The sequence below is a fragment of the Cereibacter johrii genome (assembly GCF_001720585.1).
GTDB classification, from domain to species: Bacteria; Pseudomonadota; Alphaproteobacteria; order Rhodobacterales; family Rhodobacteraceae; genus Cereibacter_A; species Cereibacter_A johrii.
In genome coordinates, this window is sequence record NZ_MABH01000163.1 from 1 (window position 1) to 56,356 (window position 56,356).

The following is a 56,356-nucleotide window of genomic DNA, read 5'->3' on the forward strand; positions in this document are numbered from 1 at the left end:
GTCCCGGCTCTCCCGCCGGCGCGCCTGCGCGCCCCTCGCCACAAGGATCCCCGCCATGCCCCGCGCAGCCCTCGCCACAGCCTTCGCCGCGGTCGCGGCCCTCTTCGGGCCGGGGCCGTCCGTCCCTGCCGTCGAGGCACCCGAGACGGTGACGATCCCCGCGGGGCCCTTCTTGCACCGGACCTCGGCCGAAGTCCGCATCGGCACGCGGCGCATCGATCCTCCGGTGGAGCTTCTGGCGCTCGGCGCCTTCGCGATCATGACCCATCAGGTGACGCAGGAGGACTATGCGCGTTGCGTGGCGGACGGAGACTGCCTGCCCGCCGCGACAGAGCCCGGCCGCCTCCTGCCCCAGACCGGGCTCAACTGGTCGGACGGCGCCGCCTATGCCGCCTGGCTCTCGGAGGCAACGGGGCAGGCCTGGCGCCTGCCCACCGACGCCGAGTGGCTGCGGGCCGCGGCCGAGCGCGGCTTCGACGGCGCGCTCGGGGCGGAGGCGGACGATCCGTCGAAGCGCTGGCTCGCGAGCTACCGCGCCGAGGTCTCGCGCCGCGGCGAGGCCGATCTCGTGCCCCATCCGCAGGGCCACTTCGGGCAGAACAGCCTCGGGATCTGGGACATGGCCGGCAATGTCTGGGAATGGACGGAGAGCTGCGACGAGAAGCGCGCCTCCTCGCCCGAGGGCCGGCTCCTCTCCTCCGAGCGGTTCTGCGGCGTGCGCGTGGCGCAGGGCAAGCACCGCGCCTTCCTCGTGGATTTCGTGCGCGATGCCCGCTCGGGCGGCTGCGCGGCGGGCATTCCGCCCGATTTCCTCGGCCTCAGGCTGGTCCAAGACCTGCCGTGACCCGCCGAGGACCGGCGCCCGAAGCTCCGGCGGAATGCCAGGCGCGTCCCCTTCCGCAGGGAAAAGTCCCGGCCGAGGGCGCAAGCATCTCGATTGTCCTTCCCGGCTGGAGGTTCCGCTGACGGATCCTGTCTGCGCCCGGCCGCCCCGCGCCGCGTTGCGGTCGGTCAACCGCGGCCGCGACCTGCCCGCGCAGACAGAAACGCCGTGGCATCCCTGCGTCCGACGCAGCCCCGCGCCACGACAAGGGCCGCCCGCCTCTCCGCTCCTTCGGCCGGTCCCGTCGCGGCCCGAGGCCCTCCTCACGCCCGCGCGGCACCTGCCGAGGCCATCCTCCCTGCAATCCACCAGCCGGCCCTGCCGGTGCCCATGCCGGCCCCTGCCCTCTCTGCCCGCCCGCGAGGACACGGTGCCCGGGGCTTCACACGCAGGCGCCGGATGCCGATCCCCGATCTGAAGGCAATGCGGGCCTCGGCACCCCGTCGGTCTGCGAGGCTCCGGCAAAGCGCAGCCCCCGGAGCGAAAAGCGCCATGTGCGGTCAATTTCGCACTTTCCTTTTGCGCCCTGCTCCGTAATATCCGCGCCATGACACGGGACCGCACCATCGCGATCAGCTCCGCCTCGCCCCTCCGGGCTGTGGCTGCCCGTGCGCTTCTTCTCCTTAGCTGCCTCTGAGCGTGCCCTTGGGCGCGACCGCTCGGAGGTGACCAGCGCCCGGGACCGAAGCTGAGGACAACGAGAGAATTCACATGACCGACACGACCAAGACCGCATCCGAGCAGGACCGCGTCCTGATTTTCGACACCACGCTCAGGGATGGCGAACAGTCGCCCGGCGCGACCATGACGCATGACGAGAAGCTCGAGATCGCGGCGCTGCTCGACGAGATGGGCGTGGACATCATCGAGGCGGGCTTTCCCATCGCCTCCGAGGGCGATTTCGAGGCCGTCTCGGCCATCGCGCGGCAGTCGAAGAACGCCACGATCTGCGGCCTCGCGCGGGCCAACTACAAGGACATCGACCGCTGCTGGGAGGCGGTGCGGCACGCGAAATCCCCCCGCATCCACACCTTCATCGGCACCTCGCCGCTGCACCGGGCGATCCCGAACCTCGACATGGACCAGATGGCCGAGCGGATCCACGACACGGTGAGCCACGCCCGCAACCTGTGCGACAATGTGCAATGGTCGCCGATGGATGCGACGCGGACCGAGCACGACTATCTCTGCCGCGTGGTCGAGATCGCGATCAAGGCCGGCGCCACCACGATCAACATCCCCGACACGGTGGGCTACACCGCCCCGCGCGAAAGCGCCGACCTGATCCGCATGCTCGTCGAGCGCGTGCCGGGCGCGGACACGATCGTCTTCGCCACCCACTGCCACAACGATCTGGGCATGGCGACCGCGAACGCGCTGGCGGCCGTCGAGGCGGGGGCGCGCCAGATCGAATGCACGATCAACGGCCTGGGCGAGCGAGCGGGCAACACCGCCCTCGAAGAGGTGGTGATGGCGCTGAAGGTCCGCAACGACATCATGCCCTACCGCACCGGCGTCGATTCGACCAAGATCATGAACATCAGCCGCAAGGTCGCCACCGTCTCGGGCTTCCCGGTGCAGTTCAACAAGGCCATCGTCGGCAAGAACGCCTTCGCCCACGAAAGCGGCATCCATCAGGACGGGATGCTGAAGAACGCGCAGACCTTCGAGATCATGCGACCGGCCGATGTGGGCCTCGCCGACACGTCGCTGGTGATGGGCAAGCATTCGGGCCGGGCGGCGCTGCGCGCAAAGCTCAAGGATCTGGGCTACGATCTGGCCGACAACCAGCTGAACGACGTCTTCGTGCGGTTCAAGGCGCTCGCCGACCGCAAGAAGGAGGTCTATGACGATGACATCGTGGCCCTGATCCAGGATCAGGTGACTTCGGCCGAACATGACACGCTGCAGCTCAAGCGGCTGCGCGTGGTCTGCGGCACCGACGGCCCGCAGGAGGCCGAGATGACGCTCTCGGTCGAGGGGGTGGACCATGCCATCGACGCGACGGGCGACGGGCCGGTGGATGCGGCCTTCAACGCGGTGAAGATGATCTATCCGCACCATGCCAAGCTGCATCTCTATCAGGTCCATGCGGTGACCGAAGGCACCGACGCGCAGGCGACGGTCTCGGTCCGGCTCGAGGAGGACGGCAAGATCGCCACGGGTCAGGCCGCCGACACCGACACGGTGGTGGCGAGCGTGAAGGCCTATGTGAATGCGCTGAACCGCCTGATCCACCGCCGCCAGAAGTCGGCGCCGGGTGCGGACACGAAGGACGTGCATTACAGCTCGCACGCCTGAACGAGGCGCGCCGTCGGAGCGCAGGGCTCCGCCACCTCCCATCGGATCGGGCCGCCCCACGGGCGGCCCGTCTCATTCCGGCCTGCCGCCGCGCGCGGGATTGCCCCCCCGGGCCACGGCCTCGGGACAGGGCCGGCGACGCTCGGAAGAGGGTCAGAGGATCGGCAGCCGCCGCGCGGCGAGCACCACCGGCACCGCAAGAAGCGACGCGAGGCAGAGCCCGATCAGCGTGCGCAGCGTATCGCCCATCTCGACATCGTAGGTGAAATGCAGCACCGCGATATGGACGAGATAGAGCGCGGTGGCGAACTGGCCGAAGTCGCGGCTCCGGCCCATCAGGCGGCGGTTCTTCACGGTCAGGAACAGGGCCGGGCAGACCAGCGCCAGAGAGGCGAAGATCTCGAACACCGGATCCTCCCGGTTCCAGACCATGTTCGCCCCCCATTCGGCCAGCAGAAGCGCCGAGGCCGCGGCGAGCACCGCCGGAGTGCCGAAGCGCGCGAGCCTTTCCTCGTGCCGCGCGATGAGCACGCCCGCCACGAGGAACGGAAAGCCCATGAACAGGAAGTTCCGGTAGCTCTGGACCCGGTTCAGCAGATCGTCGAGCGGCGGCTCGAAGAGGTGGAAATTGCCCGCATACTGGATGCCCACGCCACAGGCGAAGGCCAGAAGCGCGATCCCGGCCAGCACCCGCTCGCCCAAAGGCCTCAGCGCCGCCACGAGGAGCCCCGCGAGGAGCAGCGCCAGCAGATACCACAGGTGGTAGTAGCCGAAGACCAGCACCTCGCGTCCGAAGGCCGGCACCTTCAGGGCACCGGGCAGCCAGAGCGGCGCATAGAGCGCCATCCAGATCCCGTAGAGCAGCGCCCCCCGCCGCGCCCAGACCCGGAGCCCGCGGTCGAGCTGCCTCTCGAGATAATAGCCGTTGATGACGAGGAAGGTCGGCACGGCGATCCGGAACAGGCAGTTGGTGAAGAAGTCCGAGGCCATGGGATGCAGGTCGCGCAGGAAGCCCGCGTGCAGCCCCACGACCATCACGGCCATCACGATCTTGAGAGCGTCGAGCGACAGGTTCCGCAGCGGCGGGCTCAAGGCGGCGGAGGGGGACAATCTGCTTCCTCATCTTTTCGAACGGGCGGAAGCTAGCGCGGCGCGCGGCCGCGGCAAAGGCGGCGAAAGCGGGCAGGCGAGGCGCAGCCTTACTTTTCTGCCCTTGTCCCGGCCGAAACGGCGGGGCATCTCGCCGCAGCACAGGCTCCGTCCGGCCCGCCTCCCCTCCCCCGTCCCGACCGGCACGGGCGGCGCGAGAGAGCCGTCCAATCGGCCCGGCGCGCGGATTGACGCCGCCCCCTCCTGTCAGGGGCCTTTCCCTCTCGGCGCACCCTTCCTATAAGCAGGGCGCCTGCCTCGCCGAGAGTCGCGGGTATTTCCTTCTTCGCAGGACAGGATCAGCAGAGCATGTCGTTTCTCACCGGCCTCTTCTCGTCGGACATGGCCATCGACCTCGGCACCGCCAACACGCTGATCTACGTTCGCGGCAAGGGCATCGTGCTCAGCGAGCCTTCGGTGGTGGCCTACCATGTCAAGGACGGCAAGAAGCAGGTTCTGGCCGTGGGCGAGGACGCCAAGCTGATGCTCGGCCGCACGCCCGGCTCCATCGAGGCCATCCGCCCGATGCGGGAAGGCGTGATTGCCGACTTCGACACTGCGGAAGAGATGATAAAGCACTTCATCCGCAAGGTTCACAAGCGCACGACCTTCTCGAAGCCGAAGATCATCGTCTGCGTGCCGCACGGCGCGACCCCGGTCGAGAAGCGGGCGATCCGCCAGTCGGTCCTGTCCGCAGGCGCCCGCCGCGCGGGCCTGATCGCCGAGCCGATCGCCGCGGCCATCGGCGCGGGAATGCCCATCACCGACCCCACCGGCAACATGGTGGTGGATGTGGGCGGCGGCACGACCGAAGTGGCGGTGCTCTCGCTCGGCGACATCGTCTATGCCCGCTCGGTTCGGGTCGGCGGCGACCGGATGGACGAGGCGATCGTGGCCTATCTCCGCCGCCACCAGAACCTGCTGATCGGCGACTCGACCGCCGAGCGGATCAAGACCTCGATCGGCACCGCGCGGATGCCGGACGACGGGCGCGGCCAGTCCATGACCATCCGCGGCCGCGACCTGCTGAACGGCGTGCCGAAGGAGACCGAGATCAACCAGGCGCAGGTCGCCGAGGCGCTGGCCGAGCCCGTGCAGCAGATCTGCGACGCGGTGATGCAGGCGTTGGAGGCCACGCCCCCGGATCTCGCCGCCGACATCGTCGACCGCGGCGTGATGCTGACGGGCGGCGGCGCGCTGCTGGGCGATCTCGACCTCGCGCTCCGCGAGCAGACCGGCCTCTCGATCTCGGTGGCCAACGAGTCACTGAATTGTGTGGCCCTCGGCACCGGCAAGGCGCTGGAATACGAGAAACAGCTCCGGCATGTGATCGACTACGAAAGCTGACGGCCCCGCCGCCGGCTCTGAGAGGGAGCGCCCTTGGCCCGAGACCGGATCAGACCGGAGGATTTCACCCGTCCGCTGCGCCGTATCCTCGTCGGCGGGCTGGTCCTGCTGCTGCTCGGGATCTTCCTGATCTGGCGGATCGACAGCCCGCGCGTCGAGCAGTTCCGCGCGGCGCTGATCGACCGTGTGGTGCCCTCGTTCGAATGGCTCATGACGCCCATGACCAAGGTTGCGGGCATGGTCGAGAACTTTCAGTCCTACACGCGGATCTACGAGCAGAATCAGGAGCTGCGCCGGGAACTTCAGCAGATGAAGGCCTGGAAGGAAGCCGCGCTCCAGCTCGAGCAGAAGAACGCACGGCTGCTGGACCTGAACCAGGTGCGGCTCGATCCGAAGCTCACCCATGTGACGGGCGTCGTGCTGGCCGACTCGGGCTCGCCCTTCCGTCAGTCGGTCCTGTTGAACGTGGGCGCGCGCGACGGCATCCGCGACGGCTGGGCCACGATGGACGGGATCGGCCTCGTCGGCCGGATCTCGGGCGTGGGCCGCACCACGAGCCGGGTGATCCTGCTCACCGACACGAGCAGCCGCATCCCCGTGACGGTGCAGCCCTCGGGCCAGCGCGCCCTGTTGACAGGTGACAACTCGCCCTCCCCGCCGCTCGAGTTCCTCGACAAGCCCGACCTCGTGCGGCCGGGCGACCGGGTGGTGACCTCGGGCGACGGCGGCGTGTTCCCGGCAGACCTCCTTGTTGGACAGGTGGCGCAGGGGCCGGATCGCCGTCTCCGGGTGCGGCTTGCGGCCGACTACGGGCGGCTCGAGTTCCTGCGCGTGCTGCGCAGCCACGAGCTCGAACCGATCAGCGATCCGGGCAAGCTCGTGGCCGAGCCCCCCGCCCCGCCCGCCCCCGCCGCGGTGGAGGGTGCCGATGGCTGAGGGCGTGCGCCGCCGCGTCTGGCTTTATCCCACGGCCTTCGTGGCCATCGCGGCCTTCCTCGTGATGCTGCGCCTGCTGCCGCTCGGCCTGCGCGCCGGGGCCTGGCCGGGCCCGGACCTGCTGCTCTGCCTTATCCTCGCCTGGGTGATCCGGCGGCCCGACTACCTGCCCGCGCCGCTTCTGGCGGTGGTGCTCCTGCTCGAGGATCTCCTCCTCATGCGCCCGCCGGGGCTCTGGGCCGCGCTGGTGCTGGTGGCCACCGAGTTCCTCCGCTCGCGCGCAGCGCTCACGCGCGAGCTGAGCTTTCCGGTCGAATGGCTGCTCGTCTCGGGCGTCATGCTCGCCCTGCGCTTCGGAGAACGGACCATCGCGGCGCTGGCGCTCCTGCCGCAGCCCGCGCTCGGCGAGCATCTGTTGCAGACCGCGATGACGATCCTCTGCTATCCTCTGATCGTCGGCTGCTGCTGGCTGCTTCTGGACCTGCGCAAGCCCGCGACGGGAGAACTCGACGCATTCGGGAGACGCATGTGAGACGATCCGCCCGCGATTCCGAGGACAGCGCCCGCAAGGTAAACCGCCGCGCCCTCTTTCTGGGCGGCGCCATGACGGCCATGTTCGCCGTGCTCGGCGCGCGGATGCGCTATCTTCAGGTGGACCAGGCCGACGAGTTCAAGCTGCTGGCCGAGGAGAACCGGATCAACATCCGGCTGATCCCGCCCACGCGCGGCCAGATCTTCGACCGCAACGGCCGCCTGATCGCGGGCAACGAGCAGAATTACCGCGTCGTCATCACGCGCGAGGATGCGGGCGACGTCGAGGCCGTGCTGCGCCGGCTGGCCGACGTGATCCCGCTGACCGAGCCCGACATCGAGCGCGTCATGACCGAGGCCAGGCGCCACAGCCCCTTCGTGCCGATCATCGTGGCCGACCGGATGGCCTGGGACGATCTCTCCAAGGTGGCGATCAACGCGCCCTCGCTGCCCGGCGTCACGCCCGAGGTGGTCCTGAGCCGCGCCTATCCGCTCGACACCGACTTCGCCCATGTGGTGGGCTATGTGGGCCCGGTGAGCGAGAACGACCTCGCCAAGATCGAGGATCCGGATCCGCTGCTGAAGATCCCCGAGTTCCAGATCGGCAAGATCGGCGTCGAGACCTGGATGGAGGACACGCTGCGCGGCAAGGCCGGCACCAAGCGGATCGAGGTGAATGCCTACGGCCGCATGATGCGCGAGATCGACCGGGTCGAGGGCGATGCGGGCGACGACATCCGCCTGACGATCGATGCCGAGATCCAGGATTTCGTGCAGGCCCGCCTCGGCGCCGAGAGCGCGGCGGCGGTGGCCATCGACGTGATCACGGGCGATATCCTCGCGATCTGCTCGTCGCCCTCGTTCGATCCGAACCTCTTCGTGCGCGGGATCTCGTTCAAGGATTACGCGGCGCTGACCGAAAACGACCACCGGCCGCTCGCCAACAAGGCGGTGCAGGGCGCCTATCCGCCGGGATCGACCTTCAAGATGGTCACGGCCCTCGCGGCCCTCGAAGCGGGCGTGATCACCCCCGAGACCGCGGTCTATTGCCCGGGCCACTACGAGACCGGCGGGCGGCGCTTCCACTGCTGGAAGCGCGGCGGTCACGGCATGGTGTCGCTCTCGCGCTCGCTGTCGGAAAGCTGCGACGTCTATTACTACGACATCGCCCAGCGGGTCGGCATCGACAAGATCGCCGAGATGGGCCGCAGGCTCGGTCTCGGGATGCGCCACGACCTGCCCATGTCGGCCATCACCGAAGGCATCATGCCGGACAAGGCCTGGAAGCGGCAGCGCTACGAGCAGGACTGGCGGATCGGCGACACGATCAACGCCTCGATCGGGCAGGGCTATGTGCTGGCCTCGCCCCTGCAGCTCGCGGTGATGACGGCGCGGGTGGCGAGCGGGCGGGCGGTGCAGCCGCGCCTCGTGCGCTCGGTGGGCGATACCGAGCTGCCGGTGCCCGAGGCGCCGCCGCTCGGCGTCGACGGCTCGCTGCTTCGATCCGTCCGTCAGGGCATGTATGCCGTCATCAACGAGCGGCGCGGCACCGGCCACACGAACCGGATCGTCGATCCGGCGCTGGTGATGGCGGGCAAGTCCGGCACGAGCCAGGTGCGCAACATCTCGGCCGCCGAGCGGGCGCGCGGTGTCATCTCGAACGACCAGCTGCCGTGGAACCGGCGCGACCATGCGCTCTTCGTGGGTTTTGCCCCCTTCGATGCGCCGCGCGTGGCGGTGGCTGTCGTGGTGGAACATGGCGGCGGCGGCTCGTCCGTCGCGGGCCCGATCGTGCGCGACGTGATCCTGCGCTGCCTGACGCCGGGGCCCCTGCCCCCGCTTTCGGCCTATCCCGAGAGCCAGCGGGCGCGGATGGAGACGCTGCTCACGAGCCTGCCGCTGCGCAAGATCGAACCCGAAGTCACCGCCCGCTCGCGGGCCTGAGGCTGCCATGAGCTTTCTCGAATATCGCGTGAAGACCGCGCCCACGGGCCTTGCCAAGGTGCTCCACATCAACTGGGCGCTGGTGCTGCTGGTCACGGCCACGGCCTCGGTCGGCTGGCTCATGCTGACCTCGGTCGCGGGCGGCGACATCGACACCTGGGCCGGGCCGCAGATGAAGCGCTTTGCCGTGGGCCTCGTGCTGATGTTCAGCGTGGCCTTCGTGCCGATCTGGTTCTGGCGCAACATGGCGGGGCTGGCCTATATCGTGTCGCTGGCGCTTCTCGTGGTGGTGGAGTTCTTCGGCACCGTGGGCATGGGGGCGCAGCGCTGGATCGCGCTCGGGCCGATCGTGCTGCAGCCGTCGGAAATGGCCAAGGTCACGCTGGTGATGATGCTTGCGGCCTATTACGACTGGCTCGACCCGAAGAAGGTCTCGCGCCCGCTCTGGGTGCTGCTGCCGGTGCTCATCATCCTCGTGCCGACCGCCCTCGTCGTGATCCAGCCGAACCTCGGGACGGCCCTGCTTCTGCTGATGGTGGGGGCGGCGGTCATGTTCCTCGCGGGCGTGAGCCTGTGGTATTTCGGCGTGGTGGCCGCGATGGGCGTGGGCGCGATCTTCTCGGTCTTCTCGCTGCGGGGCACGCCCTGGCAGTTCCTGCACGACTACCAGTATCGCCGGATCGACACGTTCTTCGACCCCACCGCCGACCCGCTCGGGGCGGGCTACAACATCATCCAGGCCAAGATCGCGCTCGGCTCGGGCGGCTGGGCGGGCAAGGGCTTCATGCAGGGCACCCAGAGCCGGCTGAACTTCCTGCCCGAGAAGCATACGGACTTCATCTTCAACACGCTGGCCGAGGAATTCGGCTTCGTGGGCGCCGCCTCGCTTCTGGTGCTCTATGCGCTGGTCATCGCCTTCTGCGTGGCCTCGGCGATGCAGAACCGCGACCGGTTCTCCTCGCTCCTGATCCTCGGGATCGCCGCGAACTTCTTCTTCTATCTCGCGGTGAACCTGTCGATGGTGATGGGCATGGCCCCCGTCGTGGGCGTGCCGCTGCCGCTGGTGAGCTACGGCGGTTCGGCCATGCTGGTGCTGATGGTGGCCTTCGGCCTCGTGCAGAGCGCGCATGTCCACCGGCTGAGGTGATCTCGCGCACGGGCTGGCGGGCGTCATCGCCCGTCAGGCCGTGGTGCCTTCGCATGGCCCCGCCGGGGAGCGTCGCCTTCCCCGAAGGCCGGCCCCGCCGGGGAACCTGCGCCGCCCGGGGCGCTGATCCATCCTGCGGCGGGCGCGGCGTCGCCGGGCGGGATCCTATCGGTGGCGGCGGAAGACCCGGGTGCGGGCGTAGAGATCCTCGAGCCGCTTCATCCGCTCTTCCGTCTGCTCCCAGGTCAGGCTCTGCACCGCCGAGATCAGGCTCTCGACCAGCACCAGCATGGCGACCGTCGAGTCCCAGGCCGAAGGCACCTCGATCTGGCAGGAGAAGGTGTGGCGCGCATGGACCGCCGCGGGCGAGATCCAGCGGTCGGTCATCAGCACCACCTCGACCCCCTGCTCGACCGCCATCTCGGCCACCTGCAGCACCATGTTCTCGTAGCGGCGGATGTCGAAGAGCAGCAGGATGTCGCCTCGCCCCATGTCGAGCAGCGCCGGCGGCCAGGTGCTCGACATGTCGGACATGAGCGTGACCTCGGGGCGGGTCACCTTCATCAGCGTGGTGAAATAATCGGCGAGCGCGTGGGTGATGCGGCCGCCCAAGACGAAGATCCGCCGCTCGGGATCGGCGAGGAGGCGGGCGGCCGCGTCGAATTCGGCATGGTCGATCTGGCTCAGCGTCGCCTGAAGGTTGGCCACCACCGCATCGGCGAACCGGTTGAGGATGTGGGTGTCGGGCACCCCGCCGGCCCAGCGGTCGTGCTTGGCCAGGGGCGAGAGGAGCATCGCCTCGACCTCGCCGCGCAGCCCCGACTGAAAGTCGGGATAGCCCTTGAACCCCAGCTTCTGCACGAGACGCACCACGGTGGGCGTCGAGACGTCGGCGGCCTTGGCGAGCGCGGTGATCGAGCCCAGCGCCGCCACCGGATACTGCCGCAGGATATGCGTGGCGAGCTGACGCTCGGCCCGGGTCATGTCGGGCAGCGCCGACCGCATGAGTTCCTCGATGCTGGACAGACCCATCCCGTCTCCTCACGTCCGCCGCTTGCGCGGGCATTGCGCGGCGGAATCCGCCTCCGCCGCAGTAAACATCTTAACAGCTTCGGTTGCGAAGAAAAATTCTTGACAGACCGGAGCCTCGCGGTGGAGCCTTTGTGGCAACAGGGAATGAATCGGACAATAATGACCTTCGCCGACATGGCGCCGGACCGCTATCCGGCCATCCTCGAAAATGCGTGCGCGCGCAGCCGCTTCCTGCTGGTCTGCGAACATGCCTCGCATGAGATTCCGGGCCGCTGGGGCGATCTCGGGCTGCCGGAAGAGCTGCGGCAGGCCCATATCGCCTGGGATCCGGGTGCGCTGGGCCTGTCGCGCGGACTGGCGCGGCGGCTTGACGCAGCTCTTGTTCACGCACCGGTGTCGCGGCTCGTATACGATTGCAATCGGGCGCCGGATCAGCCGGGCGCGATGACGGAGCGTTCCGAGATGCACGAGATCCCCGGCAATCGCCGCCTCTCTCCCGAGGAGCGCGCCGCCCGCACCGCGGCGATCTACGCGCCGTTCCACGCGGACCTCAGGGCCGAGATCGTGCGGCGCCTCGCTCAGGGCGCGGCCCCGGTGCTGGTGACGGTCCATTCCTTCACCCCGGTCTGGCACGGCCAGCCGCGCGCGGTCGAGTTCGGCATCATCCACGACCACGATCCGGCTCTCGCATTGGCCGTGCTCGAGGAGAGCCGCGACAGCGGGCTCGTCTGCGGGCTGAACGAGCCCTATTCTGCCGCCGACGACGTGACCCACACGCTGCGCCTTCAGGCCCTGCCCTATGGACTTGCGAATGTGATGCTCGAGATCCGCAACGATCTGATCGCCACGCCCGAGGCCGAAGAGGCCATGGCGGAGCGTCTGGCCCCCATCCTCGCCCGCGCGCTCGGATCGCTCGCGGCCCCGGCCATGGCGGGCTGAGCCGATGCCGCGGGCCCTCGTCGCCTTCGTCCGGCTGGTCGACCGGCTGAACTACGGGATCGGCCGCTTCGCCATGTATCTGCTGTTCGTCCTGATGGGCGTGCTGCTCTGGTCCTCGGTCTCGAAGGTCTTCTTCAACCCGTCGCTCTGGACGCTCGAGATGGCCCAGTTCGTGATGGTGGCCTATTTCATCCTCGGCGGGCCCTATTCGCTGCAGATGGGCAGCCATGTGCGGATGGACCTGCTCTATGCCGACTGGCCGTTGCGCAAGAAGAGCTGGTGGGACGCGATCACGATCTTTGCCGTGATCCTCTATCTCGGCGTGATGCTCTGGGGCGCCATCGACAGCACCCTCTATTCGCTGCAATACAACGAGCGCAGCCCGACCGCCTGGCGCCCCTATCTCTGGCCCATCAAGATCGTGATGTGCGTGGGCTTCGTCCTGATGATCCTGCAATGTCTCGCGATCTTCATTCGCGACATCGCCACGCTGCGCGGGAAGACGATCTGATGTCCTACGAGATGATCGCCATCCTGATGTTCTCGGCCATGCTGCTGATGATGCTGACCGGACAGCGTGTCTTCGGCGTGATCGGCTTCGTGGCGGTGGTGGCCTCGCTCGCCCTGTGGGGCACGGGCGGGCAGAGCATGGGCTTCTCGGCCGCGATGAAGCTCATGAAATGGTATCCGCTGCTGACGCTGCCCATGTTCATCTTCATGGGCTATGTCATGAGCGAGAGCCGCCTCGCCGACGATCTCTACCGGATGTTCCATGTCTGGTTCGGGCCCGTGCCCGGCGGACTTGCGATCGGGACGATCCTGCTCATGGTGCTGATCTCGGCCATGAACGGCCTTTCGGTCGCGGGCATGGCCATCGGCTCGACCATCGCCCTGCCCGAGCTTCTGCGGCGGCGCTACGACAAGCTGATGGTGACGGGCGTGATCCAGGCGGGGTCGAGCCTCGGCATCCTGATCCCGCCCTCGGTGGTCCTCGTGCTCTATGCGATGATCGCGCGCCAGCCGGTGGGACAGCTCTGGCTCGCCGGCGTGGTGCCGGGGCTCATGATGGCGGGCATGTTCGTGGCCTATATCTGGATCCGCTGCCGGCTGAACCCCGCGCTCGGCCCGGTGCTGCCGCCCGAGGAACTGGCCGCGGTGCCGCGGTCCGAGAAGATGCGCCTGCTGGCCGCGGGTCTCCTGCCGCTTGGCATCTTCGCCGCGATGATGGTGCCCTTCGTCAACGGCTGGACGAGCCTTGTCGAAAGCTCGGTGATCGGAGCGCTGGTGACGGTTCTGGCCGCGATCCTGAAAGGCCGCTTCACCCGTGAGGTGTTCGAGACCTCGACGCGGGCGACGCTCGCCATCTCCTGCATGTTCATGTGGATCATCCTCGCGGCGCTGGCCTTCGGGGCGGTCTTCGATGGCCTGGGCGCCGTGCGGGCGATCGAGGGCCTCTTCGTCGACCGGCTGGAGCTGTCGCCCTGGACCATCCTCATCATGATGCAGCTCTCGTACCTCATCATGGGGATGTTTCTGGACGACACGGCGATGCTCGTCATCGTCGCGCCGCTCTATGTGCCGCTGGTGGGGGCGCTCGGCTTCGATCTGATCTGGTATGGCGTGCTCTATACGATCACCTGCCAGGTGGCCTACCTCACGCCGCCCTTCGGCTACAACCTGTTCCTGATGCGCGCCATGGCGCCGCCCGAGATCAGCATCGGCGACATCTACCGCTCGATCGTGCCGTTCGTGGGCGTCATGGTGCTGGCGCTGGTGCTGGTGATGGCCTTCCCCGAGATTGCGCTCTGGCTGCCGGAGACGCTCTACGCCAAGTAACGATTCACCAACGAGAGGCGGCCCGAACCGCCCCGACCCATCAACGGAGGTATGACATGACGACCAGACGGAAGTTCATCACCACGGGCGCACTGGCGGGGGCTGCGAGCCTTGCGGCGCCGGCCGTGACGCGGGCGCAGGCGCCGATCAAGTGGCGGATGCAGACCTATGCGGGCGCCGCCCTGGGCGAGCATGTGGTGAAGCCTGCGGTGGAGGCCTTCAACACCATCGCGCAGGGCCAGATGGAGATCGAGCTCTATTACTCCGACCAGCTCGTGCCCACGGCCGAGCTCTTCCAGGCGATGCAGCGCGGCACGATCGACTGCGTGCAGTCGGACGATGACTCCATGGCGTCGCCGACCGAAGTGACCGTGTTCGGCGGCTACTTCCCGCTGGCTCTGCGCTATTCGCTCGACGTGCCCGCGCTCTTCAACAAATACGGGCTGGGGGCCATCTGGGCCGAGGAATATGCCAAGGTGGGCGTGAAGCACATCTCGGCGGGCTCGTGGGATCCGTGCAACTTCTCGACCAAGAAACCGATCAACAGCCTGAGCGACCTTCAGGGCCTGCGCATCTTCACCTTCCCCACCGCGGGGCGCTTCCTGACCCGCTTCGGCGTGGTGCCGGTGACGCTGCCCTGGGAGGATGTGGAGGTGGCGCTCCAGACCGGCGAGCTCGACGGGCTGGCCTGGTCGGGCATCACCGAGGTCTATACGGTGGGCTGGGCCAACGTCACCGACTACTTCCTGACCAACAACATCTCGGGCGCCTGGATCGGGCATTTCTTCGCCAACATGGACCGCTGGAACGAGGTGCCGCCGCATCTGCAGGAGCTGCTGCGCGTCTGTTTCGAACAGTCGCACTACTACCGGCAGCACTGGTATTGGGCCGGCGAGGCCCATCTGCGGGTGAACGAGACCAAGCTCAAGCTGACCACGATCCCGGATGCGGAATGGAAGCAGGTCGAGGATGCGGCCGTGGAATTCTGGGACGAGATCGCACAGGAATCCGAGGTGAAGGCCAAGGTCGTCTCGATCATCAAGGACTATAACGAGACGATGAAGAAGGCAGGCCCGCCCTACCGCTTCTCCTGATCCCCCGCTCTCGGGCGGCCCTGCGCGGGCCGCCCATCCGCACGCCCGCCCGCGACTGAACGAGGAAGAACATGCCCGGCAACATGACATTCGATGCGCTGAAGGAAGCGGTGGAGAGCGGCGGGATCGATACCGTGCTCGTGGCCTGCGTGGACATGCAGGGCCGCCTGATGGGCAAGCGCTTCCACGCGCAGTATTTCATCGACGGCGGGCATCACGAGACCCACTGCTGCGACTATCTCCTGGCCATCGACATGGAGATGACCACCGTCCCCGGCTACAAGAATTCGGGCTGGGAAAAGGGCTACGGCGACTATGTCATGAAGCCCGACATGGCCACGCTGCGCGCCCTGCCCTGGATGCCGGGCACGGCGCTCGTGCTCTGCGACCTGCTCGACCATCACCATCGCGAGGTGCCCCAGAGCCCGCGCGCCATCCTCAAGCGCCAGATCGCGCGGGCCGAGGCCATGGGCTTCAAGGCGATGATGGCGACCGAGCTCGAATTCTTCCTGTTCGAGACCTCGTTCGACGCGGTGCGCAACTCGATGCAGGCCTCGGGCCAGATCCGCGACCTGAAGCCGATTTCGGCCTACAACGAGGATTACCACATCTTCCAGACCTCGAAGGAGGAAGAGGTGATGCGCGCCCTGAGGAACGGCCTCTATGGCGCGGGAATCCCTGTGGAATGTTCCAAGGGCGAGGCCGACGCGGGTCAGGAAGAGATCAATGTGAAATATTCGGACGCGCTCGACACGGCCGACAATCACGCGATCACCAAGACCGCCGTCAAGGATATCGCCCATGCCGCGGGCAAGTCCGTGACCTTCATGGCGAAATACGACCACCGCCGCGCGGGCTCGTCGAGCCATGTGCACCAGTCGCTCTGGACGCTCGACGGCAAGCCCGCCTTCTTCGACCCCGAGGCGCCGCACGGCATGTCCGAGCTCATGCGCCAGTTCCTCGCGGGCCAGCTGGCCCATGCCGAGGAGATCACGGCCTTCCTCGCGCCCTATGTGAACAGCTACAAGCGGTTCTGCGTCGGCATGTTCGCCCCCACCAAGGCGGTCTGGAGCCGCGACAACCGCACCGCGGGCTTCCGCGTCTGCGGCGAGGGCACCAAGGCGATCCGCGTCGAATGCCGGATCGGGGGCGCCGATCTGAACCCCTATCTCGCCTGCGCGGCGCTGCTTGCGGCGGGGCTTGACGGCATCGAGAAGAAGATGGATCTCGAGGCGGAAATGCGGGGCGACATGTACAGCACCGCGGGCGTCCGCGAGATCCCGAAGACCCTCCGCGCGGCGGCAGAACGGCTCAAGGGCTCGACGATGCTGCGCGAGGCGATGGGCGACGAGGTCGTCGAGCATTATCACCATGCGGCGGAGTGGGAGATCTCCGAACAGGACCGCGTGGTCACCGATTTCGAACTGGCCCGCCTCTTCGAGCGCGCCTGAACGGGGAACATCATGACGAAACCGATCCAGCTGATCTCGCCCGTCGACGGGCGGGTCTATGCCGAGCGGATGCCGCTCTCGATGGCCGATGCCAAGGCGATGGCGCGCCGGGCGCGGGCCGCACAGCCCGCCTGGGCCGCACGCCCGCTGGAAGAGCGCATCGCGCTGGTCAAGGCCGGCGTGGCGAAACTGAACGAGATGAAGGACAGCGTGGTCGAGGAGCTGGCCTGGCAGATGGGCCGTCCCACCCGCTTCGGCGGCGAGTTCGGCGGCGTGAACGACCGCACCGCCTACATGGCCGATATCGCCGCGGAGACGCTGGCGCCGACCGTGGTCGAGGCCTCGGACCGTTTCGAGCGCCGCATCGTGCGCGAGGCGGTGGGCGTGGTGCTGATCGTGGCGCCCTGGAACTATCCCTACCTCACCACCATCAACACGCTGGTGCCGGCGCTGATCGCGGGCAACAGCGTGGTTCTGAAACATGCGAGCCAGACGCTTCTCGTGGGCGAGCGGCTGGCGGACGCCTTCCATGCGGCGGGCGTGCCGGAGGATGTGTTCCAGAATGTCGTGCTGGATCACGGCACCACCGAGGCGCTGATCGGCGCGCGGGCCTTCAACTTCGTGAACTTCACCGGCTCCGTCTCGGGCGGCTATGCCATCGAGCGCGCGGCGGCGGGCACCTTCACCGCAACCGGGCTCGAGCTGGGCGGCAAGGATCCGGGCTATGTCCGCGCGGACGCCGATCTCGATGCGGCGGTCGACAGCCTGATGGACGGCGCCATGTTCAACGCGGGCCAGTGCTGCTGCGGGATCGAGCGGATCTATGTCCATGAAAGCCTCTACGACGCCTTCGTCGAGAAGGCGGTGGCCTGGGTCAAGGCGCTGAAGCTCGGCAATCCGTTCGAGCCCGAGACGACGCTCGGGCCGATGGCGAACGTCCGCTTCGCGCGCGTCGTGCGCGAGCAGGTGGCCGAGGCGGTGGCCGCGGGCGCCCGGCCGCTGATCGACCCCGCCCTCTTCCCGGCCGATGACGGCGGCGCCTATCTCGCGCCGCAGATCCTCGTGGATGTCACCCACGACATGCGGGTGATGAAGGAAGAGAGCTTCGGCCCCGTGGTGGGCATCATGAAGGTCTCGGGCGACGAGGAGGCGATCGGCCTCATGAACGACAGCCCCTACGGCCTGACCTGCTCGCTCTGGACGCAGGATGCCGAAGCCGCCGCCGAGATCGGCGCGCAGCTCGAGACCGGCACCGTCTACATGAACCGCTGCGACTATCTCGACCCCGCCCTCTGCTGGACGGGCTGCAAGGACACCGGACGGGGCGCCGCGCTCTCCGCTCTGGGCTACATGTCGGTCACGCGGCCGAAATCCTACCATCTCAAGAAGGTGACGAAATGACCCTCCGGGCGAACTGGTCCTATCCGACTGCCGTGAAGTTCGGCGCGGGCCGCATCGCGGAACTGGCCGAGCAGTGCAAGGCCGTCGGGCTGAAGAAGCCGCTCCTCGTGACCGACAAGGCGCTGGCCGCGCTGCCGATCACGGCTTCGGCGCTCGACCAGCTGGAGGCGGCGGGCCTCGGGCGCGCCTGCTTCTCCGAGGTCGATCCGAACCCGAACGAGAAGAACATGGAGGCCGGTATCGCCGTCTACAGGGCGGGCGGCCATGACGGGGTGATCTGCTTCGGCGGCGGCTCGGCGCTGGACCTCGGCAAGATGATCGCGCTGATGCACGATCAGACCGTCTCGGTCTGGGATCTCGAGGATATCGGCGACTGGTGGACCCGGGCCGACGCCGCGAAGATCGCGCCGATCCTCGCGGTGCCGACCACGGCCGGCACCGGCTCGGAAGTCGGCCGGGCGGGCGTGCTCACCAACTCCGAGACGCACAAGAAGAAGATCATCTTCCATCCGAAACTTCTGCCCGCGGTCACGATCTGCGACCCCGAGCTGACGGTGGGGATGCCGAAATTCATCACCGCGGGCACCGGCATGGATGCGCTGGCCCACTGTCTCGAGGCCTATTGCTCGCCCTTCTACCATCCGATGAGCCAAGGCATCGCGCTGGAGGGGATGCGGCTCGTCTTCGAGAACCTGCCCAAGGGCTATGCCACGCCGGGCGACCTCGAGGCGCGGGCCCACATGATGAGCGCGGCGGCAATGGGGGCCGTGGCCTTCCAGAAGGGCCTCGGCGCCATCCATTCGCTGAGCCATCCGGTGGGTGCGGTCTACAACACCCATCACGGCACGACCAATGCAGTGGTCATGCCCATGGTGCTCGACTTCAACCGCCCCGCCATCGAGGAGAAGATCGCGCGTGCGGCGGCCTATCTCGGGATCGAGGGCGGCTTCGACGGTTTCCGGGCGAAGATCATGGCGCTCCGCGCCGAGCTTGCGATCCCCGAGACCCTCTCGGCCATGGGCGTCGAGGCCTCGCGGCTCGACGAACTGACCGGGATGGCGCTGGAAGATCCGTCCTGCGGCGGCAACCCGGTCGAGATGACGCGCGAGAACACCCGCGCGCTCTTCGAGGCCTGCCTCTGAGACGCGGCGGGCGGCCCGGTCTTCGGGCTTCCCGCGGATACAGGCGATGATCCAGCATCTTTCCTCGGATACGGTTGTCATCGGCGGAGGCGTGGTGGGTCTGACCATCGCGCTCACCGTCGCGCGGCGTCACCGCTCGGTCATCCTGCTCGATCCCGAAGAGCCGGGGTCGGGCGCCTCCTATGGCAATGCGGGCACCATCGCCGATTATGCGGTGCTCCCCGTGGGCACGCCCGACGTGCTGCGGCAACTGCCGTCGCTGATGTTCGACAGGAACTCGCCGCTGGCGATCCGGCACATGGCGCTGCCCTCGCTTGCGCCTTGGCTCGCGCGCTTCCTGCGCCAGTCGCTGCCCGCGCCCGCGCGCCGCAACGCGCAGGCCATCGCGGCGCTTCTGGGCTCGGCCACCCAGAGCTGGGAGGATCTGGCGGTCGAGGTGGAGGGCACGGCGCTTCTGAACCGGCGCGGCTGCCTCTATGCCTACGAGACCCCGCAGGCCGTCCGCGCGGCCGAGACCGACATGGCCTTCCGCCGCACGCTGGGCGTGACGGTCGAGCTTCTCTCCGCGGCCGAGTTCGCCGCGATGGAGCCCTCGCTGCCGCCGATGGCGGGAGCGGCCTATTTCCCCAAGGCCGTGTTCCTGTCGGATCCGGGCCGGATGGTGGCGCTGATCGCCGAGGCGGCGCGCAAGGCGGGGGTGCAGATCGTGAAGGCGCGCGCGACCGGTCTCGAGCGGCGGGTCGACGGGGTGATCGTCTCGGGCCGCGGCCTGCAGATCCATGGGCGGCGCGCGGTGATCGCAGCCGGCGCCCATTCGCGGGCGCTCGCGCTTCGCGCCGGAGACCGGGTGCCGCTCGACACCGAACGCGGCTACCATGTCGAGTGGGACATGGCGCAACCGCCGCTCACGCGGCCCACCTGCCCCACCGCGCGCGGGTTCTATCTCTGCCCGATGGCCGGGCGGCTGCGCGTCGCGGGCACGGTCGAGCTGGGCGGCCTCACCGCCCCGCCCTCGCCGCATCGGATCGCGCGGCTGGTGGCCGGCGCCCGCGCGATCTTCCCCCGCCTGCCCGAGCCCACGCGCAGCTGGATGGGCTTTCGGCCCTCGATGCCCGACAGCCTGCCGGTGATCGGCCCCTCGGCGGCCGGCCCCGAGATCCTGCATGCCTACGGGCACGGCCATATCGGCCTCACCCTCGCGCCGATCACGGCGCGGATCGTGGCCGACCTGCTCGACGCGAAACGGCCGGAGCTCGACATCGCGCCCTATCTGCCGACGCGGTTCTGACGGCCCGGGCTATGCGCGCGGCGCGGGGCTTCCCGCATTCGCGGCAAAGGGCGGGCCCGCGCCGCCCGAAGCTCTCAGCTGCCGAACTGGGGCACGAAGAGGCAGATCGTCTTGCCGTCCGGCCTACCGTCGGTCGTGCAGAGATGAAAGCTGTTGCCCGCCTGTTTCGGCGTCTGCCGCAGCCGCTCGTCGTCATAGCCGATGATCTCGCCCGTGCGCCGGATCACCCAGCCTTTCGGCCCCGCCGTCACCTCGGTCTCGGCGATCGGGTGGCAGTCGCGATCCGAGCAGCAGGTGAAGGGATACCAGTCATGGGCGAAAGCGCCCTCGGGCAGGGCGAGGCAGGTCAGGAGGGCGGCGGATCGGAGCGGATGCAGCATGGAGGGTCCCCCGGAACGGACGCCGGCGGCCGAAGTCCGGCCGTCAGCCAGCCAACATCGGCGGATCCCTCCAGCTCCCTGGCGGGGCGATCAGCCGAAGCTCTGCGGATCGGGACCGGTGCGCGTGCCCGCATCGAGGGCGGAAATCGCCGCGTGATCGGCCTCGGTCAGTTCGAAATCAAACAGGTCGAGGTTTTCGGCCAACCCCGCGCGCCGGGTCGAGCGCGGGATCACCGAGCAGCCGAGCTCGATGTGCCAGCGCAGCACCACCTGCGCGGGGCTGCGCCCCGTGCGCTCGGCAATCCCGCGGATGGCCTGCGTGTCGAAGGCCATGCCGCGGCCGAGCGGGCTCCAGCTCTGGGTGACGATGCCGCGCTCGGCATGGCCCGCGCGGAGCTCTGCCTGCTGGAGCATCGGATGCAGCTCGATCTGGTTCAGCACCGGCGTCACCCCGGTCTCGGCGGTCAGCCGGTCGATCTGGTCCAGATCGAAGTTCGAGACACCGATCGAGGTGATCCGCCCCTCGTCGCGCAGCCGGATGAGGGCGCGCCAGGTCTCGACATAGAGGTCGCGCTTCGGCGCGGGCCAGTGGATCAGGCAGAGGTCGAGCCGGTCGAGCCCGAGCCGCCCGAGGCTCTCCTCCACCGCCCGCAGCGCGGGCTCGAAGCCCTGCGCATCGTTCCAGACCTTCGTGGTGACGAAGATCTCGTCGCGGGGCAGGCCCGAGGTCCGCAAGCCCTCGCCCAGGCCCTCCTCGTTGCCGTAGATCGCGGCGCCATCGGCCAGCCGGTAGCCCAGCTCCAGCGCCTCGCGCACCACCTGGGCCGTTTGTTCCTCCGGCACCTGCCAGAGGCCGAAGCCGAGTTGCGGGATCCGGCTCCCGTCATGGAACTCGAGCGTGGCAGTCATGGCAGTCTCCCTTGTCCTTCGGTGGAAGGAGGATGGGCCGGGCGCGCCGCACGTCAAGGGCGAGGGATGCGGAGGACGGACCAGCGGGGCGCGTCCCGGGCGCCCCGGTGGGATCTTGCCCGCAGGCGTGCAGCCGAGGGCGATCGGACTGCGGCGGCCGGACGGCCCCCTCGCCGATCAGGGGCCTGCCGTTCCGGGAGAGCAGGCGACCCTCACGCCTGCCGCCGTCCGGATAGCCTCCTCGCCGATCAGGGGGCTGCTGTTCCGCGAGAGCAGGCGACCCTCATGCCTGCCACCGTCCGGACAGGGCCGGAGAGGACCGGCCGGCCGCGCCGGTCCGGCCCGGTTACGCCTGTCAGAGCATCGAGGGCAGCACCTGATCCGGCGGGCGGTGGCCGTCGGCGAAGGTCTTGATGTTCAGGATGACCTTCTCGCCCATCTCGATCCGGCCCTCGAGCGTGGCCGAGCCCATGTGCGGCAGGAGGACGACATTCGGCAGCTCGCGCAGGCGGGGATTGATCTCGTGTCCATGCTCGAACACGTCGAGGCCCGCGCCCGCGATCTCGCCCGCGCGCAGCCCGCGCGTCAGCGCATTCTCGTCGATCACCTCCCCGCGCGAGGTGTTCACGATCACCGCCGTGGGCTTCAGCAGCTTCAGCCGTCGCGCGTTCAGCAGGTGGAAGGTCGAGGGCGTGTGCGGGCAATTGACCGAGATGATGTCCATGCGCGTCACCATCTGGTCGAGGCTCTCCCAGAAGGTGGCCCCGACTTCGGCCTCGATCTCGGGGCGCAGGCGCTTGCGGTTGTGGTAATGGATCTGCATCCCGAAGGCCCGGGCGCGCCGCGCGACCGCCTGACCGATCCGACCCATTCCGAGAATGCCGAGCCGCCGCCCGCGGAGCCGCCCGCCCAGATGCGCCATCGGGGACCAGCCCGGCCAGTCGCCCGACTGCATCTCGGCCAGGCCCTCCGGAATGCGGCGGGTGACCGAGAGGATCAGGGCCAAGGCCATGTCGGCCGTGTCCTCGGTCACGACATCGGGGGTATTCGACACGAGGATGCCGCGCTGCCGGGCGGAGGCCACGTCGATGTGATCCACGCCCGCGCCATAGTTCGCGATCAGCTTCAGCTTGGGCCCGGCCTGCGCCAGCATGTTCGCATCGATATCGTCGGTCAGGCACGGCACCAGCACGTCCGCCCGCCCCATCGCCTCGATCAGATCCTCACGCGACATCTGCGTGTCAGGGTCGCGGAGCTCGACCTGAAATAGCTCCTTCATGCGGGCTTCGACCACGTCCGGCAGGCGTCGCGTGACGACAACAGTGAGGCGTTCCCCGGGCATTCTCTCTCTCCCTGCACTTCCAAATCCGGACATGTGGTGGCAAGGTGCCGCCAAGCGGGGCGCGGCACAAGCCCCGGCAGAGGCAGGACGGCGCGGCATGAAGGCATGTCCGCGCGAAAGGCGGAAAAGAGCGATGGGACGCAGGATCACGACGCTCGCGGCGGCGCTGGCGCTGGCACTCTCGGTGGGGGCAACGGGGCAGACCCGTGCGCAGGACGCCGAGGAGCCGTCGGACGATCTCGCGGCCATGGCCGCCGAGGCGGCGCCGGCCCCCGATCCCGGCGTGGGGCAGGTCACGAACCTGCCGCTGCCGCGCTATGTCTCGCTCAAGAGCTCCGAGGGCAACGCCCGCCGCGGCCCCGGCCTCACCCACCGGATCGACTGGGTCTTTACCCGTGCGGGCATGCCGCTCCGCGTGACGGCGGAATACGAGCACTGGCGGCGGGTGGAGGATTTCGAGGGCGCCGGCGGCTGGGTGCATTATGCGCTGCTGTCGGGGGCGCGGACCGCGATGGTCGTGGCCGAGATGGCCGACCTGCACGAGGATCCGGCCAGCGGCTCGACCGTGACCGTCCATGCCCAGCGGGGGGTCGTGGTGCGGCTTCTCGAATGCATGCGCGACTGGTGCCGTGTGAGTGCGGACGGCAACCGCGGCTGGGTCATCAAGACCGCCCTCTGGGGCGTGGATCCCGACGAGATCCTGCAATAGCCCCTCCCTCGCCCATCGGTGCCTGACGCCGGGCGGCCCGCCATTCGCGAAGCGCGAATGGCGGGGACGAGCATCACCCTGCCCCCCTGCTCCGACAGGCAGCGCATGACCATGTGCAGCCTGACCCTCGACCCGTTCCGGCGTATGCGGACCCCGGCCCGATCCTCGCCCCGTTCCCGTGGAGGCGCCTCTCGACCTCACCGGCGGAGGCGCATGAGAAAGGGGGCCCGGAGGCCCCCTTTCAATCCGACCGACTTGCGGTGGATGGATTACATCATGCCGTCCATGCCGCCCATGCCGCCCATGCCCGGGCCGCCGGCCGGAGATTTCGGCTCCGGCTTGTCGGCGATCATGGCTTCGGTGGTGATGAGCAACGAAGCGACCGAGGCCGCGTCTTCGAGGGCGGTGCGAACCACCTTGGCCGGGTCGATGACGCCGAACTTGAACATGTCGCCATATTCTTCGGTCTGGGCGTTGAAGCCGAAGGACTTCTCGTTCGACTCGCGCACCTTGCCGGCCACGACCGAGCCGTCCACGCCCGCGTTCTGGGCGATCTGGCGCAGCGGAGCTTCCAGCGCGCGACGCACGATGGTGATGCCCGCGTTCTGGTCGGGGTTCTCGCCGGTCAGACCGTCGAGCGCCTTGCCGCCCTGGATCAGGGCCACGCCGCCGCCGACGACGATGCCTTCCTGCACGGCCGCACGGGTCGCGTTCAGGGCGTCATCGACGCGATCCTTGCGCTCTTTCACTTCGACTTCGGTCATGCCGCCGACGCGGATGACGGCCACGCCGCCCGCCAGTTTCGCGACCCGCTCCTGGAGCTTCTCGCGGTCGTAGTCGGACGATGTTTCCTCGATCTGGTTGCGGATCTGGGCCACGCGCGCGTCGATCTCGGCCTTGTCGCCGTTGCCGTCCACGATCGTGGTGTTGTCCTTGTTGATCGAGATCTTCTTGGCGCGGCCGAGCATGTCGATGGTGACATTCTCGAGCTTCATGCCGAGGTCTTCCGAGATCACCTGGCCGCCGGTCAGGATCGCGATGTCCTGCAGCATGGCCTTGCGGCGGTCACCGAAGCCCGGAGCCTTGACGGCGGCGATCTTCAGGCCACCGCGCAGCTTGTTGACCACGAGCGTGGCGAGAGCTTCGCCTTCCACGTCCTCGGCGATGATCAGCAGCGGCTTCTGCGACTGGATCACGGCCTCGAGCAGCGGGACCATCGGCTGCAGCGACGAGAGCTTTTTCTCGTGGAGCAGGATGTAGACGTCGTCGAGCTCGGCCGTCATCTTGTCGGCGTTGGTGACGAAGTAGGGCGAGAGGTAGCCGCGGTCGAACTGCATGCCTTCGACGACTTCGACTTCGGTCTCGAGGCCCTTGTTCTCTTCGACGGTGATGACACCCTCGTTGCCGACCTTCTGCATCGCGTCGGCGATGAAGCGGCCGATCTGCGCTTCGCCGTTGGCCGAGATCGTGCCGACCTGAGCCACTTCGTGCGAGTCATTGACCGGACGGGCGGCGGCCTTGATGGCCTCGACGACTTTCGAGGTCGCGAGGTCGATGCCGCGCTTGAGGTCCATCGGGTTCATGCCGGCGGCGACGGCCTTGAGGCCTTCCTTGATGATCGCCTGGGCGAGCACGGTGGCGGTGGTGGTGCCGTCCCCCGCCTCGTCGTTGGTGCGGGAAGCGACTTCCTTCACCATCTGGGCGCCCATGTTCTCGAACTTGTCGGAGAGTTCGATCTCCTTGGCGACCGACACACCGTCCTTGGTGATGCGCGGCGCGCCGAACGACTTGTCGATCACGACGTTGCGGCCTTTCGGGCCCAGCGTGACCTTCACCGCATCGGCGAGGATGTTCACGCCGCGCAGCATGCGGTCGCGGGCATCGGTGTCGAACTTGACGTCCTTGGCAGCCATGTTGTTGCTCCTGTTTGTCTGGTTGATGCGATCGTCTCGGGGACGGCTCGAAGCCCCTGGCGCTAGGCCTGGACCAAGCCGCGGTCAGCTCGGGATCAGCTGAGGATCCCCAGGATGTCGCTTTCCTTCATGATGAGCAGCTCGGCACCGTCGATGGTGACTTCGGTGCCCGACCATTTGCCGAACAGCACGCGGTCGCCCGCCTTCACCGACATGGCGATGAGCTCGCCCGAATCCTTGCGGGCGCCTTCGCCGCAGGACACGACTTCGCCTTCAGCCGGCTTTTCCTTGGCGGTATCGGGGATGATCAGACCGCCCTTGGTCTTTTCGTCGCTCTGGACGCGGCGGACCAGCACACGGTCATGCAGCGGTTTGAAAGCCATCTGAGAACACTCCCTAGGTTCCAGGTTGAATGTGATTAGCACTCACCCAAGGCGAGTGCCAACGACGCGAGAGATAAGAAAGCGTCCGGCAGCTGTCAACCGGGACCATGCATCAAAATGCACGCTCCGCCTTGGCGCGGGAGGCGCGGCGTGCCACCTTCTGCCTGCCGTCGCAAGGACCTGAGCATGACCCGCCTCACCTCGATCATCTGCGCCTTCTTCCTCGCCTCCGCGCCGCTGGCCCATGCCGCCTGCACCGGCACGGACCTCATCGCGGCCCTTCCCCAGCCCGAGCGGGCGGAGCTCGAGGCCCTGGCCGCCAGCCAGCCCTTCTCCGAGGGCAACTTCTGGCAGGCCACGCGCGAGGGGCGCGAGGTGACGGTGGCCGGGACCTATCATCTGGGAGACCCGCGACAGGCGGCCCTGCTCGACCGGCTCCGGCCACGGATCGAGCAGGCCTCCGCGCTGCTCGTCGAAGCGGGCCCCGAGGAGGAGGCGCGGCTCAAGGAGGCCATGGCCAAGGATCCCTCGATGCTGCTCTCGGACGGGCCGACCCTGCCCGAGGTGCTGAGCGAGGAGGAATGGCACAGCCTGTCGGATGCGCTGCGCGCGCGGGGCATTCCGCCCGTCCTCGCCTCGAAGTTCGAGCCCTGGTATGTGTCGATGACCCTCGCCCTGCCGCCCTGCGCCGTCGAGGCGACGCAGAACCCCAATGGGCTCGACAAGCTCGCCATGCGTGCGGCCGAGACGGCCGGGGTGCCCGTCCGCTCGCTCGAACCCTGGAACACGGTCTTCCAGCTCTTCGCCGAGCTCACCCCCGAAGAGCAGCTGGCCATGATCCGCACCGCGCTGCCGCTCGAAGACCGGGTGGAGGATCTGGCCGTGACGCTGGCCGATCGCTACTTTGCGGGCCAGTCGCGCGCCGTCTGGGAATATATGCGGCTGCAGGCGCACGGGATGCCGGGCTATACGCCTGAGAAGGCGGATGCCGAATTCGCGAAGATGGAAGAGACGCTCATCAGCCGCCGCAACCGCGACTGGCTGCCGGCGATCGAGGCGGCCGCGGCCGAGGGGCCGGTCGTCGTTGCGGTGGGCGCCCTGCACCTGCCGGGCCGGGAGGGCGTGCTCGCGCTTCTGCGCGACGCAGGCTACGACGTGACGCCGCTCGACTGACCCGCAAGCGGCGCCCTTGGCCGGGGATCAGCCGCGCTCGGGCGCTCCGAGAAGACCCGCCACGACGGAGGCAGGCTTCAGCGAACGGCTGAGTTCGGCCAGAACGAGTTCGTAGGGCATGTGGGCACGCGGGTCGCGCATCGGATCCTCCTGACGGACGGGCGCGGCCGGCGCCGCACGCTGCAGCGCACCATGCCCTCCCACCGGCGGCGGCACAAATTCCCGCTCGGCACAGCCGGTCTGCCTCTGGCGCAAGGCTGCCGGCCGGCGTGAGGCATGCGGGAGCGGTGGCGGCGGGCGGCCCCGCGGACATGCTGCATCGCAGCAAAACCGCCGGAGCCGGGCGTGACAAGGCGCCCCGCGGCTTCTATAAGGCGGCCAAACTCATCCGCATCGGGAAACATCATGATCAAGGTATTCGGCCACAAGTCCCCCGACACCGACTCGACCGGCTCGCCCATCATCTGGGCCTGGTATCTGACCGAGGTGAAGGGCACCCCTGCCAAGGCGGTCCTCCTCGGCGAACCGAACACCGAAGCCGCCTTCGTGCTGAAGCACTGGGATCTCGAGAAGCCCGAGATCATCTCGGACGTGACGGCCGACGACAGCTGCGTGATCGTGGACACCAACAACCCGGCCGAGCTGCCGCCCTCGATCAACGAGGCGAAGGTGGTGGGCATCATCGACCACCATCTGCTCGTGGGCGGGATCAAGACCAAGGCCCCCATCGAGATCACCGTCCGTCCGCTGGCCTGCACCGCCACGATCATGCACGACCTGATGGGTGAGGATCTCGCCCGCGCGCCGCGCGCGATCAAGGGCGCCATGCTCTCCTGCATCCTCTCCGACACGCTGGAATTCCGCTCGCCCACCACGACGGCGCACGACCGGGCCGTGGCCGAGAAACTGGCGGCCGAACTGGGCGTCGACATCCCGGCCTATGCGGCCGAGCTCTTCGCCGCGAAGTCGGACGTCTCTGCCTTCTCCGATGCCGAGCTCCTGCGGATGGATTCGAAGGAATACGAGATCGAGGGCAAGCAGTTCCGCATCTCGGTGCTCGAGACCACCGCGCCGCAGGTGCTGCTCGACCGCAAGGCGAGCCTGATGGCCTCGATGCCGGGCGTGGCGCAGGAGGATGGTGCGGATCAGGTGGTGCTCTTCATCGTCGACATCCTGCGCGAGGAAGCGACGCTGCTCGTGCCGAACGACCTCGTGAAGACGCTGGCCGAAAAGAGCTTCGGCGCGACCGTTGCCGGCGACACCGTGGTGCTGCCGGGCGTCATGAGCCGGAAGAAGCAGATCATCCCGGTCCTCAAGCTCTGACCCCGACCGGCCGCCGGCCCTCCGGCGGCCCGCCGCCCCGTCCTGCGGGAGGGGCGACACCGGAGCCCGCCCCATCGCGGGCTCCTTCGAGATCCGGCCGCACACGGCGCCGGATCTGCCCGCTCACGGCCCCGAGGGGTCGATCCAGGAAAGGTCCATCGGATGACCCGCATCATCGCCTCGCTCTCGGAGGTTTCCGCCGGCTACAGCGCCCTCTTCTGCGATCTCTGGGGCTGCCTGCATGACGGCAAGCGCCCCTTCGGCGAGGCGGTCGAGGCCTTGCGCGCCTTCCGCGCAAAAGGCGGCACGGTGCTGCTCATGACGAACGCGCCGCGGCCGAAGCCCTCGGTCGTCCGCCAGCTCGAGAGCATCGGCGTGCCGGCGGACTGCTATGACGAGGTGACCTCCTCGGGAGACGCGGCCCAATATGCGCTTGTCACTGGCGCGGTCGGCCGGCGGGTCTACCATCTCGGGCCGGAGAAGGACGAGACCTTCTTCACCGAACTCTCGCCCGACCTGCAGAAGGTGGCGGCGACCGAGGCGCCCATCGTCCGCGTGCCGCTGGAAGAAGCCGAGGGCATCGTCTGCACGGGCCTCTTCGACGATCTCACCGAGACGCCCGAGGATTACCGCGCGACGCTGCTCTATGCCAAGACGCAGGGGCTGAAGCTGCTCTGCGCCAACCCCGACATCGTGGTGGATTTCGGCCACAAGCGCCTCTACTGCGCGGGCGCCATCGCCGAAGCCTACGATGCGATGGGCGGCCAGAGCCTCTATTTCGGGAAGCCCCATCCGCCGATCTACGATCTGGCCCGCCGCAGGCTCGAGGCGCTGCGGCCGGGCGTGCCCGCCGACGAGATCCTCTGCGTGGGCGACGGGATTGCAACCGACATCCGCGGCGCGGTGGCCGAGGGGCTCGACTCGCTCTTCATCACCGGCGGCCTCGCCGCGACCGTCTTCGGCGAGAATGGCGAGACGCTCGATCAGGACCGTCTCGAGCAATGGCTGGCCGAGGCGGAGCTTTCGCCCACCCTCACCATCTCGCGCCTGCGCTGAAGGCCGTTCTCCGGTTCGCTCTCCCACCCCGCAGCCCCGGCTGCGGGGTTTTCTCATGGCCGAGAGCTTTGCCGGTCCCTGACCATCGCGCCGCCCTTTAACCCGAGGGAAATTTTATTGCGGCTTTAGTCGGTGTCGGGAACTTATCTTGCCGCGAAGTCTTGTGCTGCATCGCGGCACGCTTTAGGATCTGCGCCACAGGAAGAGGGATTCGCCGGATGCTCGACAACATGCCCCGCGGGACGATCTGCATCGAAGACCTCGAGATCGGCATGAGCCGACACCTCCGCAAGGAAGTGACGGATCGCGACATCGAGCTTTTCGCCGAAGTCTCGACGGACCGGAACCCCGTGCATCTCGATGAGGACTACGCCCGCGACACGATCTTCGAGGGGCGCATCGCCCACGGGATGCTGACCGCGGGCCTGATCTCGGCCGTGATCGGCGAGCAGCTGCCGGGGCACGGAACCGTCTATCTCGGGCAATCGCTGAAGTTCCTGGCCCCGGTGCGGCCGGGCGACACGGTGCTGGCCGAGGTGACGGTCACCGCCATCGATCACGCCAAGCGCCGGGTTACGCTTGAAACCCGCTGTCTGGTGGGCAATACCACCGTCCTGAAGGGCGAGGCGCTGGTGCTGGCGCCGAGCCGGAAATTCGACTGACGGCGGGGTCCCCGCCCGCGGGGACCGATGCGCATCTTCAACCACTGGCAAGGGCTCGAGGCTTCGGACCGTGGCGCCTCGATCGCCATGGGCAATTTCGATGGCGTGCATCTGGGCCACCAGCATGTGATCGATCTGGCCCGCGGGCGCGGCCCTTTGGGCATCGTCACTTTCGAGCCCCATCCGCGCGAGGTCTTCGCCCCAAATGGCGAGCCCTTCCGGCTGATGAATGCCGAGGCGCGGGCGAACCGGCTGGCCAAACTCGGGGTCGAGCGTCTCTATGAGCTGCCCTTCACCCGCGACCTTGCGGCCCTCACCCCCGAGGATTTCGCCCGCGAGGTGCTGGCCGAGGGGCTGGGCGTCACGCATGTGGTCGTGGGCGCCGACTTCTGCTTCGGCCGCGGCCGCGCGGGCACGGCCGAGGATCTGGCGCGGCTTGGCCGCCGCCACGGGTTCGAGGTCACCGTCGCCGACATCCTGACGGTGGAGGGCACCGGCATCTCCTCGACCGCGATCCGCGCGGCGCTGACCGAGGGACGGCCCCGCGATGCGGCGGCCATGCTCGGCCACTGGCACCGGATCGAGGGCGAGGTGCTGCACGGCGACAAGCGCGGCCGGGATCTGGGCTATCCCACCGCCAACATGTCGGTGCGCGGGCTCCACCTGCCCCGCCTCGGCGTCTATGCGGTCAAGGTCGACGTGCTGACCGGGCCGCTCGCGGGCAGCTACTCGGGTGCGGCAAGCCTGGGCGTGCGGCCGATGTTCGGCGAGAACCGCCCCAATCTCGAAAGCTTCCTCTTCGACTTCTCGGGCGACCTCTACGGCCAGCACCTATCGGTGGCGTTCGTGGAGTATCTGCGCCCCGAGATGGTGTTCGACGGCCTGCCGGCGCTCATTGCCCAGATGGACCGGGACTGCGCCAGCGCCCGCGAGATCCTCGGCAGCTGACCCCTTCCCTTTCGGGCCGCGAGAGCGCATCTAGCGCCGATGACCAAGCCCCCCACCCTTCGCCCGCGATTCTGGGAAACCGTTGCCCTCGACCGGATGACGCCCTCGGAATGGGAGGCGCTCTGCGACGGCTGCGGCAAATGCTGCCTGAACAAGATCGAGTTCGAGGATACGGGCGAGGTGGCCTTCACCCGCATCGCCTGCCGGCTGCTCGACGGCGACACCTGCCGCTGCTCGAATTACGAGATCCGCCGCCAGTTCGTGCCCGATTGCGTGCAGCTTTCGCCCGCGACGCTGCCGAAGATCGCCTACTGGATGCCGCGCACCTGCGCCTACCGGCTGCTCCACGAGGGCAAGTCCCTGCCCGGCTGGCATTACCTCCTGACGGGCGACCGCAATTCGGTGCATGACGCCGGGGCCTCGGTGCAGGGCTGGACGGTGCCCGAGTTCGAGGTGGCCGAGGAAGACTGGGAAGACCACATCATCGAGGAAACCCCCTGATGTTCTTCGCCTCGGACAATGGTTCGGGCGTGGCGCCCGAGGTCATGGCCGCGCTTGCCGCGGACAGCGGCTATGCCCGGCCCTACGGTGCGGACGAAGCGACGGCCGAGGTCACGGCCCTCGTGCGCGCAGAGTTCGAGGCGCCCGAGGCCGAGGTGGTGCTGGTGGCAAGCGGCACGGCGGCCAATGCGCTGGCGCTCTCCACCCTCTGCCCGCCCTGGGGCGTTGTCTTCTGCCGCGAGGAGGCCCATGTCGCGGCCGACGAATGCAATGCGGCCGAGTTCTTCTCGGGCGGGGCCAAGCTCGAGACCCTTCCGGGCACCGACGGCAAGCTCCGCCCCGAGACGCTTGCGGCGGCGCTGTCGCGCTATGCGCCGGGCGATCTGCACATGGCACGGCCGGCGGCGCTCAGCCTCACGAACCTGACCGAGATGGGCAGCCTCTACCGGCCGGCCGAGATCGCGGCGCTGACGGACGTGGCCCGCGAGCGGGGCATGGGCTGCCATCTCGACGGTGCGCGCTTTGCCAATGCGCTGGTGGCGGCGGGCGCTGGCCCGGCCGAGATGAGCTGGCAGGCGGGCATCGACATCCTGTCCCTTGGCGGCACCAAGAACGGGCTGATGGGCGTGGAGGCGGTGGTGATCTTCGATCCGGCCCGGGCCGAGGAGCTGCGCATCCGCCGCAAGCGCGCGGGGCATCTGCTGTCGAAGCACCGCTATCTCGCGCTCCAGATGCGGACCTACCTGAGGGACGGGCTGTGGCTGCGGCTCGCGGCGCAGGCCAATGCCGCAGGCGCGCGGCTGGCCGAGGGCGTGGCCGCCCTGCCCGAGGCGCGGCTCCTCGTGCCCGTCGAGGCCAACCTCCTTTTCGCCGAGCTGCCCGAGCCGCTCGTCCGCCGCGCCCGCGCGGCGGGGGCCGTCTTCTACGAGATGGGCCGGACCGCCGACCGGGTGACGGTGCGCCTCGTCACCTCCTGGAGCACGACCGAGACAGAGGTCGACGCGTTCCTCGCCACTTTCGGCTGATGGGCACGGGCAAGTCCGCGCGCCATCGCCAAGCCGCGCTGTCGGTGCGGTTTCCAAGGGGGCGGACCGGTGCTAGAGGGAAGGCGCAATCACGAATCCGCCCCTCCTGCGGGACCCTCGAGGAACATCCGATGCCAGCCATGAACGAGCCGAAGCTGATCTCCGGCAATGCGAACCTCACGCTTGCGAAATCCATCGCGCGGCGCATGTCGGTTCATCGCGGCATGGCGGTCTCGCTGGTGGATGCGCGCGTCGAGCGGTTCAACGATCAGGAGATCTTCGTCGAGGTCTACGAGAATGTCCGCGGCGAGGACATGTATGTGATCCAGCCCACCTCGAACCCGGCCAACGACAACCTGATGGAGCTGCTCATCATCGCCGATGCGCTGCGCCGGTCGTCGGCGGACCGGATCACCGCCGTGATCCCCTATTTCGGCTATGCCCGTCAGGATCGCCGCGCCAAGGCCCGCACGCCGATCTCGGCCAAGCTGGTGGCGAACCTGATCGTCGAGGCGGGGATCGACCGGGTGCTGACCCTCGATCTGCATGCGGCCCAGATCCAGGGCTTCTTCGACATCCCGGTGGACAACCTCTATTCCGCCCCGGTCTTCGCGCTCGACATCGAGCATCATTTCAAGGGCCAGCTGCAGGATCTGATGGTGGTCTCGCCCGACGTGGGCGGCGTGGCCCGCGCCCGCGAGATCGCCAAGCGGATCAACGCCCCGCTCGCCATCGTCGACAAACGGCGCGAGAAGCCGGGCGAGATCGCCGAGATGACCGTGATCGGCAACGTGGCCGGCAAGAAATGCATCATCGTCGACGACATCTGCGACACGGCCGGCACGCTCTGCAAGGCGGCCGAAGTGCTGGTCGAGAATGGCGCGGTCGAGGTCCATTCCTACATCACCCACGGCGTCCTGTCGGGCCCGGCGGTGGAGCGCGTGACCAAGTCGGTCATGAAGAGCCTCGTCATCACCGACTCGATCGAGCCCTCGGCGGCCGTGCGCGGCGCACCGAACATCCGCATCGTGCCGACCGCACCGATGTTCGCCCAGGCCATCCTCAACATCTGGAGCGGCACCTCGGTCTCGTCGCTGTTCGAGACCGACACGCTGGTGCCGATCTACGAGGGCATGTATCAGCGCGGCTGACCCCGCCCGGGCGGCCGAAGGGCCGCCCCCTTGCTGCTGTTCTTCGTCATTCCCCTCTAGGCGCCATGCTCCCGCGTTGTGGCGGGCCCACTACCCGTCCCGGCCGCGCGCGCCTGCCTGCGGCCACGGCCCGCGGCCTCACGCGTCCCCGCTCCGCCCGCAGGCCCCCCGCCGCTGCGCCCTGCTCCCCCGGATCCGGTGATGCGCACTATGTCCGGCATCGCCTGCCGCTGTGGCCGACGAGGGGCTCTTTCGCTCTGATGAGCCGAGAGCCGAGAGCGCTCCCCCCGCCTGTCTGCAAGCCCTCTCTCGCATCGGGATTGCCGCGGCGGGTCAGCCCTCGCGCGCTGTGCCTGCGCCGTGCCACCGCCGCCCGCGCCATGAGCGCCCGGCGGCCCTCATTCGGGCCTCAGCCCGAAAGGAAAAGGGCCCCGGAAATCCGGGGCCCTTCGTCCATTGTCCTGAAGCCGATCAGTGCCCGGACGAAGCCTTGAGCGCCAGCATGTCGTTCAGCGTGCGCTCGGCCATATCGCGGTCCTCGGGCAGCGCGACCGAGGCCAGCTCGCGCGCTTCCGCGATGAACTCGTCGAGCACGGTGCCGGTCAGCTCCTCGACCGCGACGGCCTTCTCGGCCAAGACCGAGATCGAGGTCGCGTTGATCTCGGCGAAGCCGCCGGTCACGGCATAGGCCTGCACGCCCGAAGGGCCGTGGGCCCGCAGGATGCCGGGGCGCAGGGTGGTGATGGTGGGAGCATGCCCCTCCATCGCCGTCATGTCGCCGTCGGTCCCCGGGACCTGCACCTCGGTCGCGGCGAAGGAGGCGAGCCTCCGTTCGGGCGACACGAGGTCGAATTGCAGCGTTCCCGCCATGGTTCCCCCTTACGCCGCCTGCGCCGCGAGACGCTGGGCCTTGGCGATCACATCCTCGATGTCGCCGACCATGTAGAAGGCGGCTTCCGGCAGGTGGTCATACTCGCCGTTCACCACGGCCTTGAAGGAGGCGATGGTTTTCTCGAGCGGGACCTGCCCCCCGTCCGAGCCGGTGAAGACCTTCGCCACGTCGAACGGCTGGCTCAGGAAACGCTGGATCTTCCGGGCGCGGGCCACGGACAGCTTGTCCTCTTCCGACAGTTCGTCCATCCCGAGGATGGCGATGATGTCCTGCAGCGACTTGTAGCGCTGGAGGATCCCCTGCACCGCACGGGCCACGTTGTAGTGCTCTTCGCCGACGATCTGCGGATCGAGAATCCGCGAGGTGGAGTCGAGCGGGTCCACGGCCGGGTAGATCCCGAGCTCCGAGATCGCGCGCGAAAGCACGGTCGTGGCGTCGAGGTGGGCGAAGGAGGTGGCCGGCGCCGGGTCGGTGAGGTCGTCGGCCGGAACGTAGATCGCCTGCACCGAGGTGATCGAGCCGGCTTTCGTCGAGGTGATGCGCTCCTGCAGCGCGCCCATGTCGGTGGCGAGCGTCGGCTGGTAGCCCACGGCCGAGGGGATACGGCCGAGAAGCGCCGACACTTCCGAACCCGCCTGGGTGAAGCGGAAGATGTTGTCCACGAAGAACAGCACGTCCGTCCCCGACTGGTCGCGGAACTGCTCGGCGAGCGTCAGGCCGGTCAGCGCCACGCGGGCACGCGCCCCCGGAGGCTCGTTCATCTGGCCATAGACCAGCGCCACCTTCGACTCCGAGAGATTGTCGATCTTGATAACCCCGGATTCGATCATCTCGTGGTAGAGGTCGTTCCCTTCACGGGTCCGCTCACCCACGCCGGCGAACACGGAATAGCCCGAGTGCACCTTGGCGATGTTGTTGATGAGCTCCATGATGAGCACGGTCTTGCCCACGCCGGCGCCGCCGAAAAGGCCGATCTTGCCGCCCTTCGAGTAGGGGGCGAGGAGGTCGATCACCTTGATGCCGGTGACGAGGATCTCCGAGGTGGTCGACTGTTCGGCGAAGGTCGGGGCCGGCTGGTGGATCGCGCGGGTCGAGGCCTGGCCGAGGTCGCCCTTCTCGTCGATCGGCTCGCCGATCACGTTCAGGATGCGGCCGAGGGTGGCGTCACCCACCGGCACCGAGATCGGGCTGCCGGTGTCGGCCACCCGAGCGCCGCGCACGAGACCTTCCGTCGCGTCCATGGCGATCGTGCGGACGGTGTTCTCGCCGAGGTGCTGGGCCACTTCGAGGACCAGGCGCTTGCCGTTGTTCTCGGTTTCGAGCGCGTTCAGGATGGGCGGCAGGCCACCGTCGAACTGCACGTCCACCACGGCGCCGATGACCTGCGTCACCTTGCCTTGGGATGCTGTTGCCATGTCGTTTCTCCGTCGGATCAGAGCGCCTCGGCGCCCGAGATGATTTCAATGAGCTCTTTGGTGATGGCGGCCTGGCGCGACCGGTTATACTCGATGGTGAGCCGGTTGATCATGTCGCCCGCGTTGCGGGTGGCATTGTCCATGGCGCTCATCCGGGCACCCTGTTCGGAGGCGCCGTTCTCGAGCAGAGCGGTGAAGATCTGCGTGGCCACGCCCCGCGGCAGGAGGTCGGCGAGAACGCCTTCCTCGGACGGTTCGTAGTCGTAGAGCGAGCTGACCTCGCCCTCGCCCTCGAACACGGCGGGGATCACCTGCTGCGCGGTCGGCACCTGGCTGATGACCGACTGGAAGCGGGCGAAGAAGATCGTCGCCACGTCGAACTCGCCCTTGTCGAAGCGGTCGAGCAGGTCGCGCGCGATGCCTTGCGCCACCGGATAGCCCATGCGCTTGACCTCGGAGAGGTCCACATGGCCGATGAAATGCTGGCCGAGGTCACGACGCAGCTGCTCGCGACCCTTCTTGCCGACGGTGAGGATCTTCACCGTCTTGCCCTGCGTCAGCAGCTTCGCCGCATGCGCCCGGGCCAGCCGGACGATGGACGAGTTGAAGCCGCCGCAGAGCCCGCGCTCGGCAGTCATCACCACGAGGAGATGCACCTTGTCGCTGCCGGTCCCCGCAAGGAGACGCGGCGCGGTCTCGGAAGAGCCGACGGAGCCCGCGAGGCCCGTCATGACGGCGGTCATCCGCTCGGCGAAGGGACGGGCGGCCTCGGCAGCCTCCTGGGCGCGGCGGAGCTTTGCCGCCGCGACCATCTGCATGGCCTTGGTGATCTTCCGCGTGTTCTTGACGCTTCCGATCCTGTTCTTCAGGTCCTTGAGGCTGGGCATCCGTTATCTCCCTGCCCCGCCCTCAGGCGAAGTCTTTGGCGTAGGTGTCGAGCGCGGCGCGGATCTTGTCTTCCAGCTCACCCTTGACCTTGCGGTCGTTGTTGGTGATGTCCGCCAGCAGGTCCTTGGCATTGGTGCGCAGGTGCTTGAGCAGGCCCTGCTCCCAGCGGCCGACGTCCTTCACCGGAACCTTGTCGAGGTAGCCCTTGGTGCCGGCGAAGATCACGCAGACGATCTCGGCGTTGGTCAGGGGCGCATATTGCGGCTGTTTCATCAGCTCGGTCAGGCGCGCACCGCGGTTCAGCAGCTGCTGGGTCGCGGCGTCGAGGTCCGAGCCGAACTGCGCGAAGGCCGCCATCTCGCGATACTGCGCCAGTTCCAGCTTCACCGGGCCCGCGACCGACTTCATCGCGTCGGTCTGGGCCGAGGAGCCCACGCGCGACACCGAGAGACCGGTGTTCACGGCCGGGCGGATGCCCTGGTAGAACAGTTCGGTCTCGAGGAAGATCTGGCCGTCGGTGATCGAGATCACGTTGGTCGGGATGAAGGCCGACACGTCGCCGCCCTGCGTCTCGATGATCGGCAGCGCCGTCAGCGAGCCCGCGCCGTGGTCCTTGTTCAGCTTCGCCGACCGCTCGAGCAGGCGCGAGTGGAGGTAGAACACGTCGCCCGGGTAGGCTTCACGCCCCGGCGGACGGCGGAGCAGCAGCGACATCTGGCGGTAGGCCACGGCCTGCTTCGAGAGGTCATCGTAGATGATGAGCGCGTGGCGGCCGTTGTCGCGGAAATATTCCGCCATCGCGGTCGCGGCATAGGGGGCGAGGAACTGCATCGGCGCCGGGTCCGAGGCGGTGGCGGCCACGACGAGCGTGTAGTCGATGGCGCCGGTTTCCTCGAGCTTCTTCACCAGCTGCGCCACGGTCGAGCGCTTCTGGCCGATGGCGACATAGATGCAGTAGAGCTTCTTGCTCTCGTCCGAGCCGGCGGCTTCGTTGTAGCTCTTCTGGTTCAGGATCGTGTCGAGCGCGATCGCGGTCTTGCCGGTCTGACGGTCGCCGATGATGAGCTCGCGCTGGCCGCGGCCGATCGGGATCATGGCGTCGACCGACTTGAGGCCGGTGGCCATCGGCTCGTGCACGCCCTTGCGCGGGATGATGCCCGGGGCCTTCACGTCGGCCACGCGACGCTCGGTGGCCGCGATCGGGCCCTTGCCGTCGATCGGGTTGCCGAGGCCGTCGACCACGCGGCCGAGCAGCGCGTCACCGGCCGGCACGTCCACGATGGACTTGGTGCGCTTGACGGTGTCGCCTTCCTTGATCGAGCGGTCGTCGCCGAAGATCACGACGCCGACGTTGTCGACCTCGAGGTTGAGCGCCATGCCGCGGATGCCGCCGGGGAACTCGACCATCTCGCCGGCCTGGACATTGTCGAGACCATGAACGCGGGCAATCCCGTCGCCCACCGAGAGAACGCGCCCCACTTCGGCGACTTCAGCCTGCTGGCCGAAGTTCTTGATCTGCTCCTTGAGGATCGCAGAGATCTCAGCAGCTTGGATACCCATTTATCCGACCTCTTTCATTGCATTCTGGAGAGCTGCGAGCCGTGCCTTGACCGAGGTGTCGATCATGGAGGAGCCCAGCTTGACGACAAGACCGCCGATGAGGCTTTCATCGACGGTGGTTTTCAGTTTGACATCCTTGCCCGCGCGCGCCTTCAGCGTGGCGGCGAGCCGCGCGGCCTGCTCGGGGCTCAGCGGCGCGGCGGCGGTCACCTCGGCGGTGATCTCGCCCTTCTCGGTCGCGATGCGGTTCTGGACGTCGGCCACCATCTGCGGCAACACGAAGAGACGGCGCTTCGAGCCCATGAGGGCCAGCGTGTTGGCGGTGAGCGCCGAAAGGCCCATTTTCGCTGCGATTGCGGCGATGGCCTTCTGCTGCTCCTCGCGCGCATAGACCGGCGAGGTCGCGAGATCGCGCAGGTCGGCGCTCTCGGACCAGGCTGCGCCGAGCGCATCCATGTCCTTCTCGAGGGCGGGAAGGGCACCTTCGTCCTTCGCCAGTTCGAAGACAGCGGCGGCGTAGCGCGCGGCAATGCCAGAGGAAATCGAAGCCGGTTCGGACACGTCAACCCTTTCGATATCATGGCCTCCGGCGCGGAAGGCGATCCCGCAGGCCAGAGGCATTGTGTGGCGCGAGGGAACCTACCCGCGCGTCTCAAGTTTCGCGGCGGGGGGAGCAGAGGACTTGCAGCCTCGCAACCATGAAGCACGGCCTTCGGCGCATGGGCGAACCCATTGTTTCCTTGGTTCTCCGCGCCATCCTCAGCCTTTCGCAGGATGCCTGCGAAAAGGGCTTTCAAGGCCGCTTTGTGTCGTGCGACGACATGACCGGCGATGGTGCCGCTAACATCGGAATCGTGGTGACGCTAACATCCGCCCGGACAGCTGCAGGAACCGTGCGATGTGCGACTTGCGGGCGCAGGCAGCGGCTGGGGGATGCCCTCGAGCACGCGGAGGGGTTTCGTCACCGCCGCCTTGAGGCCGGTGCGTGTCGGCGCATAGACCTGTTTCGAGGCCTCGACGATCAGCACGCCCCCCACCAGCCAGGGGGCGAAGCGGCGGCCTCCCGTTTCCCAGAAGTCGGCGGTCTTGAGCCAGAACCGCTGGTGGAGCGGCGGCGCAAACAGGGCCGCAAGCGCGCGCTCGGGCGTGAAGTCATGCCGCTTGAGCTGGGTCTCGAGCTGATTGAGCGAATAGGGCCGGCCGAAGCCGAAGGGCGTGCCGTCGCGGCGCGCCCAGAGCCCCGAGCGCGACGGCACGATGAAGAGCGCCCGTCCGCCCGGCCCCAGCACGCGCCAGGCCTCGGACAGGACCTCGGACGGGTGCTCGGACGTTTCCAGCCCGTGCAGCATCACGAGCTTGTCGACCATTCCCGTGGACAGCGGCCAGGCCCCCTCGTCGCACAGGACCGAGACATTGCCCATGCCCACGGGCCATGGCATCACCCCCTGCGGCCCGGGCATCAGCGCGATCAGGCGGCGGGCCTGCTCGAGATAGGGTCGCAGGAGAGGCACCGAAAAGCCGAAGCCCGCGACCGTCTGCCCCTTCGCGTCGGGCCAGAGCTTCTGCACCTGGTCGCGCACGGCGCGCTGCGCGACCCGCCCGAGCGGCGTCCTGTAATAGAAATTGTGCAGGTCGAGCACGTCGAGATGCATTTCATTGGCCTTGTCCGGGCAGGGTTCCGGGCCACACTACAAAGGAAAGGGAGAAGAAACCATGCCGCTCGAACTGGTCACGGTACCCTGTCTCAGCGACAATTATGCCTTTCTCGTCCATGATGCGGCGACCGGCGAGACGTCGGTGGTCGACGTGCCCGAGGCGGGACCGATCCTGAAGGCGCTTGAGGAGCGCGGCTGGCGCCTCTCGCAGATCCTCCTCACCCACCACCATTCCGATCATGTGGCGGGCGTGGAGGAGCTGCGGGCGGCCACCGGGGCGCGGGTGGCGGGCGCCGCAGCCGATGCCCATCGCCTGCCCCCGCTCGATCTCGAACTGGCCGAGGGCTGCCGTGTGCAGGTGGGCGCCTCCGAGGGTCGGGTGATCGAGGTGCCGGGGCATACGGTGGGCCATATCGCCTTCCATTTCCCGGACTCGGCCCTGGCCTTCACCGGCGACAGCCTGATGGCCATGGGCTGCGGGCGCCTCTTCGAGGGCACGGCGGAAGCGATGTGGCAGAGCCTGCGCAAACTTTCCGCGCTCCCGCCCGAGACGCTGATCTGTTCCGGCCACGAATATGCGGCGTCGAATGCGCGGTTCGCGGCCACTCTTGAACCCGACAGTCCGATGCTTATCTTCCGCGTCGGATCCATTGCCGCGGCCCGAAAAGAGGGCCGTCCCACAGTTCCTTCACATCTTTCCGACGAACTCGCGACAAATCCCTTCCTCCGGGCCGGCGAGGCCGGCGTGAAGGCCGCCTTGGGCATGATGGATGCAGGCGATGCCGAGGTTTTCGCCGAGATCCGCAGGCGGAAGGACAAATTCTGATAGCTGCGCGAACCGTCGATCACTTTTTGCAAGGAGCCTGTCGGAAAGCGGAAGTTATCCGAAATAACACTTGAAGGGCGGCGAAGAAAACCGAACTTTAAATCTTACGAGGCCAAGGTTGGAGGGACCTCCGCCCCTCCGGCCCGCAGGACAGGAGCACCAGATCGTGCCATCTTTTTCGACCACTCTCGAGCAAGCCATCCACGGCGCTCTGGCGCTTGCGAATGCCCGCCGTCATGAACTCGCCACGCTCGAGCACCTGTTGCTTGCGCTGATCGACGAGCCCGACGCCTCGCGCGTCATGAAGGCCTGCTCGGTCGACCTCGACGAGCTGCGCAAGACGCTCGTCGACTTCATCGACGACGACCTGTCCACCCTCGTGACCTCCGTCGAGGGCTCCGAGGCCGTGCCGACGGCCGCCTTCCAGCGCGTGATCCAGCGCGCCGCCATCCATGTGCAATCCTCCGGCCGGACCGAGGTCACGGGCGCCAACGTGCTCGTCGCCATCTTCGCCGAACGGGAGTCGAATGCCGCCTATTTCCTGCAGGAGCAGGACATGACCCGCTACGACGCGGTCAACTTCATCGCGCACGGCGTGGCGAAGGACCCGTCCTACGGCGAGCCGCGCCCGGTCACCGGCGCGGAAGAGCATCATGAGACCCCGAAGGCTGAAGCTGGTGAGGCGAAGGAGTCCGCGTTGTCGAAATATTGCGTTGACCTGAACGTCAAGGCCCGCAAGGGCGACGTCGACCCGCTCATCGGCCGCGAGCACGAGGTCGAACGCTGCATCCAGGTTCTCTGCCGCAGGCGGAAGAACAACCCGCTGCTGGTGGGCGACCCGGGCGTGGGCAAGACCGCCATCGCCGAAGGGCTCGCGCGCAAGATCGTCAACGGCGAGACGCCCGACATCCTCGCCCGCGCCACCATCTTCTCGCTCGACATGGGCGCGCTGCTCGCCGGCACCCGCTACCGCGGCGATTTCGAGGAACGGCTGAAGGCCGTGGTCAAGGAGATGGAGGATCACCCCGACGCGATCCTCTTCATCGACGAGATCCACACCGTGATCGGCGCCGGCGCCACCTCGGGCGGTGCGATGGATGCCTCGAACCTGCTCAAGCCCGCGCTTCAGGGCGGCAAGCTGCGCTGCATGGGCTCGACCACCTACAAGGAATATCGTCAGCATTTCGAGAAGGACCGCGCGCTCAGCCGCCGGTTCCAGAAGATCGACGTGAACGAGCCTTCGGTCGAGGATACGGTCAAGATCCTGATGGGCCTCAAGCCCTATTTCGAGGAACATCACGACCTGCGCTACACGCAGGACGCGATCCGCACCGCGGTGGAACTGTCGGCGCGCTACATCCATGACCGCAAGCTGCCGGACAAGGCGATCGACGTGATCGACGAGGCCGGCGCGGCCCAGCATCTCCTGGCCGACAGCAAGCGTCGCAAGACCATCGGTCCGCGCGAGATCGAGGCGGTGGTGGCCAAGATCGCCCGCATCCCCCCGAAGAGCGTCTCGAAGGACGATGCCGAAGTGCTGCGCGACCTCGAGAAGACCCTCAAGCGGGTGGTGTTCGGTCAGGATCGGGCCATCGAGGCCCTGTCCTCGGCCATCAAGCTGGCGCGGGCCGGCCTGCGCGAGCCCGAGAAGCCGATCGGCAACTATCTCTTCGCGGGCCCGACCGGCGTCGGCAAGACCGAGGTGGCCAAGCAGCTGGCGAGCATCCTCGGGGTGGAACTGCTGCGCTTCGACATGTCGGAATATATGGAGAAGCACGCGGTCTCGCGGCTGATCGGCGCCCCTCCGGGCTACGTCGGCTTCGATCAGGGCGGCATGCTGACCGACGGCGTGGACCAGCATCCGCATTGCGTGCTGCTGCTCGACGAGATCGAGAAGGCCCACCCGGATGTCTACAACATCCTGCTGCAGGTGATGGACCACGGGAAGCTCACCGACCACAACGGCCGGTCGGTCGATTTCCGCAACGTGATCCTGATCATGACCTCGAACGCGGGCGCGGCCGAGCTGGCCAAATCGGCGATCGGCTTCGGACGCGACCGGCGCGAGGGCGAGGATACGGCCGCCATCGAGCGGACCTTCACGCCCGAGTTCCGCAACCGTCTCGATGCGGTCATCTCCTTCGCGCCGCTCGGCAAGGAGATCATCCTGCAGGTGGTCGAGAAGTTCGTCCTCCAGCTCGAGGCCCAGCTCATGGACCGTGGCGTGCATATCGAGCTCTCGCCCGAAGCGGCGGCCTGGCTCGGCGACAAGGGCTACGACGACAAGATGGGCGCGCGTCCGCTTGGCCGCGTGATCCAGGAAAACATCAAGAAGCCGCTGGCCGAGGAACTCCTGTTCGGCCGGCTGGTGAAGGGCGGCCTCGTGAAGGTCGGCGTGAAGGACGGTATGATCGACCTGCAGATCGAGGAGCCGAAGCCGCGCCTCACCGGATCCAAGCCGCCGCTTCTGACGGCAGACTGAGACGGCCCCTCCGGGTCGGAGACGAAGGACAAGGGCGGGGGAAACCCCGCCCTTTTTCCTTTCGCAGGCGAGGTTGAGGGCGCAACTGCCATGCCCTGCGCCCTCCGGCCGATAGCGCGACCCGCCGCCTCCTCGCGAGCAGAAGGACCTGTTCCGGCCACCTCCCGGGACACCATGTGCGGACGGCCATGCCGCTCCATGCCCACGCCCAGCCTGCTTGTCCTCGCCCGAGGCCCTGCCGCACGGCGCAGCGCGTGGCCGTGCCTCGCCACATGGCGGGCCTAGCGCTCGGTCAGCTTCAGTTCGATCCGGCGGTTCTGCGCCCGCGCGTCGGCACTGTCTCCCGGCGTGACGGGGCGGTATTCGCCGAAGCCCGTGGCCGCGAGGCGGGAGGGCGGGAAGCCCAGGCTCTGCTGCATGAACCGCACGACGGAGAGCGCGCGGGCGGAGCTCAGCTCCCAATTGTCGCGGAAGGCGCCGAAGCCGGACAGCGGCACGTTGTCTGTGTGCCCGTCCACGCGGATGATCCAGTCGATGCCCTCGGGGATCTGCGTGCGGATCTCGTTCAGCGTCTGCACCACGCCCGAGATCTGCGCGCGGCCCTCGGGGGCGAGCTCGGCCGAGCCCGGTTCGAACAGGACTTCGGAGGAGAAGACGAAGCGGTCGCCCACCACGCGGACGCCCTCGCGCCCGGCGAGGACCTGACGCAGCTGGCCGAAGAACTCGGAACGGAAGCGCGCCAGATCCTTGTTCTCGGCCTCGAGGCGCAGCCGCTCGGCCTCTTCCAGTTCGGCGCGCCGCTTCTGCTCGGAGGCGACCTGCGCCAGAGCGGAGTTGAGCTGGGTCCCGAGGCTCTGGAGCTGCACCTTGTTGGCCGCGTCCTGCGCCTCGGCGGCCTCGAGAAGACCCTGCAGCGAGCCGAGCTGCGCCCGCAGCGCCGCCACCTGCTCGTTCAGGAGCGCCACGCGACGGGCGGCCTCGGCCCCCTCGCCTTCGCGCGCATTCAGGGCCTCGCGTGCGGCGGCCAGCGCCGCAGCGCGCTGATCGGCCTCGCTCGCCGCCCGCGCCGCATCGGTCCTGGCCGCGGCGAGCAGGGTGAGCGTCTCTTCGGCCTTCCGCCGCTGCTCCTCGAGCGCGAGCGTCATGGCCGTCAGTTCGGTCTGGGAATCCTTCAGCCGGTCCCGCAAGGCCTCGGCCGCGGCGGCATCGGCCAGCCGGGCGGCCTCCTCGTCCGAGAGCTTCTTCTCGGTCTCGCTGACCTTGCCGCGCAGCTCGGCCACCAGCGCATCGAGCGCCTCGCGGCGGGCGGCGGCGAGACGGGCGGCCTCGGTCTGCGCGTCGATCTCGGAGCGCGCCTGCGCCAGCGCGAGCTGCGCCGCCTCCTGCTCGGAGAGGAGCGTCTTGCGGGCGGCTTCCAGCTCTTCGACCGAGGCGGTGAGCCGGGCGGTCTCGCCCCGGGCGCGGTCGCGGTCGGCCAGAAGGGTCGCCACCTGTTCCTCGAACGAGGCGATGCGGCCCTGCGCGGCAGCCAGCTCGCCCTCGCGGGCCGAGAGGGTGGCGGTCAAGGTGGCGATGGTCACGGCCTGCCGCTCGCCCTCGGCGCGGGCCGCATCGACCGCGGCGCTCAGATCCGCACTCTTCTGCCGCTCGAGCCCCAGCGCATCCGCCAGATCGGCCAGCTGGCCGGTGAGACTGTCGAGTTCGCTGTCCTGGGTCGTGATGGTCTCGCGCAGGAGGGACTGGATCGCGAGGAAGATGGTCAGCACGAACATCAGGACAAGGAGCAGCGCGGTCATCGCATCGACGAAGCCCGGCCAGATGTTGACCTCGCGCCGTCCGCCGCGCCGCACCAGTCCCATGCGCTAGCTCCGCGCCGCGGCAGTGCGCGACAGCTGCCGGACCGCTCCGGTGAGCGCTGCGAGGTCGCTGCGCAGGTCCGAGGTGCTTTCCTGTCGTCCGGCGGCGATCTCCTCGAGGATGCGCAGAAGCTGCACATCGATCGAGCGCAGGCGCATCCGCGCCTCGGCATCGGCGAAGGCCGAGGCCTCGGCGCCGCTCAGCGCCGCCACCAGCCGCTCCTGCCCCGCCGCGACCCGCTCGAAGAGCTGGGCATTTCCGTCCGACTGCGCCTCGATCCGCTCGGCCAGCGTCTGCACCGCCCCCGCGAGGTCGGCCATCCGCGCATCGACCATGCTGCGGCTGAGGTCGGCCTGAGCCTGCAGCTCCTGCAGCCGGTCCATCTGCTGCACCATCTGTTCGAGCACGCCTGCGACGAGCGAGATGTCTCCCCCCTCGCCCTCGGCGCCCGCGGGCGTGAGGCGCGTGAAGGAGGAAAGCCATTCCTCGAGCTGGCGGTAGAAGCGGTTCTGCCCGTGGCTCGCGAACAGTTCCAGGAGGCCCACGACGAGCGAGCCCGCCAGCCCCAGAAGCGAGGAGGAGAAGGCCGTGCCCATGCCGCCGAGCTGGCTCTCGAACCCTTCCATCAGCTGTCCGAACAGCTCGAGCCCGCTTTGGCCCTCCTGCGGCGCGAGGGCGCGGATGGTCTGGACGAGGCCGGGCACGGTGGTGGCCAGCCCGTAGAAGGTGCCCAGAAGCCCGAGGAAGATCAGCAGGCTCGCGAGATAGTGGGTGATGTCGCGCGCCTCGTCGAGGCGGGGGCCCACGGAATCGAGGATCGAGCGCGAGGAGGTCGAGGAGATCTGCATCCGCTTGCCGCGGGTGCGCAGAAGCGCGGCGAGCGGCGCCAGAAGCCGCGGGGCCAGGACATAGTCGAAGCCCGGGCGGTCCTTCACGAAATTCTCGATCCAGCTGACCGACTGCATGAGCTGCACCATCTGCAGGAAGCAGGTGGTCACGCCCAGCAGGAAGACCAAGCCGATCAGCGCGTTCAGGTAGGGGTTGGATTCGTAGATCTTCTGCAGCGTGGCAAAGGCCACGATGGCGCCGACCCCGACCAGCGCGACGACGACGAGCATCATCACGATCTGCCGGACCGGCTGGGTGAAATGCGGCTCGGCCTCGACGGCGGTTCTCGGCATTGCGGGTTTCGGCCCCTTTCTTCTGCCTGCGCACCATAGGCCGGGGCCCTTCGGCTGCCAACGGGGAATGAGGTCAGGAGACCGGATCGTTGCCCAATGCACGCACCCGTGTTGCAAGCCAGCACAGGTCCGGGTCGCTGATGCCGAGGCTCTGGAGGTGGGCCACCGTGTACAGCAGATAATCGCGGTTCGGGCCCCGCTCGCCCGCGGCGCGCGCGATGATCTGCGCCTGCGCCTCGAGATCGAGGTCGCCGCAATATTGCCCGTGGTCGGGGTCGATGACGTAGCCCACAGCCTCGACCGTCTCTCCGGTGGCGAGCCTCACCGGAAGCCAGCGCTCGAGATAGGCATTGCTGACGAGCTCACGCTTGCGGAGCGCGGCGAGCGTCTCGGCCTCGGCGCCGGGCATGACCTGAAAGCCCACGCCGAGGCACGAGCCTCCGGGGGCTGCATCCAGCGCCAGCACGAGGCCCGGATCGGTCGCGGTGCCGCGATAGTGGATCGAATGCATGCAGAAGCTGCGGTGCCAGCCGTCGAGGCGCGCGATCACGCTGCGGGCCACGGGGACCCCCGGGTCCCAGATCAGCGATCCGTAGCCGAAAACCCAGAGCGGCGGCTCCATGCTGGTCCTCCTGATCCCTGCCCTGTAGCATCGGGGAACGGGGATGGGAAAGGGTGCGGAATGCGCAAGTTGCTCGGTCTGGTTCTGGTGCTGGCCCTTCTGTGGGCAGGATGGTGGGTGGCGGGGTCTGCCCTCGTGCGTCAGGCGGCCGAGGCCTTCTTCGCCCAGCAGCGCGCGGCGGGGCGGCTGGCCGAGCATGAGGGCCTGTCGGTGCGCGGCTTTCCGAACCGGTTCGACCTGACGGTCGAGAAGCTCCGGCTGGCCGATCCGGCGACGGGACTGGCCTGGCGCGCGCCCTTCGTCCAGCTCTTCGCGATGAGCTGGAAGCCCTGGCATCTGATCGCGGCGCTGCCGCCCGAACAGGAGATCGATCTCGAGGGCCAGACCGTCACGCTGAATGCTTCGGCGCTCAGGGCAAGCCTGATCGTCTCGCCGAGCGCGACGCTGCCGCTCGACCGGACCGCTTCCGCCGGTCAGGCGCTGGTCCTGCGCTCCTCCGCGGGCTGGAGCGTGCGGCTCGACGAGGCGCAGCTCGCCACGCGCCGGATGGGCGAGGATGCGACGCGGCACGAGATCGGTCTCGACATGGCGGGGGGTGCCCCCGAGGGCGCCTTCGCCGCGGCGGCCGAACGTGCAGGCTTGCCGCCGCGTCTGTCCCAGTTGCGCATGCTGGCCGAGGCTGCCTTCTCCGCGCCGATCGACCGTGAGCTCAGCGCGTCGCGGCCGCAGCTGCGGTCGCTCACGCTGCGCGAATCGCGGCTCGACTGGGGGTCGCTGCAACTGACCGGCTCGGGCGAGCTCACCTTCGACGCGTCGGGGATCCCCGAGGGGCGCATCGATCTGGCACTCGGCAACTGGCGACAGGCGATCCGCGCGGCGGCCGAACTGGGATATCTGGAGGCCGAGTCCGTGCCGGCCTGGGAGCGGGGGCTCGGGATCTTCGCGGCCCGCTCGGGCGGCGAGACACTCCAGGTGCCGCTGAACTTCAGCAAGGGGTGGATGAGCCTCGGCCCCCTGCCCCTCGGCCCGGTCCCGCGGCTCGGCCCCGCCGGCTGACCTCAGCGGCAGTAGGGCGTGCGGCGCGCGACCGTATCGAAATGCAGATGGTCCTCGTGGAACCCGTCCGAGCCGGGGCCGAGGGTGGTGCCGAAGATGCCGCAGGCGGCCTTGTGCGAGGCCCGGATCATCTTCTCGCGGTGATAGTCCCGCGCGATGGAGACGGACTTGCCGTTCGCGAGCGTGAAGCCCGACACATCGACCGCCTTGCCCCGGCCATGCTCGCTCACCGGCGCGCCGCGCTGGTTGTTGCGGCCGCGGCAGGTATAGGCGCCCGCGATCTGGAGCTTCACGACGTCGGAGGGCACGTTCGGCCGCAGGCCGCGGTTGATCCAGCTCTTGAGGGCGCGGGCGGTGCCGCAATCCATCGTGGCGGCCATGCTGAGCGCCACACCGTCGATCGAGGTCACCTGCACCGGCTCGGCGATGCCGCAGCCGCGCAGCTTGCCCGAGATGGGCGCGAGCGTGGCGCCGCGGATCGTGGGATCGCCGCAGACCGAGCCCTTGCGGGTCTGGACCATGGCGCTGCCCGGCAGAGTGCGCACGGCGGCGGCCTTCACGACCCTCTCGGGCGGACGGGCCTTCGGGCGGAACAGCGAGCCGAGGAAGCCCTTGCGGGCAGGCTCGGGTGCGGCAGGGGCGAGGAAGCTCATGGCGGGCTCGGCCGCGGCGACCGCGGCCAGTTTCATGGCAGGACGGGCGCGGGGCCGGAGCGCCTCGGCCGGCGCGGCGCTGTTCGGGGCTGCGGCCACGACGGCTGGCGCCGCGGTGCGCGCCGCCGGGCGCGGCGACGTTTCGGGTGCATCCGCGAAGGCGCTTCCCGCCATGAGACCCGTGACGAGAACCAGCGCCCCGAATGCCTGCATCGTTGTCTAGCCCTTCTCTGTGCCCTTGCCGGCCTCGGCCGCGCGGCCGAAGTCCGGTGCTGCCGTGTCCTGACCCGCCTCGATGATCCCGCGGCGGATCGCGCGCGTGCGCGTGAAATATTCGAACAGGTGATCCCCATCACCCAGTCGAATGGCCCTTTGCAGCGCGAAAAGCTCTTCGGTGAAACGACCGAGAATGTCCAGCGTCGCCTCCTTGTTTGTCAAGAAGACATCCCTCCACATGGTAGGGTCCGAGGCCGCGATGCGCGTAAAGTCGCGGAAACCCGCCGCCGAGTAGCGGATTATTTCCGATTGGGTGACGCGGCGGAGGTGATCGGCGACCCCCACCATCGTGTAGGCGATCAGGTGCGGCGTATGGCTCGTCACCGCCAGCACGAGATCGTGGTGGGCGGCATCCATTTCCTCGACATTGGCGCCCATCCCTTCGCAGAGCGCGCGGAGCCGCGCGACCGCCGCAGGATCCGCGCCCTCGAGCGGCGTGAGCAGCCACCAGCGGTTGCGGAAGAGCGTGGCGAAGCCCGAGCGCGGGCCGGAATGTTCGGTGCCCGCGAGCGGGTGGCCGGGAATGAAATGCACGCCCTCCGGCACATGCGGGGCCACCGCCGTGATGACGGCCTGCTTGACCGAGCCCACGTCGGTCACGGTCGCGCCGGGGGCCAGATGCGGCGCGATCTCGGCGGCGATGGCACCCATCGCCCCCACCGGCACGGCCAGCACCACCAGATCCGCGCCCGCCACGGCCTCGGCCGCGGTCTCGAACACCCGGTCGCAGAGCCCGATCTCGACCGCCGCCGCCCGCGTCTCGGCGCTGCGGGCATGGCCCGTGATCTCGGTCGCAAGGCCCGCAGCCCGGATCGCATGGGCCATCGACGAGGCGATGAGCCCGAGCCCGATCAGCGCAACGCGTTCGTAGAGGGCCATCAGCGCATCCTCTTGAACTGGCTGATCGCATGGGCGACGCGGCGGCACGAGGCCTCGTCGCCGATGGTGATGCGCAGGCAGTGCGGCAGCTTGTAGCCCGCGACGCGGCGCACGATCAGCCCCTGGGTCTGCAGATGGAGGTCGCAGGCCTCTGCCTCCTCGGTGTCCGAGAAGCGGGCGAGGATGAAGTTCGCCATCGAAGTATCCGACGGCACGCCGATTTCCGCCAGCGCCTCGGCCAGCCAGATGCGCCAGCGCGCATTGTCGGCGCGGCAGCGGGCGATATGGTCCTGATCGCGCACCGCGGCCTCGGCGGTCTCGAGCTGGGTGGTCGAGAGGTTGAACGGGCCCCGGATCCGGTTCAGCACGTCGATGATGGCTTTCGGCCCGTAGCCCCAGCCCACGCGCAGCCCGCCGAGCCCGTAGATCTTCGAGAAGGTCCGCGTCATGACGACGTTGCCGCGCTCCTCGATCAGGGCGAGGCCCGCGTCATAGCCCGGCACATATTCGGCATAGGCCCCGTCGAGCACGAGGATGGCCTGCGCCGGCAGCCCCGCGGCCAGGCGCGCGAGATCGGCCTGCCCGATCATGGTGCCCGTCGGGGTGTTGGGGTTGGCGAGGAACACCAGCCGCGTGTGCGGCGTGCAGGCGGCGAGGATCGCATCCACGTCGGTCGTGCGCTCGCGCTCGGGCACCTCGACCGGATTGGCCCCGACCGCCAGCGCCGAGATCCGGTACATGAGGAAGCCGTGCTCGGTGAAGACCACATCCGTATGCGGCCCCGCATAGGCCTGGCACAGGAAGGTGATGATCTCGTCCGAGCCCACGCCGCAGATCACCCGGGTGGGATCGAGCCCGTGCACCTCGGCGATGGCATGGCGCAGGCCCGCATGGTCGGTCGAGGGATAGCGGTGCAGCGTATGGACCGAGCGCAGGAAAGCCTCCTTCGCCTTGGGCGAGGGGCCGAACGGGTTCTCGTTCGACGAAAGCTTCAGCGCGTTCTGGATGCCCGCCACATGGCTCTTGCCGCCTTCGTAGAGGGCAATGTCGAGAATCCCGGGCTGGGGGCGTATGGCGTCACTCATGGGTCCCCTTCCTCTGCCAGCGGGTTCTATCCGCGGCGGGGCGGCGAGGCCAGTGCGAACTCAACGGGAACGGGCGGTCCTAGAGGCAATGCGACCCTCAGGCCACAAGGTCTGGAGGGTGCCACCGCATATGGCGGGCAGAAAAAAGCCGCCCCACAAGGCGGGGCGGCGGAAGGTCGGGCGGTGGCGCGGTCCGGTCCGGCGCGCCAGCGCCCGGGGACGGGGCGGCGATGCGCCCCCTCGCCTCAGTTCTTCGCGTAGAATTCGACCACGAGGTTCGGTTCCATCTGAACCGGATAGGGCACGTCGCCCAGACCCGGGGTACGGACGAAGGTGGCCGTCATCTTGGAATAGTCGACTTCGATGTAGTCCGGCACGTCACGCTCGGCGAGTTGCGTCGCCTCGAGCACGAGGGCGAGCTGGCGCGATTTCTCGCGGACCTGGATCACGTCGCCTTCCTTGCAGCGGTAGGAGCCGATGTTCACGCGCTGGCCGTTCACGGTCACGTGGCCGTGGTTCACGAACTGGCGGGCCGCCCAGATGGTCGGCACGAACTTGGCGCGGTAGACGATCGCATCGAGACGGCGCTCGAGCAGGCCGACGAGCATCTCGCCGGTGTCGCCCTTGACGCGCTCGGCTTCCGCGAAGATCTTGCGGAACTGCTTTTCGGTCAGGTCGCCGTAGTAGCCCTTCAGCTTCTGCTTGGCGCGCAGCTGCGTGCCGAAGTCCGAGAGCTTGTTCTTGCGGCGCTGGCCGTGCTGGCCGGGGCCGTATTCGCGCTTGTTCACCGGGGACTTCGGACGGCCCCAGATGTTCTCGCCCATACGGCGGTCGATCTTGTATTTGGCAGAGGTGCGCTTGGTCACCGCTGATCTCCTTCGATTGTGAAGGGCGTTGTCCTTTCCCGGAGACCGGGCGACAGGTCATCCCCTCGCGGGGGCCACCAACACCAATGAAAACCCCGGGCCGATTGCCCGGGGATGCGCGCTTATACAAGCCCCGGATCGGGTGTCAACAGCCCGCGCGCCGCGCCGCACAACCGCCCCCGTGCGGCTCTCTCCCCCGCCCCGCCGACTGGCCGCCGGCCGTGCTCCTCCCGTCTTGCCCTTGCCCTTGCCCTTGCCCTTGCCCTTGCCCTTGCCCTTGCCCTTGCCCTTGCCCTTGCCCTTGCCCTTGCCCTTGCCCTTGCCCTTGCCCTTGCCCTTGCCGGCGAGGCAGGATGCGCCAACCTTCCTTCCCGTCAAGCGGAGCCGCTCATGCACAGCGACAAAGGCGGCCGGGCGGCCGAGGTCTTCGTGGCCTTCCTCAGGCTCGGGCTGACCTCCTTCGGGGGGCCGGTGGCGCATCTGGGCTATTTCCGGGCCGAGCTGGTGGAGCGGCGGCGCTGGATGGACGACCGCGCCTATGCCGATCTCGTGGCCCTCTGCCAGTTCCTGCCAGGGCCGGCCTCGAGCCAGGTGGGCTTCGCCATGGGCCTGCACCGCGCCGGACCCGGCGGCGCCCTCGCGGCCTGGGCGGGCTTCACCCTGCCCTCGGCGCTCCTCATGGCGGGCTTCGGGCTCGCGGCGGGCCAGATCGCGCATCCCGCGGCCCTGGGGGCCCTCGCAGGGCTGAAGGTGGTGGCGGTGGCGATCGTGGCGCAGGCCGTCTGGGGGATGGCGGCGAGCCTCTGTCCCGACCGGGAGCGGGCGAGCCTTGCCGCGGCAGCGGCCGCGCTGGCCGTGCTGGTGCCCGGGGCCTCGGGCCAGATCGGCGCGATCCTCCTCGGGGCGCTTGCGGGCCTCTGGATCGCCCGCGACGCGGCCCCCGCGGCGACAGAGGTCGCACCGGGCGGGCCGCCGCTTCTCTCCCGACGCGCCGGGATCGCCTGCCTCGCCGCCTGCGCGGTGCTTCTTGCCCTCCTGCCGCTTCTGGCGGCACTCTCGCCCATCCTTGCGCTGGCCGACGGCATGGCGCGGGCGGGGGCTCTGGTCTTCGGCGGCGGCCATGTCGTGCTGCCGCTGCTCGAGGCCGAGACGGTCCGGCAGGGCCTCGTCACACCGGACGCCTTCCTCGCGGGCTACGGGGCGGCGCAGGCGATGCCGGGGCCGCTCTTCACCTTCGCGGCCCATCTGGGGGCGGTGGCGGCGGGCCCCGTCGGCGCGGCGGTGGCGCTGGTCGCGATCTTCGCCCCGGGCCTCCTCCTTCTCTGCGGGGCGCTGCCCTTCTGGGACCGGCTGCGCCGGATGCCCCGCGCGCAGAGGGCGATGCGGGGCGCCAATGCCGCGGTGGTGGGCCTCCTTGGCGCCGCGCTCTGGGATCCGGTCTTCACCGCGGGCGTGACGGGCCCCCTGCCCTTCGCCATGGCGCTCGCGGGCTTCGTGCTGCTGACCCTGTGGCGCACTCCGCCGCTCTGGATCGTGCTGGCGGGGGCGGGACTGGGCGCGGCCTTCCTCTGAGGCGGCGGGCTCAGCGCCACTCGACCTCGCCCAGGAAGATGTAGCCCGCGCCATAGATCGTCTTGATGAGCGTGGGGTTGCGCGGGTCCTCGCCCAGCTTCGTGCGCAGGCGCGAGATCCGCACATCCATCGCCCGGTCGAAGCTCTCGCCCGCGGCGCCGCCGAGGCTCTCCTGCATCTGCGCCCGCGAGATCAGCCGCCGCGGACTTTCGAGAAAGAGCCGCAGCACCTCGCCCTCGGCATGGGAGAAGGCGACCTCCGCCCCGTCGCAGGCCACGAGGAGGTAGCGGTCGAAATGCGCGGTCCAGCCGGAGAAATGCGCCGTCTGGGTGGCGGGCTGGCTCTCGCCGCGGCCCTTCCTCAGCCGGGCGCGGACCCGCGCCACCACCTCGGCCGGATCGAAGGGCTTGATGATATAGTCGTCGGCGCCGAGCTCGAGGCCCGTCACCCGGTCCTGCACCTGCGCGCGGCCCGAGACGATGATGATGGCCGCCCCCGATTCGAGGGCGAGCCGGTGGACGACGGCCAGCCCGTCGCGGTCGGGAAGGCCCAGATCGACAAGGCAGACGTCGGGCGCGCGCCGCTTCAGCGCCGCCTCGAATTCGGTCGCGCGGCCGAAGGCGGTGGTCTGGAAGCCCGCCTCCTCGAGGGCCAGGGCCAGCATCCGGCGGATCTCGGGCTCGTCGTCGAGGATGGCCACGAGGGGGGCGCGGCTCATGCGGGGGCTCCGAGGCAGGCGGCGAGATCCGCCGCATCGAAGGGCTTGGCCAGAACCGGCGCCAGCGCCTCGGCGCGCGCGCGGCGCGCGTCGCCCGCGGGCAGCGAGGTCATGAGGACGAGCCGCGCCGCCCCCGCGCGCCCGGCCAGCGCCTCGGCCAGATCGAGCCCCGAGAGGCGGCCCGGCAGATTCACGTCCGACAGGACGAGCCCCACCCCCGGCAGGTCGAGAAGCGTCAGCGCCTCGTCGGCACTGGCGGCCTCGATCACGCTGTGACCTCCGGCGCAGAGCATCCCGCGCACGGTCTCGCGGATGTCGGGATCGTCCTCCACGAGCAGAACGAGCATCGGGGGCACGGCCTCGTCTGCCCGCCGCAGCGGCAGGCGGAGCTGAACGGCCGCCCCGCCGCCCGGGCGGTTGCCGAGACGCACCGTGCCGCCCGCGAGCTTGATCTGGTCGTAGACCATCGAGAGACCGAGGCCCGAGCCCATGCCGCCCTTGGTGGTGAAGAACGGATCGAGCGCCCGTTCGAGCGCCGCCTCGGTGAAGCCCGGCCCGTCATCCTCGACGAGGATCTCGATCCAGGCGTCGCGCACGGGGCGCGCCGTCAGGCGGATGGTGCCGCCCGCGGGCCCGATCGCGTCGCGCGCATTCAGGATGAGGTTCAGCGCCGCATCCTGCAGCCCGCCCGCATCGAGCATCACCGGCGGGATCGGCTCGGGCATGACGATCTCGAGCGCCACCCCCTCGGGCAGGGTCGGGCCTGCCATGAGCCGCAGGTCGGCAAGGAACCGCGCGAGCTCCGTGGCGGTGGGCTTCAGCGCCCGCTTGCCCGAGATCGAGGCGATCTGGTCGAGAAGCCCGCCCCCGCGCCGCGCCGCGGCCACCGTGGCCGCGACGAGCTGGCGGCCCTCCTCGGGCAGGTCCATCCGCTCGAGCCGGCCCTGCAGCCCGAGGATGACGGTCAGCAGGTTGGCGAAATCGTGGGCGAGCCCCGAGGTGAGCTGCGCCGTCAGCTCGCGCTTGCGGGTCTGGATCAGCGCCTCGCGCGCCTGCGTCTCGGCGGTGACATCCATCGACAGGATATAGACGCCATTGATCGGCCCGCAGCCGGTGCGGTCGGGGGTGAAGGCCGCGCGGATGCGCGAGCCGCTGTCCTCGTCGGAGAATTCGAGCACCGAGGCCTCGCCCTCGAGGGCGCGGAGAAGGCACGGGCGGATGCGGGCGAAGAGCCCCTCGCCCAGGGCCTCGCGCCCCGAGAGGCCCAGGATGTCGGACGGCCGGCCCGGGATCACCTGCGACAGGCGCCGGTTGGAATAGGTATAGCGCAGGTCGCGGCCGACATGGGCGATGTGGGCAGGCATCATCTCGGTGGTCAGGCGGGTGCGCGCCTCCATCTCGGTCAGCTCGCGCTGCGCCTCTTCCAGCGCGGCATTGGTCGCGGCGAGCGCCCGGTTGGCCTGCGCCAGCCGTTCGGCATGGGCCAGCACCTCGCCCGACAGAACCTCGGACCGCGCGCGCAGCAGGCTCTCCTGCAGCTTGATCTCGGTGATGTCGGTATAGACCGTCACCCAGCCGCCCTGCGGCAGCGGCGCGCCCTCGACCGAGATCCAGCGCCCGGAGGTCCGCTCGCGCTCCATGTAATGCGGCTGGAAGGTGCGGGCGGCGGCGACGCGGATGCGCACGGCCTCCTCGGCATCCTCGACGGGGCCGTATTCGCCGCGCTCGACGAGATAGCGGATCGTCTCGGTGAAATCCGCCCCGGAACTGGCCAGCCGCTCGGGCAGGTCGAACATCTCGCGGAAGCGGCGGTTCCAGACCGCGAGCTTGAGGTCGCTGTCATAGATCGACAGCGCCTGCTGGATCAGGTTCAGCCCCGCCCGCGTGAGCGGCTCGAGCGGCTCGTCTCTCTCCGGCATCCCGCATCCTCCCGCCTCTTGGCTAGCACCGGGCCCCCGTCCGGCGGAAGGGGCATCC

The 56,356-nt window shown here is 68.7% G+C and carries 51 protein-coding genes; 28 read left to right on the plus strand and 23 right to left on the minus strand.

Annotated features, from left to right (window positions below):
• The first annotated feature begins 55 nt into the window (after positions 1-55).
• On the plus strand, positions 56-844 hold the full coding sequence (locus A9O63_RS14615; RefSeq protein ID WP_069332604.1) for an SUMF1/EgtB/PvdO family nonheme iron enzyme: 789 nt from the start codon (positions 56-58) through the stop codon (positions 842-844).
• Between the two features lie 750 nt (positions 845-1,594).
• A complete protein-coding gene (locus A9O63_RS14620; RefSeq protein WP_069332605.1) occupies positions 1,595-3,184 on the plus strand; it encodes a 2-isopropylmalate synthase in 1,590 nt (529 codons plus the stop codon).
• A gap of 153 nt (positions 3,185-3,337) precedes the next feature.
• On the opposite strand, the gene A9O63_RS14625 is transcribed toward A9O63_RS14620, so the two are convergent.
• On the minus strand, positions 3,338-4,294 hold the full coding sequence (locus A9O63_RS14625; RefSeq protein ID WP_069332606.1) for an acyltransferase family protein: 957 nt from the start codon (positions 4,292-4,294) through the stop codon (positions 3,338-3,340).
• 348 nt (positions 4,295-4,642) lie between these two features.
• Here A9O63_RS14625 and A9O63_RS14630 point away from each other — a divergent pair, with 348 nt between their 5' ends.
• Genes A9O63_RS14630 through rodA form a run of 5 tightly spaced genes read left to right on the plus strand, consistent with a single transcriptional unit; the run spans position 4,643 to position 10,238 of the window.
• Complete coding sequence (locus A9O63_RS14630) at positions 4,643-5,680, plus strand: rod shape-determining protein (protein WP_002719492.1); 1,038 nt, start codon at positions 4,643-4,645, stop codon at positions 5,678-5,680.
• Positions 5,681-5,713: 33 nt separating this feature from the next.
• Positions 5,714-6,616, plus strand: a complete 903-nt coding sequence (gene mreC, locus A9O63_RS14635) for a rod shape-determining protein MreC (protein ID WP_069332607.1) — start codon at positions 5,714-5,716, stop codon at positions 6,614-6,616.
• Positions 6,609-7,148 carry a rod shape-determining protein MreD gene (locus A9O63_RS14640; protein ID WP_069332608.1) on the plus strand — a complete coding sequence of 180 codons (540 nt, stop codon included), beginning with the start codon at positions 6,609-6,611 and terminating at the stop codon, positions 7,146-7,148. Before mreC ends, A9O63_RS14640 begins: the two co-directional genes overlap by 8 nt.
• Positions 7,145-9,091: a penicillin-binding protein 2 gene (gene mrdA, locus A9O63_RS14645; protein ID WP_069332609.1), complete on the plus strand. Its 1,947-nt coding sequence runs from the start codon at positions 7,145-7,147 to the stop codon at positions 9,089-9,091. The genes A9O63_RS14640 and mrdA overlap by 4 nt, the downstream gene beginning before the upstream one ends.
• A 7-nt stretch (positions 9,092-9,098) precedes the next feature.
• Positions 9,099-10,238: a rod shape-determining protein RodA gene (gene rodA, locus A9O63_RS14650; protein WP_069332610.1), complete on the plus strand. Its 1,140-nt coding sequence runs from the start codon at positions 9,099-9,101 to the stop codon at positions 10,236-10,238.
• A gap of 165 nt (positions 10,239-10,403) precedes the next feature.
• On the opposite strand, the gene A9O63_RS14655 is transcribed toward rodA, so the two are convergent.
• Positions 10,404-11,270: a MurR/RpiR family transcriptional regulator gene (locus A9O63_RS14655; RefSeq protein WP_069332611.1), complete on the minus strand. Its 867-nt coding sequence runs from the start codon at positions 11,268-11,270 to the stop codon at positions 10,404-10,406.
• Between the two features lie 159 nt (positions 11,271-11,429).
• Here A9O63_RS14655 and A9O63_RS14660 point away from each other — a divergent pair, with 159 nt between their 5' ends.
• From A9O63_RS14660 to A9O63_RS14695, 8 genes are all read left to right on the plus strand, one after another.
• Positions 11,430-12,209, plus strand: coding sequence for an N-formylglutamate amidohydrolase (locus tag A9O63_RS14660; protein ID WP_069332612.1), 780 nt, complete (start codon positions 11,430-11,432; stop codon positions 12,207-12,209).
• A 4-nt stretch (positions 12,210-12,213) separates the two neighbouring features.
• The gene (locus A9O63_RS14665) at positions 12,214-12,720 is read left to right on the plus strand and encodes a TRAP transporter small permease subunit (RefSeq protein WP_009564772.1); all 507 of its coding nucleotides are present in this window, start codon (positions 12,214-12,216) and stop codon (positions 12,718-12,720) included.
• Positions 12,720-14,045 (plus strand): TRAP transporter large permease, encoded by a 1,326-nt coding sequence (locus tag A9O63_RS14670; protein ID WP_069332613.1) that lies wholly within the window; start codon positions 12,720-12,722, stop codon positions 14,043-14,045. The genes A9O63_RS14665 and A9O63_RS14670 overlap by 1 nt, the downstream gene beginning before the upstream one ends.
• 56 nt (positions 14,046-14,101) lie before the next feature.
• Positions 14,102-15,139, plus strand: coding sequence for a TRAP transporter substrate-binding protein (locus A9O63_RS14675; RefSeq protein WP_009564770.1), 1,038 nt, complete (start codon positions 14,102-14,104; stop codon positions 15,137-15,139).
• A gap of 71 nt (positions 15,140-15,210) precedes the next feature.
• Complete coding sequence (locus tag A9O63_RS14680) at positions 15,211-16,590, plus strand: glutamine synthetase family protein (protein WP_069332614.1); 1,380 nt, start codon at positions 15,211-15,213, stop codon at positions 16,588-16,590.
• A gap of 12 nt (positions 16,591-16,602) precedes the next feature.
• Entirely contained in the window at positions 16,603-17,991 is a 1,389-nt protein-coding gene (locus A9O63_RS14685) for an aldehyde dehydrogenase family protein (RefSeq protein ID WP_069332615.1), read from the plus strand.
• Entirely contained in the window at positions 17,988-19,133 is a 1,146-nt protein-coding gene (locus A9O63_RS14690) for an iron-containing alcohol dehydrogenase (RefSeq protein WP_069332616.1), read from the plus strand. Before A9O63_RS14685 ends, A9O63_RS14690 begins: the two co-directional genes overlap by 4 nt.
• A 46-nt stretch (positions 19,134-19,179) precedes the next feature.
• Entirely contained in the window at positions 19,180-20,421 is a 1,242-nt protein-coding gene (locus A9O63_RS14695; protein ID WP_069332617.1) for an NAD(P)/FAD-dependent oxidoreductase, read from the plus strand.
• Between the two features lie 74 nt (positions 20,422-20,495).
• Here the strand turns inward: A9O63_RS14695 and A9O63_RS14700 are convergent, their stop codons facing one another.
• From A9O63_RS14700 to A9O63_RS14710, 3 genes are all read right to left on the minus strand, one after another.
• The gene (locus A9O63_RS14700; protein WP_069332618.1) at positions 20,496-20,801 is read right to left on the minus strand and encodes a hypothetical protein; all 306 of its coding nucleotides are present in this window, start codon (positions 20,799-20,801) and stop codon (positions 20,496-20,498) included.
• Between the two features lie 90 nt (positions 20,802-20,891).
• Positions 20,892-21,710, minus strand: a complete 819-nt coding sequence (locus A9O63_RS14705; RefSeq protein ID WP_069332619.1) for an aldo/keto reductase — start codon at positions 21,708-21,710, stop codon at positions 20,892-20,894.
• A gap of 355 nt (positions 21,711-22,065) precedes the next feature.
• Positions 22,066-23,052: a 2-hydroxyacid dehydrogenase gene (locus tag A9O63_RS14710; RefSeq protein ID WP_069332620.1), complete on the minus strand. Its 987-nt coding sequence runs from the start codon at positions 23,050-23,052 to the stop codon at positions 22,066-22,068.
• A gap of 97 nt (positions 23,053-23,149) precedes the next feature.
• Here A9O63_RS14710 and A9O63_RS14715 point away from each other — a divergent pair, with 97 nt between their 5' ends.
• Positions 23,150-23,761 carry an SH3 domain-containing protein gene (locus A9O63_RS14715; RefSeq protein ID WP_069332621.1) on the plus strand — a complete coding sequence of 204 codons (612 nt, stop codon included), beginning with the start codon at positions 23,150-23,152 and terminating at the stop codon, positions 23,759-23,761.
• 269 nt (positions 23,762-24,030) lie between these two features.
• Here the strand turns inward: A9O63_RS14715 and groL are convergent, their stop codons facing one another.
• Positions 24,031-25,674 carry a chaperonin GroEL gene (groL, locus tag A9O63_RS14720; protein ID WP_002719474.1) on the minus strand — a complete coding sequence of 548 codons (1,644 nt, stop codon included), beginning with the start codon at positions 25,672-25,674 and terminating at the stop codon, positions 24,031-24,033.
• A gap of 95 nt (positions 25,675-25,769) precedes the next feature.
• Positions 25,770-26,057, minus strand: a complete 288-nt coding sequence (locus tag A9O63_RS14725) for a co-chaperone GroES (RefSeq protein ID WP_002719473.1) — start codon at positions 26,055-26,057, stop codon at positions 25,770-25,772.
• 186 nt (positions 26,058-26,243) lie between these two features.
• Between A9O63_RS14725 and A9O63_RS14730 the strand changes: the two genes are divergently transcribed.
• The 8 genes from A9O63_RS14730 (at position 26,244) to A9O63_RS14770 (ending at position 33,896) form a co-directional block, all read left to right on the plus strand.
• Positions 26,244-27,230 carry a TraB/GumN family protein gene (locus A9O63_RS14730; protein ID WP_069332622.1) on the plus strand — a complete coding sequence of 329 codons (987 nt, stop codon included), beginning with the start codon at positions 26,244-26,246 and terminating at the stop codon, positions 27,228-27,230.
• Between the two features lie 405 nt (positions 27,231-27,635).
• Entirely contained in the window at positions 27,636-28,553 is a 918-nt protein-coding gene (locus A9O63_RS14740; protein ID WP_069332624.1) for a manganese-dependent inorganic pyrophosphatase, read from the plus strand.
• A 162-nt stretch (positions 28,554-28,715) separates the two neighbouring features.
• Positions 28,716-29,609, plus strand: a complete 894-nt coding sequence (locus A9O63_RS14745; RefSeq protein WP_069332625.1) for a TIGR01459 family HAD-type hydrolase — start codon at positions 28,716-28,718, stop codon at positions 29,607-29,609.
• A 218-nt stretch (positions 29,610-29,827) separates the two neighbouring features.
• Entirely contained in the window at positions 29,828-30,271 is a 444-nt protein-coding gene (locus tag A9O63_RS14750; protein ID WP_002719468.1) for a MaoC family dehydratase, read from the plus strand.
• A 27-nt stretch (positions 30,272-30,298) separates the two neighbouring features.
• Entirely contained in the window at positions 30,299-31,219 is a 921-nt protein-coding gene (locus A9O63_RS14755) for a bifunctional riboflavin kinase/FAD synthetase (RefSeq protein WP_069332626.1), read from the plus strand.
• Positions 31,220-31,258: 39 nt separating this feature from the next.
• Positions 31,259-31,720, plus strand: a complete 462-nt coding sequence (locus tag A9O63_RS14760) for a YcgN family cysteine cluster protein (RefSeq protein WP_069332627.1) — start codon at positions 31,259-31,261, stop codon at positions 31,718-31,720.
• Positions 31,720-32,745 carry a threonine aldolase family protein gene (locus tag A9O63_RS14765; protein ID WP_069332628.1) on the plus strand — a complete coding sequence of 342 codons (1,026 nt, stop codon included), beginning with the start codon at positions 31,720-31,722 and terminating at the stop codon, positions 32,743-32,745. Before A9O63_RS14760 ends, A9O63_RS14765 begins: the two co-directional genes overlap by 1 nt.
• A 131-nt stretch (positions 32,746-32,876) precedes the next feature.
• Positions 32,877-33,896 (plus strand): ribose-phosphate pyrophosphokinase, encoded by a 1,020-nt coding sequence (locus tag A9O63_RS14770; protein ID WP_069332629.1) that lies wholly within the window; start codon positions 32,877-32,879, stop codon positions 33,894-33,896.
• A 471-nt stretch (positions 33,897-34,367) separates the two neighbouring features.
• Here A9O63_RS14770 and A9O63_RS14775 read toward each other — a convergent pair whose 3' ends face one another.
• The 6 genes from A9O63_RS14775 to A9O63_RS14800 form a co-directional block, all read right to left on the minus strand.
• The gene (locus tag A9O63_RS14775; RefSeq protein ID WP_002719463.1) at positions 34,368-34,766 is read right to left on the minus strand and encodes a F0F1 ATP synthase subunit epsilon; all 399 of its coding nucleotides are present in this window, start codon (positions 34,764-34,766) and stop codon (positions 34,368-34,370) included.
• Between the two features lie 9 nt (positions 34,767-34,775).
• Positions 34,776-36,203: a F0F1 ATP synthase subunit beta gene (gene atpD / locus A9O63_RS14780; protein ID WP_069332630.1), complete on the minus strand. Its 1,428-nt coding sequence runs from the start codon at positions 36,201-36,203 to the stop codon at positions 34,776-34,778.
• A gap of 17 nt (positions 36,204-36,220) precedes the next feature.
• Entirely contained in the window at positions 36,221-37,090 is an 870-nt protein-coding gene (locus A9O63_RS14785; protein WP_069332631.1) for a F0F1 ATP synthase subunit gamma, read from the minus strand.
• A 22-nt stretch (positions 37,091-37,112) separates the two neighbouring features.
• A complete protein-coding gene (gene atpA / locus A9O63_RS14790) occupies positions 37,113-38,651 on the minus strand; it encodes a F0F1 ATP synthase subunit alpha (RefSeq protein WP_069332632.1) in 1,539 nt (512 codons plus the stop codon).
• A complete protein-coding gene (locus A9O63_RS14795) occupies positions 38,652-39,212 on the minus strand; it encodes a F0F1 ATP synthase subunit delta (protein ID WP_069332659.1) in 561 nt (186 codons plus the stop codon).
• Between the two features lie 302 nt (positions 39,213-39,514).
• Positions 39,515-40,303: a class I SAM-dependent methyltransferase gene (locus A9O63_RS14800; RefSeq protein ID WP_069332633.1), complete on the minus strand. Its 789-nt coding sequence runs from the start codon at positions 40,301-40,303 to the stop codon at positions 39,515-39,517.
• 61 nt (positions 40,304-40,364) lie between these two features.
• On the opposite strand from A9O63_RS14800, the gene gloB reads away from it, so the two are divergent.
• Complete coding sequence (gene gloB / locus A9O63_RS14805; RefSeq protein WP_069332634.1) at positions 40,365-41,132, plus strand: hydroxyacylglutathione hydrolase; 768 nt, start codon at positions 40,365-40,367, stop codon at positions 41,130-41,132.
• A 166-nt stretch (positions 41,133-41,298) separates the two neighbouring features.
• Complete coding sequence (clpA, locus tag A9O63_RS14810) at positions 41,299-43,614, plus strand: ATP-dependent Clp protease ATP-binding subunit ClpA (protein WP_069332635.1); 2,316 nt, start codon at positions 41,299-41,301, stop codon at positions 43,612-43,614.
• Between the two features lie 281 nt (positions 43,615-43,895).
• Here clpA and A9O63_RS14815 read toward each other — a convergent pair whose 3' ends face one another.
• The 3 genes from A9O63_RS14815 to A9O63_RS14825 form a co-directional block, all read right to left on the minus strand.
• Positions 43,896-45,473, minus strand: coding sequence for a peptidoglycan -binding protein (locus tag A9O63_RS14815; protein WP_069332636.1), 1,578 nt, complete (start codon positions 45,471-45,473; stop codon positions 43,896-43,898).
• A 3-nt stretch (positions 45,474-45,476) separates the two neighbouring features.
• Positions 45,477-46,652, minus strand: a complete 1,176-nt coding sequence (locus A9O63_RS14820; RefSeq protein WP_069332637.1) for a biopolymer transporter ExbB — start codon at positions 46,650-46,652, stop codon at positions 45,477-45,479.
• A gap of 73 nt (positions 46,653-46,725) precedes the next feature.
• Positions 46,726-47,274: a gamma-glutamylcyclotransferase gene (locus tag A9O63_RS14825; protein ID WP_069332638.1), complete on the minus strand. Its 549-nt coding sequence runs from the start codon at positions 47,272-47,274 to the stop codon at positions 46,726-46,728.
• A 60-nt stretch (positions 47,275-47,334) separates the two neighbouring features.
• Between A9O63_RS14825 and A9O63_RS14830 the strand changes: the two genes are divergently transcribed.
• On the plus strand, positions 47,335-48,330 hold the full coding sequence (locus A9O63_RS14830) for a DUF2125 domain-containing protein (protein WP_069332639.1): 996 nt from the start codon (positions 47,335-47,337) through the stop codon (positions 48,328-48,330).
• A gap of 2 nt (positions 48,331-48,332) precedes the next feature.
• Here the strand turns inward: A9O63_RS14830 and A9O63_RS14835 are convergent, their stop codons facing one another.
• The 5 genes from A9O63_RS14835 to A9O63_RS22270 all read right to left on the minus strand — a co-directional run bounded on the left by A9O63_RS14835 (position 48,333) and on the right by A9O63_RS22270 (position 52,467).
• On the minus strand, positions 48,333-49,196 hold the full coding sequence (locus A9O63_RS14835; RefSeq protein ID WP_069332640.1) for an extensin-like domain-containing protein: 864 nt from the start codon (positions 49,194-49,196) through the stop codon (positions 48,333-48,335).
• A gap of 6 nt (positions 49,197-49,202) precedes the next feature.
• Positions 49,203-50,138, minus strand: coding sequence for a prephenate/arogenate dehydrogenase family protein (locus tag A9O63_RS14840; RefSeq protein WP_069332641.1), 936 nt, complete (start codon positions 50,136-50,138; stop codon positions 49,203-49,205).
• Positions 50,138-51,223 carry a histidinol-phosphate transaminase gene (gene hisC / locus A9O63_RS14845; RefSeq protein WP_069332642.1) on the minus strand — a complete coding sequence of 362 codons (1,086 nt, stop codon included), beginning with the start codon at positions 51,221-51,223 and terminating at the stop codon, positions 50,138-50,140. The genes A9O63_RS14840 and hisC overlap by 1 nt, the downstream gene beginning before the upstream one ends.
• Before the next feature lie 245 nt (positions 51,224-51,468).
• Positions 51,469-52,089 carry a 30S ribosomal protein S4 gene (gene rpsD, locus A9O63_RS14850; protein WP_069332643.1) on the minus strand — a complete coding sequence of 207 codons (621 nt, stop codon included), beginning with the start codon at positions 52,087-52,089 and terminating at the stop codon, positions 51,469-51,471.
• 57 nt (positions 52,090-52,146) lie between these two features.
• Positions 52,147-52,467 (minus strand): hypothetical protein, encoded by a 321-nt coding sequence (locus A9O63_RS22270; RefSeq protein WP_167354626.1) that lies wholly within the window; start codon positions 52,465-52,467, stop codon positions 52,147-52,149.
• Positions 52,468-52,479: 12 nt separating this feature from the next.
• Here A9O63_RS22270 and chrA point away from each other — a divergent pair, with 12 nt between their 5' ends.
• On the plus strand, positions 52,480-53,661 hold the full coding sequence (chrA, locus tag A9O63_RS14855; protein WP_069332644.1) for a chromate efflux transporter: 1,182 nt from the start codon (positions 52,480-52,482) through the stop codon (positions 53,659-53,661).
• Between the two features lie 10 nt (positions 53,662-53,671).
• Here chrA and A9O63_RS14860 read toward each other — a convergent pair whose 3' ends face one another.
• Complete coding sequence (locus tag A9O63_RS14860) at positions 53,672-54,379, minus strand: response regulator transcription factor (RefSeq protein ID WP_069332645.1); 708 nt, start codon at positions 54,377-54,379, stop codon at positions 53,672-53,674.
• Positions 54,376-56,298 carry a hybrid sensor histidine kinase/response regulator gene (locus A9O63_RS14865; RefSeq protein ID WP_069332646.1) on the minus strand — a complete coding sequence of 641 codons (1,923 nt, stop codon included), beginning with the start codon at positions 56,296-56,298 and terminating at the stop codon, positions 54,376-54,378. The genes A9O63_RS14860 and A9O63_RS14865 overlap by 4 nt, the downstream gene beginning before the upstream one ends.
• Positions 56,299-56,356 lie beyond the last annotated feature (58 nt).

Bases quoted from the DNA above. Each gene is read 5' to 3' on its own strand.
- A9O63_RS14615 (WP_069332604.1), top strand. From the start codon at position 56: ATGCCCCGCGCAGCCCTCGCCACAGCCTTCGCCGCGGTCGCGGCCCTC.
- A9O63_RS14620 (WP_069332605.1), top strand. From the start codon at position 1,595: ATGACCGACACGACCAAGACCGCATCCGAGCAGGACCGCGTCCTGATT.
- A9O63_RS14630 (WP_002719492.1), top strand. From the start codon at position 4,643: ATGTCGTTTCTCACCGGCCTCTTCTCGTCGGACATGGCCATCGACCTC.
- A9O63_RS14640 (WP_069332608.1), top strand. From the start codon at position 6,609: ATGGCTGAGGGCGTGCGCCGCCGCGTCTGGCTTTATCCCACGGCCTTC.
- rodA (WP_069332610.1), top strand. From the start codon at position 9,099: ATGAGCTTTCTCGAATATCGCGTGAAGACCGCGCCCACGGGCCTTGCC.
- A9O63_RS14655 (WP_069332611.1), bottom strand. From the start codon at position 11,270: ATGGGTCTGTCCAGCATCGAGGAACTCATGCGGTCGGCGCTGCCCGAC.
- A9O63_RS14660 (WP_069332612.1), top strand. From the start codon at position 11,430: ATGACCTTCGCCGACATGGCGCCGGACCGCTATCCGGCCATCCTCGAA.
- A9O63_RS14665 (WP_009564772.1), top strand. From the start codon at position 12,214: ATGCCGCGGGCCCTCGTCGCCTTCGTCCGGCTGGTCGACCGGCTGAAC.
- A9O63_RS14670 (WP_069332613.1), top strand. From the start codon at position 12,720: ATGTCCTACGAGATGATCGCCATCCTGATGTTCTCGGCCATGCTGCTG.
- A9O63_RS14675 (WP_009564770.1), top strand. From the start codon at position 14,102: ATGACGACCAGACGGAAGTTCATCACCACGGGCGCACTGGCGGGGGCT.
- A9O63_RS14680 (WP_069332614.1), top strand. From the start codon at position 15,211: ATGCCCGGCAACATGACATTCGATGCGCTGAAGGAAGCGGTGGAGAGC.
- A9O63_RS14685 (WP_069332615.1), top strand. From the start codon at position 16,603: ATGACGAAACCGATCCAGCTGATCTCGCCCGTCGACGGGCGGGTCTAT.
- A9O63_RS14690 (WP_069332616.1), top strand. From the start codon at position 17,988: ATGACCCTCCGGGCGAACTGGTCCTATCCGACTGCCGTGAAGTTCGGC.
- A9O63_RS14695 (WP_069332617.1), top strand. From the start codon at position 19,180: ATGATCCAGCATCTTTCCTCGGATACGGTTGTCATCGGCGGAGGCGTG.
- A9O63_RS14700 (WP_069332618.1), bottom strand. From the start codon at position 20,801: ATGCTGCATCCGCTCCGATCCGCCGCCCTCCTGACCTGCCTCGCCCTG.
- A9O63_RS14705 (WP_069332619.1), bottom strand. From the start codon at position 21,710: ATGACTGCCACGCTCGAGTTCCATGACGGGAGCCGGATCCCGCAACTC.
- A9O63_RS14710 (WP_069332620.1), bottom strand. From the start codon at position 23,052: ATGCCCGGGGAACGCCTCACTGTTGTCGTCACGCGACGCCTGCCGGAC.
- A9O63_RS14715 (WP_069332621.1), top strand. From the start codon at position 23,150: ATGAAGGCATGTCCGCGCGAAAGGCGGAAAAGAGCGATGGGACGCAGG.
- groL (WP_002719474.1), bottom strand. From the start codon at position 25,674: ATGGCTGCCAAGGACGTCAAGTTCGACACCGATGCCCGCGACCGCATG.
- A9O63_RS14725 (WP_002719473.1), bottom strand. From the start codon at position 26,057: ATGGCTTTCAAACCGCTGCATGACCGTGTGCTGGTCCGCCGCGTCCAG.
- A9O63_RS14730 (WP_069332622.1), top strand. From the start codon at position 26,244: ATGACCCGCCTCACCTCGATCATCTGCGCCTTCTTCCTCGCCTCCGCG.
- A9O63_RS14740 (WP_069332624.1), top strand. From the start codon at position 27,636: ATGATCAAGGTATTCGGCCACAAGTCCCCCGACACCGACTCGACCGGC.
- A9O63_RS14745 (WP_069332625.1), top strand. From the start codon at position 28,716: ATGACCCGCATCATCGCCTCGCTCTCGGAGGTTTCCGCCGGCTACAGC.
- A9O63_RS14750 (WP_002719468.1), top strand. From the start codon at position 29,828: ATGCTCGACAACATGCCCCGCGGGACGATCTGCATCGAAGACCTCGAG.
- A9O63_RS14755 (WP_069332626.1), top strand. From the start codon at position 30,299: ATGCGCATCTTCAACCACTGGCAAGGGCTCGAGGCTTCGGACCGTGGC.
- A9O63_RS14760 (WP_069332627.1), top strand. From the start codon at position 31,259: ATGACCAAGCCCCCCACCCTTCGCCCGCGATTCTGGGAAACCGTTGCC.
- A9O63_RS14765 (WP_069332628.1), top strand. From the start codon at position 31,720: ATGTTCTTCGCCTCGGACAATGGTTCGGGCGTGGCGCCCGAGGTCATG.
- A9O63_RS14770 (WP_069332629.1), top strand. From the start codon at position 32,877: ATGCCAGCCATGAACGAGCCGAAGCTGATCTCCGGCAATGCGAACCTC.
- A9O63_RS14775 (WP_002719463.1), bottom strand. From the start codon at position 34,766: ATGGCGGGAACGCTGCAATTCGACCTCGTGTCGCCCGAACGGAGGCTC.
- atpD (WP_069332630.1), bottom strand. From the start codon at position 36,203: ATGGCAACAGCATCCCAAGGCAAGGTGACGCAGGTCATCGGCGCCGTG.
- A9O63_RS14785 (WP_069332631.1), bottom strand. From the start codon at position 37,090: ATGCCCAGCCTCAAGGACCTGAAGAACAGGATCGGAAGCGTCAAGAAC.
- atpA (WP_069332632.1), bottom strand. From the start codon at position 38,651: ATGGGTATCCAAGCTGCTGAGATCTCTGCGATCCTCAAGGAGCAGATC.
- A9O63_RS14800 (WP_069332633.1), bottom strand. From the start codon at position 40,303: ATGCATCTCGACGTGCTCGACCTGCACAATTTCTATTACAGGACGCCG.
- gloB (WP_069332634.1), top strand. From the start codon at position 40,365: ATGCCGCTCGAACTGGTCACGGTACCCTGTCTCAGCGACAATTATGCC.
- A9O63_RS14815 (WP_069332636.1), bottom strand. From the start codon at position 45,473: ATGGGACTGGTGCGGCGCGGCGGACGGCGCGAGGTCAACATCTGGCCG.
- A9O63_RS14820 (WP_069332637.1), bottom strand. From the start codon at position 46,652: ATGCCGAGAACCGCCGTCGAGGCCGAGCCGCATTTCACCCAGCCGGTC.
- A9O63_RS14825 (WP_069332638.1), bottom strand. From the start codon at position 47,274: ATGGAGCCGCCGCTCTGGGTTTTCGGCTACGGATCGCTGATCTGGGAC.
- A9O63_RS14830 (WP_069332639.1), top strand. From the start codon at position 47,335: ATGCGCAAGTTGCTCGGTCTGGTTCTGGTGCTGGCCCTTCTGTGGGCA.
- A9O63_RS14835 (WP_069332640.1), bottom strand. From the start codon at position 49,196: ATGCAGGCATTCGGGGCGCTGGTTCTCGTCACGGGTCTCATGGCGGGA.
- A9O63_RS14840 (WP_069332641.1), bottom strand. From the start codon at position 50,138: ATGGCCCTCTACGAACGCGTTGCGCTGATCGGGCTCGGGCTCATCGCC.
- hisC (WP_069332642.1), bottom strand. From the start codon at position 51,223: ATGAGTGACGCCATACGCCCCCAGCCCGGGATTCTCGACATTGCCCTC.
- chrA (WP_069332644.1), top strand. From the start codon at position 52,480: ATGCACAGCGACAAAGGCGGCCGGGCGGCCGAGGTCTTCGTGGCCTTC.
- A9O63_RS14860 (WP_069332645.1), bottom strand. From the start codon at position 54,379: ATGAGCCGCGCCCCCCTCGTGGCCATCCTCGACGACGAGCCCGAGATC.
- A9O63_RS14865 (WP_069332646.1), bottom strand. From the start codon at position 56,298: ATGCCGGAGAGAGACGAGCCGCTCGAGCCGCTCACGCGGGCGGGGCTG.